Annotated in this window: 51 protein-coding genes and 3 pseudogenes (1 of these 54 running past the window's edge); 32 read left to right on the top strand and 22 right to left on the bottom strand. The window is 47.0% G+C overall.

Annotated features, from left to right (window positions below):
- Together BM124_RS13835 and BM124_RS13840 are read right to left on the bottom strand one after the other, a co-directional pair.
- Positions 1 to 391, bottom strand: a 391-nt coding sequence (locus BM124_RS13835) for an acyltransferase family protein (RefSeq protein WP_212634967.1), incomplete at its 3' end; no start/stop codon positions are given.
- 767 nt (positions 392 to 1,158) lie between these two features.
- The gene (locus BM124_RS13840) at positions 1,159 to 2,124 is read right to left on the bottom strand and encodes an aldo/keto reductase (RefSeq protein WP_093338385.1); all 966 of its coding nucleotides are present in this window, start codon (positions 2,122 to 2,124) and stop codon (positions 1,159 to 1,161) included.
- 218 nt (positions 2,125 to 2,342) lie between these two features.
- Here BM124_RS13840 and BM124_RS13845 point away from each other — a divergent pair, with 218 nt between their 5' ends.
- From BM124_RS13845 to BM124_RS13865, 5 genes and pseudogenes are all read left to right on the top strand, one after another.
- Positions 2,343 to 3,128, top strand: coding sequence for an MmyB family transcriptional regulator (locus tag BM124_RS13845; protein WP_093338386.1), 786 nt, complete (start codon positions 2,343 to 2,345; stop codon positions 3,126 to 3,128).
- Between the two features lie 304 nt (positions 3,129 to 3,432).
- A pseudogene (locus BM124_RS13850) lies at positions 3,433 to 4,016 on the top strand (TetR/AcrR family transcriptional regulator).
- Positions 4,017 to 4,067: 51 nt separating this feature from the next.
- Positions 4,068 to 4,772, top strand: coding sequence for an MBL fold metallo-hydrolase (locus BM124_RS13855; protein WP_093338388.1), 705 nt, complete (start codon positions 4,068 to 4,070; stop codon positions 4,770 to 4,772).
- Positions 4,773 to 4,787: 15 nt separating this feature from the next.
- Positions 4,788 to 5,351, top strand: a complete 564-nt coding sequence (locus BM124_RS13860) for a TetR/AcrR family transcriptional regulator (RefSeq protein WP_093338389.1) — start codon at positions 4,788 to 4,790, stop codon at positions 5,349 to 5,351.
- Between the two features lie 442 nt (positions 5,352 to 5,793).
- Positions 5,794 to 6,429, top strand: coding sequence for a hypothetical protein (locus BM124_RS13865; RefSeq protein ID WP_093338391.1), 636 nt, complete (start codon positions 5,794 to 5,796; stop codon positions 6,427 to 6,429).
- A gap of 254 nt (positions 6,430 to 6,683) precedes the next feature.
- Here BM124_RS13865 and BM124_RS13870 read toward each other — a convergent pair whose 3' ends face one another.
- Positions 6,684 to 7,001, bottom strand: coding sequence for a hypothetical protein (locus BM124_RS13870; RefSeq protein WP_093338392.1), 318 nt, complete (start codon positions 6,999 to 7,001; stop codon positions 6,684 to 6,686).
- A 283-nt stretch (positions 7,002 to 7,284) separates the two neighbouring features.
- On the opposite strand from BM124_RS13870, the gene BM124_RS13875 reads away from it, so the two are divergent.
- The 3 genes from BM124_RS13875 to BM124_RS13885 are packed head-to-tail and all read left to right on the top strand — an operon-like array spanning position 7,285 to position 9,834.
- Positions 7,285 to 8,544: a M20/M25/M40 family metallo-hydrolase gene (locus BM124_RS13875; protein WP_093338394.1), complete on the top strand. Its 1,260-nt coding sequence runs from the start codon at positions 7,285 to 7,287 to the stop codon at positions 8,542 to 8,544.
- 16 nt (positions 8,545 to 8,560) lie between these two features.
- Positions 8,561 to 9,355 carry a DUF3100 domain-containing protein gene (locus tag BM124_RS13880; protein ID WP_093338396.1) on the top strand — a complete coding sequence of 265 codons (795 nt, stop codon included), beginning with the start codon at positions 8,561 to 8,563 and terminating at the stop codon, positions 9,353 to 9,355.
- Positions 9,352 to 9,834, top strand: a complete 483-nt coding sequence (locus BM124_RS13885; RefSeq protein ID WP_093338397.1) for a hypothetical protein — start codon at positions 9,352 to 9,354, stop codon at positions 9,832 to 9,834. The genes BM124_RS13880 and BM124_RS13885 overlap by 4 nt, the downstream gene beginning before the upstream one ends.
- Before the next feature lie 125 nt (positions 9,835 to 9,959).
- Here the strand turns inward: BM124_RS13885 and BM124_RS13890 are convergent.
- Positions 9,960 to 10,106: pseudogene (locus tag BM124_RS13890) on the bottom strand (iron-containing alcohol dehydrogenase); the annotation flags it as partial.
- Positions 10,107 to 10,478: 372 nt separating this feature from the next.
- On the opposite strand from BM124_RS13890, the gene BM124_RS13895 reads away from it, so the two are divergent.
- The 3 genes from BM124_RS13895 (at position 10,479) to BM124_RS13905 (ending at position 14,019) form a co-directional block, all read left to right on the top strand.
- Complete coding sequence (locus tag BM124_RS13895; protein WP_093338401.1) at positions 10,479 to 11,309, top strand: YitT family protein; 831 nt, start codon at positions 10,479 to 10,481, stop codon at positions 11,307 to 11,309.
- Positions 11,310 to 11,422: 113 nt separating this feature from the next.
- Positions 11,423 to 13,141 (top strand): ABC transporter ATP-binding protein, encoded by a 1,719-nt coding sequence (locus BM124_RS13900; RefSeq protein ID WP_093338402.1) that lies wholly within the window; start codon positions 11,423 to 11,425, stop codon positions 13,139 to 13,141.
- Between the two features lie 137 nt (positions 13,142 to 13,278).
- A complete protein-coding gene (locus BM124_RS13905; RefSeq protein WP_093338404.1) occupies positions 13,279 to 14,019 on the top strand; it encodes a type II toxin-antitoxin system prevent-host-death family antitoxin in 741 nt (246 codons plus the stop codon).
- Positions 14,020 to 14,117: 98 nt separating this feature from the next.
- Here BM124_RS13905 and BM124_RS13910 read toward each other — a convergent pair whose 3' ends face one another.
- Positions 14,118 to 14,570 carry a hypothetical protein gene (locus BM124_RS13910; protein WP_093338405.1) on the bottom strand — a complete coding sequence of 151 codons (453 nt, stop codon included), beginning with the start codon at positions 14,568 to 14,570 and terminating at the stop codon, positions 14,118 to 14,120.
- Positions 14,571 to 14,589: 19 nt separating this feature from the next.
- Positions 14,590 to 15,954, bottom strand: coding sequence for a PepSY-associated TM helix domain-containing protein (locus BM124_RS13915; RefSeq protein WP_093338407.1), 1,365 nt, complete (start codon positions 15,952 to 15,954; stop codon positions 14,590 to 14,592).
- Positions 15,955 to 16,214: 260 nt separating this feature from the next.
- Between BM124_RS13915 and BM124_RS13920 the strand changes: the two genes are divergently transcribed.
- Complete coding sequence (locus BM124_RS13920; protein ID WP_093338475.1) at positions 16,215 to 17,723, top strand: malate:quinone oxidoreductase; 1,509 nt, start codon at positions 16,215 to 16,217, stop codon at positions 17,721 to 17,723.
- Positions 17,724 to 17,970: 247 nt separating this feature from the next.
- On the opposite strand, the gene BM124_RS13925 is transcribed toward BM124_RS13920, so the two are convergent.
- The 8 genes from BM124_RS13925 to BM124_RS13960 all read right to left on the bottom strand — a co-directional run bounded on the left by BM124_RS13925 (position 17,971) and on the right by BM124_RS13960 (position 27,239).
- Positions 17,971 to 18,759 (bottom strand): DeoR/GlpR family DNA-binding transcription regulator, encoded by a 789-nt coding sequence (locus BM124_RS13925; RefSeq protein ID WP_093338408.1) that lies wholly within the window; start codon positions 18,757 to 18,759, stop codon positions 17,971 to 17,973.
- A gap of 55 nt (positions 18,760 to 18,814) precedes the next feature.
- A complete protein-coding gene (locus BM124_RS13930; protein WP_093338410.1) occupies positions 18,815 to 19,981 on the bottom strand; it encodes a saccharopine dehydrogenase family protein in 1,167 nt (388 codons plus the stop codon).
- A gap of 15 nt (positions 19,982 to 19,996) precedes the next feature.
- Positions 19,997 to 21,109, bottom strand: coding sequence for a 2-aminoethylphosphonate--pyruvate transaminase (locus tag BM124_RS13935; RefSeq protein WP_093338412.1), 1,113 nt, complete (start codon positions 21,107 to 21,109; stop codon positions 19,997 to 19,999).
- Positions 21,099 to 22,469 carry a (R)-1-hydroxy-2-aminoethylphosphonate ammonia-lyase gene (gene pbfA, locus BM124_RS13940; protein WP_093338413.1) on the bottom strand — a complete coding sequence of 457 codons (1,371 nt, stop codon included), beginning with the start codon at positions 22,467 to 22,469 and terminating at the stop codon, positions 21,099 to 21,101. The genes BM124_RS13935 and pbfA overlap by 11 nt, the downstream gene beginning before the upstream one ends.
- Positions 22,462 to 23,298 (bottom strand): phosphonoacetaldehyde hydrolase, encoded by an 837-nt coding sequence (gene phnX, locus BM124_RS13945; protein WP_093338415.1) that lies wholly within the window; start codon positions 23,296 to 23,298, stop codon positions 22,462 to 22,464. Before phnX ends, pbfA begins: the two co-directional genes overlap by 8 nt.
- Positions 23,295 to 25,061 carry a putative 2-aminoethylphosphonate ABC transporter permease subunit gene (locus BM124_RS13950; RefSeq protein WP_170841152.1) on the bottom strand — a complete coding sequence of 589 codons (1,767 nt, stop codon included), beginning with the start codon at positions 25,059 to 25,061 and terminating at the stop codon, positions 23,295 to 23,297. Before BM124_RS13950 ends, phnX begins: the two co-directional genes overlap by 4 nt.
- Complete coding sequence (locus BM124_RS13955; RefSeq protein ID WP_093338418.1) at positions 25,033 to 26,106, bottom strand: ABC transporter ATP-binding protein; 1,074 nt, start codon at positions 26,104 to 26,106, stop codon at positions 25,033 to 25,035. The genes BM124_RS13950 and BM124_RS13955 overlap by 29 nt, the downstream gene beginning before the upstream one ends.
- 98 nt (positions 26,107 to 26,204) lie before the next feature.
- The gene (locus tag BM124_RS13960) at positions 26,205 to 27,239 is read right to left on the bottom strand and encodes a putative 2-aminoethylphosphonate ABC transporter substrate-binding protein (RefSeq protein ID WP_093338419.1); all 1,035 of its coding nucleotides are present in this window, start codon (positions 27,237 to 27,239) and stop codon (positions 26,205 to 26,207) included.
- A 417-nt stretch (positions 27,240 to 27,656) separates the two neighbouring features.
- On the opposite strand from BM124_RS13960, the gene BM124_RS13965 reads away from it, so the two are divergent.
- Positions 27,657 to 28,133 carry a glutathione peroxidase gene (locus tag BM124_RS13965; protein ID WP_093338421.1) on the top strand — a complete coding sequence of 159 codons (477 nt, stop codon included), beginning with the start codon at positions 27,657 to 27,659 and terminating at the stop codon, positions 28,131 to 28,133.
- Positions 28,134 to 28,421: 288 nt separating this feature from the next.
- Here BM124_RS13965 and BM124_RS13970 read toward each other — a convergent pair whose 3' ends face one another.
- Positions 28,422 to 29,411, bottom strand: a complete 990-nt coding sequence (locus BM124_RS13970; RefSeq protein ID WP_093338422.1) for an aldo/keto reductase — start codon at positions 29,409 to 29,411, stop codon at positions 28,422 to 28,424.
- Positions 29,412 to 29,760: 349 nt separating this feature from the next.
- Here BM124_RS13970 and BM124_RS13975 point away from each other — a divergent pair, with 349 nt between their 5' ends.
- The 3 genes from BM124_RS13975 (at position 29,761) to abc-f (ending at position 34,616) form a co-directional block, all read left to right on the top strand.
- Positions 29,761 to 31,455: a SulP family inorganic anion transporter gene (locus tag BM124_RS13975; RefSeq protein WP_093338424.1), complete on the top strand. Its 1,695-nt coding sequence runs from the start codon at positions 29,761 to 29,763 to the stop codon at positions 31,453 to 31,455.
- A gap of 23 nt (positions 31,456 to 31,478) precedes the next feature.
- On the top strand, positions 31,479 to 32,654 hold the full coding sequence (locus tag BM124_RS13980) for an ROK family transcriptional regulator (RefSeq protein WP_093338425.1): 1,176 nt from the start codon (positions 31,479 to 31,481) through the stop codon (positions 32,652 to 32,654).
- A gap of 384 nt (positions 32,655 to 33,038) precedes the next feature.
- Positions 33,039 to 34,616: a ribosomal protection-like ABC-F family protein gene (gene abc-f, locus BM124_RS13985; protein WP_093338427.1), complete on the top strand. Its 1,578-nt coding sequence runs from the start codon at positions 33,039 to 33,041 to the stop codon at positions 34,614 to 34,616.
- Between the two features lie 356 nt (positions 34,617 to 34,972).
- Here abc-f and BM124_RS13990 read toward each other — a convergent pair whose 3' ends face one another.
- Positions 34,973 to 35,860: a fructose bisphosphate aldolase gene (locus BM124_RS13990; protein WP_093338428.1), complete on the bottom strand. Its 888-nt coding sequence runs from the start codon at positions 35,858 to 35,860 to the stop codon at positions 34,973 to 34,975.
- Between the two features lie 236 nt (positions 35,861 to 36,096).
- Here BM124_RS13990 and BM124_RS13995 point away from each other — a divergent pair, with 236 nt between their 5' ends.
- The 4 genes from BM124_RS13995 to rpsN all read left to right on the top strand — a co-directional run bounded on the left by BM124_RS13995 (position 36,097) and on the right by rpsN (position 39,767).
- Positions 36,097 to 36,975 (top strand): DMT family transporter, encoded by an 879-nt coding sequence (locus tag BM124_RS13995; protein WP_093338430.1) that lies wholly within the window; start codon positions 36,097 to 36,099, stop codon positions 36,973 to 36,975.
- Between the two features lie 155 nt (positions 36,976 to 37,130).
- Positions 37,131 to 38,258: a metal ABC transporter solute-binding protein, Zn/Mn family gene (locus BM124_RS14000; RefSeq protein WP_093338431.1), complete on the top strand. Its 1,128-nt coding sequence runs from the start codon at positions 37,131 to 37,133 to the stop codon at positions 38,256 to 38,258.
- Positions 38,259 to 38,290: 32 nt separating this feature from the next.
- A complete protein-coding gene (locus tag BM124_RS14005; protein WP_093338433.1) occupies positions 38,291 to 39,478 on the top strand; it encodes a GTP-binding protein in 1,188 nt (395 codons plus the stop codon).
- A gap of 19 nt (positions 39,479 to 39,497) precedes the next feature.
- The gene (gene rpsN / locus BM124_RS14010; RefSeq protein WP_093338434.1) at positions 39,498 to 39,767 is read left to right on the top strand and encodes a 30S ribosomal protein S14; all 270 of its coding nucleotides are present in this window, start codon (positions 39,498 to 39,500) and stop codon (positions 39,765 to 39,767) included.
- 140 nt (positions 39,768 to 39,907) lie between these two features.
- Here the strand turns inward: rpsN and BM124_RS14015 are convergent, their stop codons facing one another.
- Positions 39,908 to 40,669 carry an SDR family oxidoreductase gene (locus tag BM124_RS14015; protein WP_093338436.1) on the bottom strand — a complete coding sequence of 254 codons (762 nt, stop codon included), beginning with the start codon at positions 40,667 to 40,669 and terminating at the stop codon, positions 39,908 to 39,910.
- A gap of 282 nt (positions 40,670 to 40,951) precedes the next feature.
- The gene (locus BM124_RS14020; protein ID WP_093338476.1) at positions 40,952 to 41,365 is read right to left on the bottom strand and encodes a VOC family protein; all 414 of its coding nucleotides are present in this window, start codon (positions 41,363 to 41,365) and stop codon (positions 40,952 to 40,954) included.
- Between the two features lie 180 nt (positions 41,366 to 41,545).
- On the opposite strand from BM124_RS14020, the gene BM124_RS14025 reads away from it, so the two are divergent.
- Positions 41,546 to 42,115: a hypothetical protein gene (locus tag BM124_RS14025; protein ID WP_093338438.1), complete on the top strand. Its 570-nt coding sequence runs from the start codon at positions 41,546 to 41,548 to the stop codon at positions 42,113 to 42,115.
- 225 nt (positions 42,116 to 42,340) lie between these two features.
- Positions 42,341 to 42,787: a nucleoside deaminase gene (locus tag BM124_RS14030; protein WP_093338439.1), complete on the top strand. Its 447-nt coding sequence runs from the start codon at positions 42,341 to 42,343 to the stop codon at positions 42,785 to 42,787.
- Positions 42,788 to 42,850: 63 nt separating this feature from the next.
- Here the strand turns inward: BM124_RS14030 and BM124_RS14035 are convergent, their stop codons facing one another.
- Together BM124_RS14035 and BM124_RS14040 are read right to left on the bottom strand one after the other, a co-directional pair.
- On the bottom strand, positions 42,851 to 43,756 hold the full coding sequence (locus BM124_RS14035) for an SDR family oxidoreductase (RefSeq protein WP_093338441.1): 906 nt from the start codon (positions 43,754 to 43,756) through the stop codon (positions 42,851 to 42,853).
- 730 nt (positions 43,757 to 44,486) lie between these two features.
- On the bottom strand, positions 44,487 to 44,726 hold the full coding sequence (locus BM124_RS14040; protein WP_093338442.1) for a YczF family membrane protein: 240 nt from the start codon (positions 44,724 to 44,726) through the stop codon (positions 44,487 to 44,489).
- Between the two features lie 91 nt (positions 44,727 to 44,817).
- Here BM124_RS14040 and BM124_RS14045 point away from each other — a divergent pair, with 91 nt between their 5' ends.
- The 6 genes from BM124_RS14045 to BM124_RS14070 all read left to right on the top strand — a co-directional run bounded on the left by BM124_RS14045 (position 44,818) and on the right by BM124_RS14070 (position 51,561).
- Positions 44,818 to 46,437, top strand: a complete 1,620-nt coding sequence (locus BM124_RS14045; RefSeq protein WP_093338444.1) for a spore germination protein — start codon at positions 44,818 to 44,820, stop codon at positions 46,435 to 46,437.
- A gap of 25 nt (positions 46,438 to 46,462) precedes the next feature.
- Positions 46,463 to 47,635 carry a Ger(x)C family spore germination protein gene (locus tag BM124_RS14050; RefSeq protein WP_170841154.1) on the top strand — a complete coding sequence of 391 codons (1,173 nt, stop codon included), beginning with the start codon at positions 46,463 to 46,465 and terminating at the stop codon, positions 47,633 to 47,635.
- A gap of 33 nt (positions 47,636 to 47,668) precedes the next feature.
- On the top strand, positions 47,669 to 48,781 hold the full coding sequence (locus tag BM124_RS14055) for a GerAB/ArcD/ProY family transporter (protein WP_093338447.1): 1,113 nt from the start codon (positions 47,669 to 47,671) through the stop codon (positions 48,779 to 48,781).
- Positions 48,782 to 48,863: 82 nt separating this feature from the next.
- The gene (locus tag BM124_RS14060) at positions 48,864 to 49,382 is read left to right on the top strand and encodes a hypothetical protein (RefSeq protein ID WP_093338449.1); all 519 of its coding nucleotides are present in this window, start codon (positions 48,864 to 48,866) and stop codon (positions 49,380 to 49,382) included.
- Positions 49,345 to 50,385: a DUF3231 family protein gene (locus tag BM124_RS14065; protein ID WP_093338450.1), complete on the top strand. Its 1,041-nt coding sequence runs from the start codon at positions 49,345 to 49,347 to the stop codon at positions 50,383 to 50,385. The genes BM124_RS14060 and BM124_RS14065 overlap by 38 nt, the downstream gene beginning before the upstream one ends.
- A gap of 87 nt (positions 50,386 to 50,472) precedes the next feature.
- Positions 50,473 to 51,561: a metal ABC transporter solute-binding protein, Zn/Mn family gene (locus BM124_RS14070; RefSeq protein WP_093338451.1), complete on the top strand. Its 1,089-nt coding sequence runs from the start codon at positions 50,473 to 50,475 to the stop codon at positions 51,559 to 51,561.
- 68 nt (positions 51,562 to 51,629) lie between these two features.
- On the opposite strand, the gene BM124_RS14075 is transcribed toward BM124_RS14070, so the two are convergent.
- Together BM124_RS14075 and fdhD are read right to left on the bottom strand one after the other, a co-directional pair.
- Entirely contained in the window at positions 51,630 to 51,869 is a 240-nt protein-coding gene (locus BM124_RS14075; protein ID WP_425288593.1) for a hypothetical protein, read from the bottom strand.
- Positions 51,866 to 52,669, bottom strand: a complete 804-nt coding sequence (fdhD, locus tag BM124_RS14080; protein WP_093338455.1) for a formate dehydrogenase accessory sulfurtransferase FdhD — start codon at positions 52,667 to 52,669, stop codon at positions 51,866 to 51,868. Before fdhD ends, BM124_RS14075 begins: the two co-directional genes overlap by 4 nt.
- Before the next feature lie 274 nt (positions 52,670 to 52,943).
- Here fdhD and BM124_RS14085 point away from each other — a divergent pair, with 274 nt between their 5' ends.
- From BM124_RS14085 to BM124_RS14095, 4 genes and pseudogenes are all read left to right on the top strand, one after another.
- Positions 52,944 to 54,260, top strand: coding sequence for an L-lactate MFS transporter (locus tag BM124_RS14085; RefSeq protein ID WP_093338478.1), 1,317 nt, complete (start codon positions 52,944 to 52,946; stop codon positions 54,258 to 54,260).
- Between the two features lie 15 nt (positions 54,261 to 54,275).
- Positions 54,276 to 54,415, top strand: a pseudogene (locus BM124_RS19740) (Na-translocating system protein MpsC family protein); the annotation flags it as partial.
- A 33-nt stretch (positions 54,416 to 54,448) separates the two neighbouring features.
- Positions 54,449 to 57,394, top strand: coding sequence for a formate dehydrogenase subunit alpha (gene fdhF / locus BM124_RS14090; RefSeq protein ID WP_244504349.1), 2,946 nt, complete (start codon positions 54,449 to 54,451; stop codon positions 57,392 to 57,394).
- 1 nt (position 57,395) lies between these two features.
- On the top strand, positions 57,396 to 57,671 hold the 5' portion of the coding sequence (locus tag BM124_RS14095; protein WP_093338457.1) for a helical membrane plugin domain-containing protein. It continues 234 nt past the right edge of the window; 276 of the gene's 510 nt are visible here — the first part of the coding sequence; the start codon lies at positions 57,396 to 57,398; its stop codon lies beyond the right edge, outside the window.

Raw genomic sequence — 57,671 nt, forward strand, 5'->3', positions numbered from 1 at the left:
TCCCTTTGTTTTTCCATTGCCTCATCAAAATGTCCGTAATCAAGTACCCGGATAAAACAAAAAATACGCCAACACCCAAAAATCCACCAGGTGCCTGGTCTACAATTTTATTGACATTTTCCATGGCAAATTGAGTGGTGCCCCCCGAACTACTGATCACATGGCCATTATCTAAGTTATTGGATAGCCCTTTTAAAATGGAATCTCCATAAAACAAGCTGTTATCGTAAAACGATGAAGCCTGGCTCTCCCCATCCGAAGAATCGTTTTGACTTTCATTTTGATTTTCACCTTGACTTACGTTGTCCTTTTCCTTTTGTTGATCACCACAGGCTGCAGTAAATATAGCAAAAATGATCATAAGCAAACTAAGAAATATTTTTTTCTTCATATCATTAGATACCTCCTGTATGTTGATGAAGACTTGCTGGTTTTCCCTACTCTTCGCAAAATAGATAGTTAACAAACATGGATCATGGCTCAGAGCTCAAGGCGTAAACTCCCCTTTCTATAATGATCTCAATAAAATATGATCCTAAGGGAATCCCAAGATCCCTTTCACTACAAAGGTCAAACGAGAGGAATAAAGATTAGGTGAAGAAGAGGTTGATATGAAATAAAGAATGAGAAAAATTATAAGGGAGCTTTTACGTCGCTAAGGAAAAATGTTATACATAACAAAAGCCATACATTCATTGAGAGATTGGAACGGATGGCTTAATTGAAAACACTAAAGAAGGGTTCGGAACCATGCTGATTTGACTGATATATCATTATAGAGTCAATGAGTCACATGACGAAGGTTTAACTGGAATATATCGGCTATACCGTATTTTTTGTGAAATTCCTATCCTAAAGTGAGACCCCCTCCCGTCTGGGATTCAACTATGAAAAATAGTTGAATTGGATTTTGACTCAAGTTGGTACCGCTAATGTTTATCTAATTTTTGTTCCAAAACTACGGTTTGCAGCAAACGGGTGCTGTTCCGGAATAAAGACAGCATCCGAATTGCCATCTTAGGGACATTTTGTGGAATAAGGACAGCAGGCGCTTTCTTGGAAAAAGCCATGAAAAAAGCTTAGACTACATTTCAGAAGAATAGCCTAAGCCTTTTTGTCTTGATTTTATATAAACATTCAAACGATAAATCAGTTCAACTAGAACCTGCTTCCAGAAGCTGCTCCCTTCGGTGATATACGTTCAATTTCTTCCAGATCTTCATTTGTAAGGGGAATTTGAGTGGCTTCGAGATTTTCTTTGACTCTTTCTAACCGCTTGGTTCCTGGAATGGGGACGATTTGATCTCCCTGTGCCAACAGCCATGCCAACGCAAGCTGGGCAGTCGTACATCCTTTTTGCATAGCCATTTTTTCAATACGGGAAGCTAATTCTACATTTTTAGTGAAATTTGCACCTTGAAAACGAGAATACATCTCCTGTGGGTAATTTTCTGAAAGATCATCCAATTTTTTAACCTGACCCGTCAAGAATCCTCTGCCCAGTGGACTGTATGGGACGAGACCGATCCCTAGTTCTTTGAGAAGCGGCAAAACTTCATCTTCCACGTCTCTGCTCCATAAAGAATATTCCGTTTCCACTGCGGTTATCGGATGTACCTGATGTGCACGGCGAATGATGTCAGCTGGTGCTTCTGACAGGCCGATATAACGAATCTTACCTTGTGTGACGAGATCATCCAAGGTTCCGATGGTCTCTTCAATAGGAACATTCGGGTCGTATCGATGCTGATAGTAGAGATCAATGTAATCGACTCCGAGGCTATACAGACTGGCATCAACCGACTTTTTAATATAAGCCGGATCACCCTTATAACCTTGATTATGAGTAATTCCAAATTTCGTTGCGATCACAGCTTCATCACGCCTGCCCTTTAATGCCTTGCCCAACAACTTTTCATTATCTCCAAACCTTGCCTGAAGATAACCATCATTTCCGTAAAGGTCTGCGGTGTCAAACATAGTGACACCATCATCCAAAGCTCCTCGAATTGTATCAACAGAAGATTGGTCGTCGGGCATGGTCATCGTACCATGTCCGACAGCGGAAACTTCCAACCCTTCGTTCCCTAGCTTTCGTTTTGGAACGTCTTGATTATTAATCATCAGAATGTCCTCCTTTGATTCGTGATATGCTTTTATCTTAACGAATAAACTTGGTTACAACCACTGCATGTTTATACTAGTAATGTTATTAACAGGATTTAAAAATTGCCCATATTAAAACACCTGTATCAACCAGTTAAAGTTGAACAAATCCTTTTATCTTAAGCAAAATGAAAGCTATACTGGTAATGCAATGAGAAAGGAATGAATCAAGTATTATGCAAAAAAGTGTACATTCCAAAGTGTTTGGCCAATTTTTAAAGTCCAGGCGAGAACGAGTTCAGCCTGAAGAAGCCGGCATTCACATGACCTCGGGAAGACGAAGAACTCCGGGACTGCGCCGGGAAGAGGTTGCTTATCTTAGCCACGTTAGTGTGACGTATTATACTTGGCTAGAACAGGGAAAAGACATTCAACCTTCACGGGATATTTTAATGAATATTGGCCAGGCGTTACAGCTTAGTCCTGACGAGAAAGAACATCTTTTCAACTTAGCGTATAATGAAGCATTATCATTGCCGAATGAAGAACAATATAATAATTCATTACAAGCCACAATCGACAATTTACCATTTCCATCCTTCATTACAGATCAGCGTTCCAAGGTTATTTTTTGGAATCGAGGGGCCGAAACAATGCTTTTTCCGTTTTCTTCTTGTTCTTCTGAAGAACGGTATTTACTACAACTCCTATTTTTGGAGGGAAGTATTCGGAATCGTATTCAAAATTGGGATGAGTTTTCAACCTATTCGGTTGCAATCTTTCGGGGCATTTATGAGCGCTTTCCGGAGGACCCCATTCTTAATCAACTCCTTTTAAATCTAAAACAGCAAAGCAATTTGTTTCAAAATCTATGGGAACAGCATCACATTGAGCAGAAGAAGGTTAGTTTCATTTCGATAAATGATGAGCAAGGCCAAACCATTCATTTCCGCATTCATTCCGCTACCCACGTGGATGGAAACGAAAATCTTTTTTGGTGTATGTATGTTCCTGTCTCTTAAAGTACTGTCAACAGCAAATTTAACGTGTGGTTAAATTCACCCTTGATCTTCCTCAAACGGGCGCGAATCTTTAATAAGGAGTGGCGCCAGTATTCGAATCATAGAGCTGTATTCTGGAATAACATCGATTTAAAATGATTTAATGAATTTTAAATCGACTAAACGGTCATTCAACGATAAATTGATATTAAATATTTTAAAATGATGGAGGGGTTTTTGAGTGGATTTGAATTACGAAGTTAATGGTAACGGGCATCTGAACTGTGTGGCCATATTCATGATTTGATAGAAGAAGGAGCTAGCTATGCCAAGAACACCAGAAGAAAATGAACGCATTCGCCAGTCAGCCAAGGAAAAAATTCAAAAGGCTGCAATGGCATTGTTTATCAGACAGGGTTATCATGCTACTTCCATTAGTGATGTGGCCAAAGAAGCAGGCATATCGAAAGGCTTACTTTACAATTACTATAAAGGGAAAGAGGAACTTCTGGCTACAATGGTTGAGACCAGAATTAGGGAACTGGTTGAAGTAATGGAAAGCGCGAAGTCAAATAGGAAACCAGATGAGCAACACAGGTATATCATAGAAGGTGCTATTGATAACGTCTATCAAAATCCGGAGGTATTCCGTTTTATCTGCATTTGCAAACACAGCCGGAAGCAGATTTGGACTTGATCCAATACAGTCGTTTACTTATTGAAGAAAACGCCAGACAGTTCGAGTTTCAGTGTGACATTTTTGAAGAAATCGGAGAGGAGAAACCTAGAAATCGTTCATTATACCTTTCATCCGTGCTTCAAGGAACCATGTTGATGTTATCTACTTATCCGCAACAGTTTCCTATACAACGTAAAAGTGTAATGTATAAAAGGAATTGCAAAAACTAATGGCGTTAGTTACAATGTAACTAACGCCATTAGTTTTTTGGAGGAAAAACGATGAGAATAACGAAATTGAACAATATTTATCAATTGGCTTTTATGCCAAGGTTCTTTCCAGTCAATTGTTATTTGGTCGAGGAAGAGGAGTATCTTACGTTAATTGATGCAGGGTTATCCTTTAGCAAAAAAGCTATCTTAAAAACAGCGGCTTATATAGGGAAACCGATACGTAAAATTGTATTAACGCATGTGCATAGCGACCATATAGGAGCATTGGACGGCCTCAAAGAGGAGCTCTTAGATGATGTCGAAGTATTACTGCCTAAGCGAGAAGCGAAGCTGCTTACAGGTGATCTTTCTTTAGAAAAAGGCGAAGGGAATAGGCCGGTTAAAGGCGGAATACCGAAGAACATCACAACAAGGCCAGATACTTTATTAGTAGACGGAAATCAAATAGGTTCTTTGTCAGCTATTCATTCACCTGGTCACACTCCAGGAATGATGGCGTTTTTGGATATTAGAAATAACAGCTTAATAGCAGGAGACGCCTTTCAAACAAGAGGAGGAATGGCAGTATCAGGTGATATGCGTTGGCGTTTTCCGTTTCCCACTTGGGCTACATGGAATAAAGAAGTTGCAATAGATTCTGCTGAACGTTTATTAAATTACAAGCCTTCCTTACTTGCAGTGGGTCATGGAGACTTAATCATTGATCCAGAAAAGAAGATGGTACAAGCGATAGAAGGTGCAAAAAATTATTAAGGGAGCTATAGTAACATGTCACGCCGCACTAGACTTAATCAAGAAATGATAACGAACAAAGCACTGGAAATAGCTGATAGAAATGGAATGGAAACTGTAACGATGGCCGCCTTAGCCGGTGAGTTAACGATAAAATCACCTTCTTTATATAATCATTTCAAAGGCTTAACAGAAGTCAAGCAAGCGATGTCTGTCAAAGCAATAGACCTTCTTTACCAACATTTAAAAGAAGCAGGTATAGGTAAAAAGGAAGGTTCTGAGACCATTCGAGCTATCGGGAAAGCTTATATTGAGTTTGCCAAACAACATCCAGGGACATATGATGCTTCAATAACTGCCCCGTATCCTTACTCTGAAAATTTCCAATTAGCTGGAGAAGCAATTGTCGGTTTGATAAGGGAATCCTTGTCTGTTTATTCCTTGAATGAAAAAGAAATAATGCATGTCGTAAGAGGATTAAGAAGTTTATTACATGGACTCGTAGATTTAAAAAGAAAAGGGGGCTTTAATCTTCAAGTGGATATTGAAGATTCACAAGAAATGAGTCTTGAAACGTTCATAAACGGATTGAATCGTTAACAAATGAAAGACAATTGAAGTTCAATTTTTAAATTTTTCTTAGCTGAATCAATATGTGAGCGCGGTGGTAGTCGTCTTTCAAGCACATTATTGGAAGAAGTGCATTACTCGTAAGATAAATGTGTTTAGCAAAGTTACAATGGGACAAATCGATTTTAAAACTATCAATAGTTGAATCGAAACCGCCCGCTTGTTAAAAAACTTACCAGCTGGAGGTTTTTAATTGCAGTTTGTAGTATATGTGAGTAGGAAATAATTCAGTTGTTCCAGCGATCAAACAAGGGCCATGGCCATTTATCTAGGTATATATTCATGCATTATTTTCGGCTCACTAATAGAGAAACGTTGAACCTGGAGAAAACAATCTAATGTTGTTATTTTTCTAAATAGATGAAGGGAATACTGTGGTATAATCTATTAATAAGAAAGGAGGCTGGAAGTATTGAGTGATAACGATATTCTTCAACAGATTCTAGGTACGGTTCAAAGTATGGAAAAACGTCTTCAACACGTGGAAACCAATATGGCGACTCGTGAAGAAATGCAGGATCTGGTAAAAGAAGAGACAAAATCGCTTGCGACGCAGGACATGCTGAAGGATCTGGCGACGAAAGATATGTTGGAGGACTTGGCAACGAAAGACATGCTGGAGAATCTGGCGACGAAAGATATGCTGGAGGATTTGGCGACGAAAGACATGCTGAAGGATCTGGCAACAAAAGATATGCTGGAGGATCTTGCGACGAAAGACATGTTAGAGGATTTGGCAACAAAAGATATGCTGGAGAATCTGGCAACAAAAGACATGTTGGAAGGTTTAGCGACAAAAGAGTCGCAGAAGCATCTTGCCACGAAAGCGGATACCGCCGGTCTGCAGCAGCAAATGGATTCACTGCAGGAGACGGTGGACCGCATGGAGCGTAAACAGAACGTCATACAGGATCAAACGGGAAAATTGTCTGAATACCACATGCATGTAACAATGGAGCTTTCAGAAGTGAAAGGCAGCGTTGCTTTTCACAACCATAAGCTGAACGACGTCGAACGGAAATTGTTTAAAATGAAGGACTCCCTGTAAAAAGCACCGGCGGTATACAGACTGCCATAAACCATCTCGTCTCTCTACACCCCGCGGAACCCGGATCCATACCCACGATGCCGAATTCCCCCTGTATCCACAGCTCTTCTATCACATCATTTATATGTTACCGGGAAAATAAACCGAACTATGTTTCTTATGATGTTGTATGACAACACGCGTCTTTTTTTATATAACCAGAGCAGCAGAATAATTGGATGATAAAGTGTCTGGTACAAAATCATTTTTAAATATTATCCGAACCATTTTCCGACGAAGGTGCCGCTGTCTTCTTCGGATGATTGTTCGGATATATTTGTGCCATTTGACGAATGTATTGGTATGGGTGTGTCTGCGATGCTGTCATGAAGATATTCTCTGTTCAGCACCCGGGTGGCTGGTAAAGCTGCTGTTTTGACGGGTAACTGCGGCGATTTGGCTGGTAGAGCCTCCATCCAGTCTCCCTCTGCCCGGGTAGGTATTCGAAATGTCGGCGCCATGCCTAGTTGACCTCGGTTCACCAAAAATCCGAACGGAAGAACATAATGCTCAAGCACTGTATCCCAATCCATTGTTCGTATGATTGGCCGCCTGCTATTTTTCTCTGCCGGTTGTCATTCTATTTTCTTATGGTGCAGCGGCATTTCTTTTACATATACCAGAATAATATTCGAGTATATGTTGAATAAAATGCTTTTCACACCGCATCAGACATAGACTTTCAATATAAAAAACGAACATTTGATAGTTTATTTACGAAAAAAGTTCGTCAAAGACATTGATGAAATATGTCGAAAAGTGTTATAACTAGTAGTATTGGTTATGATAATTTTTTATTTATCTGGAGTGATTGGTTTGGATTTTTCCCGTTCCTATGAAGCCATTAAGCAGATTGCCGATCAGATTTATGCGAACCCGGAGCTGGGTTATAAGGAGACGAATACGAAAGAGCTGGTGCTGGATTACTTAACGCAGGTGAATCCGGATATCGACGTGCAGTATTTCAGCACGACCGGATTCAGGATCACTCTCGGAAGCGGGGAGAAGCCGCTAAACATCGCGTTCATTGCAGAACTTGATGCGGTATACGCTCCGTCGCATTTCCGGGCTGGTCTGGAAAACGGGGCGGCTCACAACTGCGGGCATTATACGCAGGTGGCGATTGCACTTGCGTTGTACCAGCAGCTTTTTGAAAGCGGAAGGTACGAGGCTTTTGATTATAAGCTTTCCTTTATTTTCGTACCGGCGGAGGAGTATCTGGATCTGGCATACAGAGAAGAGCTCCGCCGCGAGGGTACGATCACCCATTACGGCGGAAAGCCGGAAGCCGTGCGCTTGGGCGTGTTTGATGACATTGATATCAGCATGTGCGTGCACGCCATCGGCGGAGAGTTCGAACAGCGGACCGTGGAAGTGAACAGTGACCTGGCCGGCTTTTTATACAAGAAATACCACTTTAAAGGCAAAGCTTCTCATGCCGGACTGGATCCTTTCTCATCGGTGAATGCCTATAACATCTCTACACTGTTTAATACGGCGGTTGGGTTGTCCCGGCAGCAGATCGATGAAAAAGAGATGGTACGCATGAATCCGATTGTGATGGATTCGGACATGTCGACGAATGTGGTTCCCAACCATATTACGGTGGGGACGGACCTCCGCGCGCAGTCTCTGACGTATATGAAAGAAGCGGCGGACCGCCTGGACCATGCTGCAGAAGGATCGAGCCGGGCGCTGATGGGGGATGTCGATATCGAAACACAGATGGGGTATCTGCCTTTTAAGCAAGACCGCTATTTATCAACGTTTGCAAAAGCAGCGTTTGAGAAAAACAATCAGATTCCAAAGCTCATGAGCAGTAATCCGATTAGTGCGGCAGGGGATATCGGCGATTTATCCTACATGATGCCGTGCATCCAGATTGGATACAGCGGCTTTACCGGTACCATCCACGGCGATGATTTTATTGATATCGATCCGGTTTTCATTTATCAGATTTTCCCGCAGTTCCTGGTGGAAGTGCTGGAGGAGATGAATGGAAACATAGATAGAGAGAAGGTCTACAGCAGAAGCTATGAAGATTATTTAAACGTTATTTCTTCCATGACGGAATAGGCAGGAGGACACAAAAATGAACAAAGTAAATGCGGTACTGCTTCTTGTTTTTGCATTGGTTATTATTACGATCGCAGAGCTGATCGGTATTCAGAGTATTACGATCGCGAGCATTACCATCAGCCTGCTTCCACTTGTTTTTGCTATTATCATTACGATGGTGCTCGGGGTGAAAGTGTTTCGTGCCGGTCTGTTAAAAAGAATCTACAGCAAGCAGAATGTTGACTTTGCGAGCAAATATCTGATTTTCATTATGCTTCCGCTGATGGCAAGATACGGCGCTGATGTGGCGCCGCAGATGGGAGAAATTCTGCAGGTTGGCTGGGTGTTCATTATCCAGGAGCTCGGCAATTTGGGAACCGTACTAATCGGACTGCCGATTGCTCTGCTGATCGGGCTGCGCCGCGAAGCTATCGGCGCAACGCTTGGTATCGGACGGGAAGGGGAGCTCGCCTACATTTCCGAAAAGTACACACTCGAGTCCGACGAAGGACGCGGCGTTCTCTCCCTGTATATCATCGGGACGATATTCGGGGCCTTGTTCTTCAGTATCATTGCGCCTGTACTGCTCGATCTCGGCTTTCGTCCGGAGGCGCTTGCGATGGCGTCGGGTGTCGGCTCAAGCAGTATGATGACCGGTGCCTCGTCCACCCTGGTCGCGCGGCTGCCGGAAATGGAAAGCACGATAACGTCCTATGCGGCTGCCAGTCAGCTCTTAACCAGCTTTCTTGGAACATTCACCATGATCTTTCTGGCCGCTCCGCTGCAGCAGTTCATGTATAAATTCTTGATTAGGAGTGACCGGACATGACGGCAGGTCTGAATCAATACGTAAAATATGCGCTCGTACTGCTTCTCAGTATTGCTCTTATATTATTCACCCAGGAAATAAAACTGGTGAAAAATCCGGAAAGCACGCCGGTGACGTGGTTAACGATAGCAGGGCTGTTCAGCCTCTATCTTTTCTCCATGATGGGCATCGGCATCTCACAGATTATGAAAAAAATAGATATCTCGTTTTTGAGAAACTTCCCTATTCTGGGGTGGGTTTCGATTACGTCGCTTGTGATGTGTTTAATCTTTGACTTTTTCGTCACAGCGATTCAGGCGGTGGACTTCTTGTCCATTACGACACCGATTCTGACGTTTGCCGGCATATCTGTCGTGGACCGGCTCGCGGATCTGCGGAAATCGTCATGGAAAATCGGCATCGTTGCCATATTCGTTTTCATCGGAACCTATGTTGTCAGCGCGCTGATCGCTCAATTCGGGCTGACGCTGGCCGGCTGACGGATTTACTTTTTACGTAGAAATACCCGCAAAAAAACGCACGGTGCATTTCATTATGAAATACCGTGCTTTTTTTATTCTTAACCCTTGTAACACGATGTATGAAGTTTTATACTGTAGTGTATTCATAGAAAGGAATGATCCGGGTATTCGTAAAAGAGCCAAATGGCTTTGGCAGCATCCATCGCAGAGCCGCCGCCGATGCCGATAATCCAGTCAGGCTGGAAGGATGCAAGCTCCTCCGCTCCCTGTTTAACCATCTCGGCGGTTGGCTCTGTGTTATATCCTTACGCTGCTTAAATGAAGAATTAGTGGGTACCGGCAGAAATCCATGGACACTAACTGCCGGTACCGGGAGTCACAGTGTCCTCCGGCTGATCTTTTGTGGACACTAGGTAGGTTGTCGGACGATAAAGTGTCCACGGAGCTGCTGCGGCTCTGTTGCAGATGACCCCCTTGTGCGTTGGAATGAAAATGTACGGCCGCAGCGCATTCAAAAGATCTGCGTGTCTTCCATGTTCACTGCGCTCGGGCTGTGCTATGATGGGAACAGGTGAGAAATCATCCTTTATTTCAGCGCCAAGGGTGGTTTCTTTTTTATGCTCAACCGTCGTATCCGCAACGCTTGGAAGGGGTGTTAGTCTTTGAAAAACACAATGTATATTATAATAGGAACACTGCTGTTTGCTCTGGCGGTATCACAGCTGGGGATGCCAAACTCGATCGCTGAAGGCGGCATCGTAGGAATCGCCCTCCTAATTTATTACGGCATCGGCATTTCCCCCAGTATTTCCACTCCGATTATCTTTGTCATTCTGTTAAGCTTGGGTATCCGTTACCTGCCGCGGCATATGGTGTACAAAACCGTATTCAATGTCATTCTGTTTTCCGTGTTCATACGGTTTCTCGAGGGCAGATTCGCCCAGCCGATGGAAGACACGATGCTTGCTGCCGTGTTTGCCGGCATTATTACCGGTGCCGGATTCGGCTTTATCTATCAGGCAGGGAGCTCCGTCGGAGGTACATCGATCATTGCCCGCGTATTAAACCGGCAGCTGGGCTGGGATCTAACCGGTACAACGCTTGCTCTCGATGCCGCGGTCGTCATTGTGGGGATATTCATTATCGGTCCCGTGAGTACAATGTATACCTTGATCACGCTTTATATAGGCAAGGTGGTTACGGATTTTGTGCTCGGCGGTTTTGATTCCAAAAAAGCGATCAACATCGTGTCGAAGCATTCCGAAGACATATCGAAGCGCATTACTCATGATCTTGCTTCCAGTGCCACCGTGTTTTACGGAGAAGGAGAGTATATGAGAGAGCAGCGGCGGGTGTTGTACATCGTTGTGCACACGCATAAACTGCTTCAGTTAAAACGTGTCATCAAAGAAGTAGATCCGGATGCCTTTATCGTCGTTCATAACGTAAAAGACGTATCCGGCGGGTTTATTTCCGGGGTACCGGTTGAATGATTATCACGGCGGCAGGCAGCATTGCCTTTTCCTCCTCTATGTGTTAAGTTATTATTTCCTGCACTGATAATCATTTTCAATCAAGATATGTAGCAATCAAGGGGGATATCCGCGTGCTGCGCCGCTTTGCTTCCTATTATAAACCATACAAGAAACTATTCACCCTTACGTTCACGTGCGCGATTTTTGTGGCGCTTCTGGATCTTGCTTTTCCGCTCGTTGTAAACCGGGTGGTGGATACGCTGCTTCCGCAAGGTAATATTTCTGTTATTATCTGGGCGTGTATCGGTTTGTTCTTCCTATACATCCTTAACACCGGCGCTCATTTTATTGTGACGTATTGGGGCCACCGGCTTGGTATCAATATTGAAACCGATATGCGCGACGAATTGTTTGATCATATGCAGCGGCTTTCTTACACGTATTATGACAACAACAAAACCGGTCATCTGCTTTCCCATTTAACAAATGACCTGTTTGAAATCGGGGAAGTGGCACATCACGGCCCGGAAGATGTATTTATTGCGCTCGTCACGCTGTTCGGATCATTCGGAGTGATGTTGTATATTAACGTCAAACTGGCCGTACTCACCTTTTTGATTGTTCCGGTACTGATCCTGATTATTATCTTCTGCCACCGCCGGATGGCTGCGGCCATGAAATATATGCTGAACAGGATGGCCGACTTTAACGCCCGGGTGGAGGATACTGTGGGCGGTATTCGTCTCGTGCAGGCGTTTGCGAATGAGCGTCACGAGCAGAAATTATTTCACCGTGACAATCAGAATTTCAAACAGGCAAAAATCTGGTCCTACCGCATTATGGGCCTGAACAACTCGCTCAGTTATATGATGATGCGCATGATGACGTTGTTCGTTCTGTTGTGCGGGGCTTATTTCATCGTCCAGGGCGATATGTCGATCGGCGACTTTATGGCGTTCATTCTGCTCACCAATATCTTTTTCCAGCCGATTGAAAAAATCAACGCCATTATTGAGAGTTATCCGAAAGGGTACGCAGGTTTTAAACGATACATTGCCCTGCTTGATACAGAGCCTGATATAGTGGACGCTCCCGGCGCCAAACCGCTTCCTGAAGTGGAAGGAAACATTGCCTACAGCGGGGTGCGTTTCGGCTATGATGATAACCGTTCGATTGTCGACGGCATTGATTTATCAATTGAGGCAGGGGAGACGGCGGCGTTTGTCGGTCCTTCCGGCGCCGGTAAAACGACGCTGCTCAGTCTGCTTCCGCGTTTTTATGATATTCAGGACGGAGCGATTACGATAGACGGGGAAGATATCCGCAATGTGCAGCTTTCGTCTCTGCGGCGGCAGATCGGGATTGTGCAGCAGGATGTTTTCATGTTTTCCGGGACGCTTCGCGATAATATCCGCTACGGCAGTCTTCATGCGTCAGACGACGAAGTATGGGAAGCGGCACGGTGCGCGGAACTGGAGTCTTTTGTGGAGGAGCTTCCGGAAGGACTGGACACGGTTGTCGGTGAACGTGGAGTGAAATTGTCCGGCGGGCAGAAACAGCGCCTGTCGATTGCGCGCATGTTTCTGAAAAACCCGCCCATTCTGATTTTGGACGAAGCGACGTCCGCCCTCGATACAGAAACCGAACAATCCATTCAGCGGTCCTTAAATGAACTCGCTCAAGGCAGAACGACCCTGATTATCGCCCACCGGCTGGCCACCATCCGCCACGCGGACAAAATCATTGTCGTGACACCCGGTGGTATCGAAGAACAGGGTACCCATGATGCACTGCTCGCACACGGCGGTCATTACGCCAAACTCCATGGCGCCCAGCACGCCTATGTATAGCCATGAAAAATGGACTGGATACCAGAGGTGATACACTCTCTCTGATCCAGTCCTTTTCCTTTTCTTTTTCTTTTTCTTTTCCTTCCGTTATGCTACGATTAGCTAACATAGCTAATGAAGAAAGGAGGAGAAATCATATGATTGTCCGCTCCACCGAATTGCAGAATAATTTTGGGAAGTATTTGAGGGTGGCAGCAAAAGAAGACGTTATTGTAACCCGAAACGGGGTTGAAATTGCGAGATTGGTCTCTAAAGAAGGACATTCTGAAGAGGAGCTGCAGGAAAGTACAGTGCAGGAATCGGCGGCATCTTATCATTTCAGAGGGAGGACAGCCACTTTTGAAGAGTTTTTAGAGCTGACCAGTGATGGGGAAACACGTTATGAGTATATGGACGGGAAAATTTATCTTCTCAGCTCACCCAGAGTTTCCCACCAATACGTTATAACACAATTACTTCCTATTTTTCACCAATGGGCCGGGGATAGTGGATGCATACCATTCACTGCGCCTTATGATATCCGTCCCAAAAGACCGTACGATGATAATCCCAATGTAGTGCAGCCTGATCTAATGATTATCTGCGATTTGAATGATAACCTGAATGATCAGGATTACTATACAGGGGTGCCCTTATTGGTGGTTGAAATCTTATCAGAAAGTACGCAGGGCAGGGATCTTGTTAAAAAGCTGGACCTCTATATGGAGTGCGGTGTCAAAGAATACTGGATTGTCGATCCATTGGAAAAGAAACTGATCATCTATCATTTTAAAGATCAAAAGATTCATCAAACTGCTATGTGCAAACCCCCTGAATCTGCCAGGTCTTTTTTGTTTGAAGGACTTTCCGTAGAACTGAATCAGTTATTTATGCCGTAAAGGAAGGAATTCCGTTTAGCTGAATACGAGACATGGAACCTGTTCTCTCATCCACTCTCTTGTCTGAACGGTTACGAGGGGTATATATAAAATATTTTTTAATGATGACCGCCGGCAGAAGTGGAATGTTGATCCGCGTTGAGTATCTGTTGTTCTCTTTCACTTAGATTTCCCACACCGATGCGCTTCGTAACCTGGAGACTGTGTTCATTGACAGGAATATCGGCACGAAGGCGGTACAGCCCGTCCTCCGGGAACTCAACCGATGTTTCCGGCGTGCCGTCCTCCTGCGGTTCTATGGCTGTTGTTTCAATCGTCCCTTTTTCAGACGAGGACAATGTTATCGCTATATTCTCCTGTATTTCATACGGCTCACCGTTCTGGAGCACGTGAACCTGAACGGGTTCCGGTCCACCGGCAGCAATCGGCTTGTCCGTATGAATGAAGGCACTCACCGGTGTCTGATTGTTGTAATCGGCGTGATTGTTCACATCAAGAGACGAACAGGCGCCAAGCAGCAGGAACAGAACAGGTATCGATATTTTCTTCATTATGTTTCCCTCTTTTCGTTCAAGTCATGTGAAAGAAAGACCGCAGTCGGCTGATTCGTCGGATGAAGAGATAATCCAGAGCATACAAAATGAGCACCGACAATCCGAACAGCGGGAAGACGATACCAAAACAGACCACAAGGATGACAAAGCCGCGGAACTTCCAGGCGCTCATGCTTTTAGGGGCGCCGAGTTTTCCGGATGGACGCCGGGTCCACCAGAGAAGGATGCCGGTCAGGATAATACCGATTAAGCCAAGGCAGATAAGCAGTCCGAACAACTGGTTCCAGATACCGAACTGAAGTCCTTTATGGATGGTAATCCCCATTGCCATCATTTTGGCGAGAGGCGGATACTGCTCCCACCGGTAATCCGCCAGGATACTGCCGTTATACTGATTGATATGCATCGTCACTTCGTTCTGGGCCTGGTTTGGAAACGCCGAGACGGTGAAAACCCCTGTTTCTGATGACGGATAATACACATTATATCCGGACACGATCCCGGTCCGCTCTGCGGTATTTACGACGTGGTCAATCGAAATCCGTTCATACGAATTTCCGGCATACGATTCCGGCACCGGCATCTGTTCCGCGGCCCAGGAAACGTCCCCTTTGTCTTTGGTTACAGTGTCGGATACAGGGGCATCTCCCACCCATATAGAAGGGGGATAGCCGATGCCCATACTGGTTGTAATGCGCTGAAACCCGTCTCCCCAGAAGCCTGTCCAAAGCATCCCGGTCAGTAAAAAGAAAAGCAGACCGCCTGAAATCCAGAATGCAGGGACGGAGTGTAACCGCCGTCGTTTCTGCCGCTTATTGTCGGAAGGACCAGGCAGAAAACTTTTCCGGTTCGCCATCTGACTGCGGGACGGCCACCAGAGGTACAGCCCGCTGACAAGCATGAATATCGTCCAGCAGGCAGCGGTTTCGACGATCCGGTCGCCTGTCGTTCCGAGCATTAATTCACCGTGGAATTCCTCGACCCGGTCCATCAGCCGGTTTTGGTTAAGCAGTGTTCCGGTTATATCAAGGGAATAAGGATTCACAAATACGGTCATCCCTTCCCCGGAAGCGGTCGTAATACCGACTTCGGAGGCTTGTCCCACCCCGCCCGGAGGCTGATAGCGTGTGATGTCAGCTTTCGGCCTTTCATCGAGAACCGCCTGTGTAACCGCGGAGGCCTCATGCCGCTCACCTTCCGCCGCGACCTCGGTATAGTCCTGGTAGAGCCAGTGTTCAATGTTACCCCGGAATAAATACGAAGCCCCCGTCACCGCCAGCATCAATAAAATCGGGGCGAGAATAATGCCGGCATAAAAATGCCAGCGCCAGAAAATATTATAGTTTTTCTGTTGTTCTTTTTTGATTGAATGACCCATCATACCTGCTCCTTCTGTGCGGGGGATAAACACTTACATTTTAATGTATGCCTGTAAGGCTGACTGTAGATATTCTGTGAATGTTCTTTTTTTCACAAAAGGGACATTTCTTTTTTATAGACACGAAATAGTCTATAATGAGAAAAGAAGAGAAACCAACTAGTCGGTGCAGTAGTATTACAGGCAAACGGACATAACAGGTAAAACAGAATAGGACAGTATGAATGAAACAGTTCTGTTCTGTGAATTTTCAGGTTGTAAGGATGATATACATGAGTACGAACGAATCAACAGACGTGATTCTGGTTGGTGCCGGTATTATGAGCGCAACAATCGGCAGTCTTTTAAAAGAACTGGCACCGGATTGGAACATTACGGTATTGGAGAAACTGAAACATTCAGGAGAAGAAAGCTCCAACGAATGGAATAACGCAGGCACCGGTCACGCGGCGCTGTGTGAACTGAACTATACGAAAGAACAACCGGATGGCTCGATCGATATCAGTAAAGCAGTGAACGTCAACGAACAGTTTCAAGTGTCCAAACAGTTTTGGACGTATCTTGTGAACAGCCGCAAAATCATTAATCCGCAGGAATTTATTATGCCGCTGCCGCATATCAGTTTCGTGCACCGGCCGGACGACGTGGAATTTTTGAAGAAGCGTTTTCAGAAGATGGCGCAGCACCCACTGTTTCAGGGCATGGAATTTTCTGAGGAAGCGGAGCAGCTGAAAGAATGGATGCCGCTGATGATGAAGAACCGCAGCCCCGAAGAGCCTGTGGCGGCAACGAAAATCGATACAGGAACGGATGTAAACTTCGGAGCGCTGACACGTAAGCTGTTTGATCAGCTGCAAAGTGAAAACGTTCATGTTCGTTATAACCACGAGGTGGAGGGTATGAGGCAGAATTCCGATGGAACATGGAGTCTGAAAGTACGCAACCACAACAGTGGGGACGCCGAAAGTCACAGGGCACGGTTTGTCTTTATCGGAGCCGGCGGCGGCAGTCTGCATCTGCTGCAGAAAGCAGGTATTCCAGAAGGGAAAGGCATAGGAGGCTTTCCGGTCAGCGGCCAGTTTATGGTCTGTAAGAATCCGGAGGTCACTGCTCAGCACCATGCCAAAGTGTACGGCAAAGCTCCGGTGGGGGCACCGCCGATGTCTGTACCGCACTTGGACACACGGTATATCGATAACCAAAAAACACTGCTGTTCGGTCCTTTCGCCGGATTCTCGCCGAAGTTTCTGAAAACCGGATCGCTGATGGATTTATTTACATCCATTCGGATGGGCAATGTGCTGACGATGCTCTCAGCCGGCGCGAAAGAAATGGGGCTGACCAAATATTTGATTGGCCAGGTTATGCAGTCGAAAGAGCAGCGCATGGAAGCACTCCGTGAATTTATTCCGGATGCCCAAAGTGAAGACTGGGAGCTGGTTGTCTCCGGACAGCGCGTGCAGGTCATCAAGGACACAGAAGAAGGCGGCAAAGGAACGCTCCAGTTCGGAACGGAAGTCGTGACCGCAGCAGACGGATCCATCGCGGCGCTCCTCGGTGCGTCACCGGGCGCTTCCACTGCCGTCCAGGTCATGCTCGAAGTACTCGAGAAATGCTTCCCGCAGTATATCGCCGGATGGACGCCGAAGATCAAGGAAATGGTGCCGTCCTACGGCCTGTCGCTGTCCGAACACCCTGAACTGATTGACGAGATTCAGGATAAAGCAGCCGAAGCACTCGACCTGAAACAGGCCGAACCGGTACCGCAGTAAAGCAGAATCAGAAAAGAAAACCTGTCCTTTAGAGCAGCCGCTCCAGAAGGGCAGGTTTTTTGTTAGGTCCTCTCGCAGCCAACGGAGAATAGAAGCAGGATTGTAAGGTATTAGTGCAGAGAGATGGTAAGACCATTTAAGAGATGGGGGAAGAAAACATACACCTACGGTAATTGTATGGTCACCCATATTATTCTCTTAATTGTACGTATTCTTAAGAGAAAGTTCGGCTGTTTTACACTGCAGTCTAAACAGAATCAGGCGACAACCACTTCGTCATTTTGTCCTGCATAGAAGAAACCCAGCTATCCGGCTCCCCTTTTTCGCTGATAATAGCATACACATCATCCATCTTCGACATTTTCACATATGTGCGTGAACCGATTTTTGATTGGTCTGCAAGAATGTATGTCCGTTCAGCCTGGTCAATCAGTTTTCTTGTGAAGAGGGCTTTATTTAGATCAAAACTGGTTATACCGTGATTAATGTCGACCCCGTCGGTGGCAATAAATGCTTTGTTCACGTAGAAATCATCCATCATGCTTTCAGCGACCGGTCCGGAAATCCGTAAATGGTCGACACTGACTTCTCCACCTATAAACAGAACCCGGGCATCTATCTCTGCCCGTCTGACATATTCTATAAGACGGTTTAAAGCTGGAATGGAACAGGTCATAATCGTTAAATTTTTTTTATCCGTTAAGAATGGAATCATCTGAAGCGGGGTGCTTCCTTCGTCGATGACGATGATGTCATTGTCTAATACCTGCTCTGCGGCTAGACGTCCGATTATCCGTTTTTCCCTGATATGAATCGATTCTCTCTCATAATGCGGCAGTTCGTTGTCCGCTGGAACGGGAACAGCTCCTCCATATACTTTTTTCAGTTTGTTTTGGTGTTCCAGATCGTCCAAATGCCGCCGAACGGTTTCTGCTGATACATTAAGTTGTTCTGCCAGATCGCTGACACGCACTTTTTTCTGCATTTCCAGCAGACCTAATATTTCCTGCTTTCGTTCTTCAGCTATAAGCGACATTACGCAACCTCCTCATTAACACAGATTATACATTATTCATTAAAAGACCAATAGGCTATTCCGCTGGTTTGGTGATTTCTTCATGAATGTAGATGTCTCTTTTCTCCAGCTCGCTGAAAATCAGCTGTGGCTCGAAGGCATCTTCAGGAATGACAACACCGTTTGCATTTACGTGATGCTGTGCCAGCAACTCTGCTGCTACGGCCATAGGAATGCCGACATTTCTCGTATACGCCCTCAAAAATTCCCAACCGGGCACTGTGCCGTCTGAACGTGGGTGCGTATGGGTTAATATATGCTGGATACGCTGATGATTTACTTCGCCTATGACTTCCACATGCAGGGCATAACCATAGAGGCTGGTGGTTTGTCCTTCTATCGAATGACCGAGGTGTTCGCTAATGCAGTCCATAATTCCAATGGACTGCCCATTAACTTCAATCGCATCATTACGGATAAAACCAAAATTGTACAGGGATTTGATTAAATTCATGTTTTCCTCCGGCCATGTGCCTCTGACCTCAATCAGCTGAACCTGTTTGTCAGCCAGCGCCTGGGCAAGTGTCTTGGTTTCGGCATGGGGGATAATATATTGAGTCGTTGTTCCATAAGGCTCAGGTAAATGAATCTTTCTCGGTCTGGCAAATGGAGGTACTACAGTAAACGAACCGTTCTCATAGACGACACGGTCTTCCAAGTTTGGATCATATTCGTATGTAGTTGTCTCCGTAATCGATTTTGAAAAAGCAATAGGGCGGAAAGATCCGTGGCTGACTCGGACACTTTCGACCGTATCCAGTTTTTGTGCTGCTGCCATCGCCATCATCTGCGTGACCCCGGGGGTCATGCCAAAACCGGCAATAAAAGCCTTTCCGTGTTCTTTAAACGTTTCGTGGGCTTTGTTCTCTTCTCCGAAGCCATTAAGATTCACTCCGTGACAACCGGCATCAGCAATGCATTGGGTGGACAGCCCATTTAAAGTTATCGTTGTTCCATCCATAACGACATCGTAACCTTTCAGTTGTTTCACGGTTTGGTCGTGTGCCCGGACATCCACAAACTGTACATCTATCCGGGGATCATTAAGCCATTCTGCTGTTTTTTCTGCTTCTTCCTGGTTGAAGTCACCAATCGTGATCGTGGAAAAAGCGGAGTGTTCCACCAGGTCGGCAATAGCTTCCCGGGCAATTTTTCCGGCGCCTCCTAAACAAAAAACTTTCATAATCAGTCTCCTCTCCTATAATGCAGCTTGTTTCCAATACATGCTTTTTTCTACTGCTTCAAGCAGCTCTTCAATATCTGATGGGTAGATGCTGCCTATGTTACCAACCCGGAAAGTCTGACTGTTGTCAGCTTTTCCAGGATAAATGACAAAACCATGACTTTTTAGTTTTTCGTAAAATCGATCAAAATCAAAGGACGGGTCTTCCGGGTAATAAAAGGGTGTAATCACCGGCGACTGAAGTTCATCAGGGAGAAGAGGGGTGAATCCAAGCTTTCTCATACCATTCACCAATGTACGCTGATTGGTATGATATCTGTAATATCGAGCTTGGACTCCTCCTTCTTTCTCCAACTCAGTCAGTGCCTGCCTGAAGGCTCTTACTGTATGAGTGGGGGACGTAAATCTCCATTTGCCATCATTACTTTCCAAGCTTTCCCATTGGTCATATAAGTCAAGAGAAAGAGAACGAGCCTGTCCTCTACATTGAGAGAGCACATCCCGTCTGGCGAGGACAAATCCAAAGCCGGGCACCCCCTGAATGCATTTATTAGCGCTGCTGATTAAATAGTCGATATTCATCTCGGTAACAGGCAGGTCCATCCCTCCAAAACTACTCATCGCATCTACAATAAATGTTTTATTATGGCTGTTTACCACAGAGGCGATCTCGTTTATTGGATTCAGCATTCCTGTAGTTGTCTCACAATGAACAACAGCAACGTGAGTAATCGATGGATTATCGCTGAGGTAAGTGGACAATATGTCAGGTTCCGGCCTGGCCGTTTCCTCAAAGACCAGGGAAGAAACATTGATGCCTACCCTTTCGGCGATGGAAACGATACGCTGACCGTATGCGCCGTTCACAATAACGAGCAGATTCCCATCATCGGGGACCCCTGTAGTAATGACGGATTCTACGCTGAACGTGCCGCTTCCCTGCATGAGGACACTGGTGTAAGAAGTCTCAGAGACCCCTGCGATGTGCAGTAATGAAGAGCGGATGGACTGCACAAGAGAATTGTAATCAGTATCCCAGGTGCACCAGTCCTTGAGCATAGTCTCTTTCACTGTATCTGTTGTTGTAAGAGGGCCGGGGGTTAAGAGCAGATAATGGTCATCCTTCATTGGTAATCTCCTTTCTCTGTTGGGACTCATACAGAGCTTTTTCTAAAGCGGAGAGCCCCTGCTCCAAATCCTCTCTTGAAATATTCAGAGGAGGACAGAGCTGAATCACATTCCCTTTGGAGAGTTTAAAACTTAATCCTTTTTGGAGGCACGAATACATCACAGCCTCTGCTTCTTCGTCGGCTTTTTCTTTTGTGCTGCGATCTTTCACGAGCTCGACCGCAAATAACAATCCTTTATGGCGGATGTCGCCGATCAGAGGGAAACGCTGCATCATTTCTGTGAGCCGCTCACGGACGTGCGTTTCAAGCAGAGGGACGCGTTCCAATAATTTTTCTTCCTCGATTATGTCCAGTACGGCGAGTGCGGCAGTTGAACCGAGCGGGCTTTTTTCATGCGTGTAATGGCCGATGGAAGTGTGCCCGGCGGTATCCAGGGATTCATCGGCAAGAAGCGCAGCCATCGGATAGACTGCTCCGCCGAGCCCTTTTCCCATGATAACCATGTCAGGGATGACGCCGTAATGTTCAAAGGCGAACCAGCAGCCGGTGCGACCGAGGGCCACCACAGTTTCGTCAAAGATTAACTTCACGTTATGCTCTGTGCACAGTTTTCGTATTTTTTGCATAAATGCCTGGGATGGCAGCTGGACATCTGTGTTTCGGATCGTTTCAATGATAAACGCACCGATATCAGTTTCTTGTTCGAGAATGTATTCGACGTAGGATGCAAGCTGCCGGTCGTCAAGGTCCGCCCCCTCCCAATTCGGGCGGTAATTCTGTATCGGAGGGAGATGGATTGCATCCGGGAGGAGCGGGCCCATTTGTTGACGAAAATGTGCTTCTCCTCCAACGGAGACAGCATCCATGGAAGCACCATGAAACGATTCCCACATCGACAGTGTTTTATATTTTCCTGTCGCGATTCGTGCGAGTTTCAGTGCCATGCTGACTGCTGACGAAGCGCTGGGTGCAATCAGTGTTTTGTTCAGAGTGCCGGGCGCAATGTCCGCCAGCCGTTTGGCTAATTCAATGGCCCGTGCATTCGTGTACCTTCTCGTTGAAAAGCTCAGCTGTTCAAGCTGATCTTTCATAGATTGAATGACAACAGGGTGCTGAAAGCCGACTTGGTGGACGGCATTTCCGTGAAAATCGAGGACACGTTTTCCATCTTTTGTATAAAAAGCAGACCCTTGAGCTTGGTCGATCACGTCCAGGCAGGGGGTGGACAATGATTGATGCAGAAAATATTGTTCATCCTCCTGTAATACTTCAGCCGTGCCTTTTGGTATGGACTGGTTCCATTGTTCACGGAAGGGGGAATGGTTGACGTCTCCCTCTCCCTGGTGCCAATTAGACATGGAAGGATTCTTCTTTGTTCATCATTTGGTTCATTGTTTGAATAAGAGAAGGCAGTTCGTGTATTTCTTCGATAACAAAATGAGCCCCGCTGTCAAACAGCGTTTGTTTGGCATCCTCGATTCTAGTGTGGAGCAGCGCCTTGTCCATCTCTTCTATTTCTTCCTGCAGGAACCCGAGTGTACTGCTTCCTTTCACTATGCCGACTGTCCACATACCGGCATTTCTGCCTTCTTCCATATCGCTGGCGGTGTCACCGGCTTTTACCATTTGACTTAAGGGATAGACATTCAACTTCATTGCATTCTGGTAACACATCCACGGCGCGGGCCGCCCTGCCGGAACGTCACTTGACGTGACTACTGCATCCGGTACATAACCTTGTTTTTTCGCTTCTTTAGAGATAATGTCAATCATGTCAGACGTATACCCTGTCGTGGAGCCGATTTTAATTCCAGAGTCTTTAAGGGTGTTTACCACATCGATGACACCCGGTATAGGTTGGGCAAACTCGTCTAGAATGCGGAACAACATCTTTTCAAAATCATGATAGAGTTCCTGAATATCTTCTTCTCCTGGCGCCTCTCCATGGGCCTCGACCCAGGTCTGGTGTACGCGTTCCATGCTGAGAATGGCACGAATGTGATCGATCTTTAACAGCCCCATGGGTTCGCGTGCTTCATCGTTAGTAATCTCTACATTTCGTTTGCGGAAAATCGCGATAAAAACCTGCACTGGTGCAAAACATCCGTAATCGATTGTTGTCCCCGCCCAGTCAAAAATAACGGCTTGAATTTGTTTGTTCACATTACATACCTTCTTTCTGTTCATTGCATTTGCTGTCTTTTTCGTACTACTTTAATGGTTGCTTCATAGATAATTCGGACGATAATATTAGCTGCTACGATGAGTAAGGACATTGCAGCTGCCGGAGCGATATCTCCAGCATCATTCATGTTTACAACCGCGATGGATGCTAGTTTCCAATCGGAGGAGTAAAGGAAAACGACAGCACTGATTGTGGTCATCGAATTAACGAAAAGATACATGGCCATTTCGAGGACAGCCGGTAAAGATAAAGGAACGGTGACTCGAAAAAACGTTTTATAAAAAGGAACGTTCATCGTTTCAGATACTGCCTCATATGCCTCATCCTGTTTTTTCAACGAGGTGGTTGCTGTAATGAACGACACCGAATAAAAGTGGACGATATTAGCAAGTACAAGAATGGTCATCGTTCCGTAAAGCCATTGGAAAGGATTCACGATGTCAAAGGACGTAAACGGTACGGCAAATGTTGATTGGTTAAAGAAAAAAATAAACGCCAGACCAATCACCAGTCCAGGCAGGGCAATAGGTAAAATGGAAAGAAAATAGGAAAGTCTGCGTACCATTTTTAAATGCCTTGTTTTTTCAATTAAATAAGCGCCAATAAAGATAATTACCGTACCCATAACAGCTGTCACGGTGGAGACAATGATACTGTTATAAAATGGCTGCAGCCCATCTCCGGCGACGTTCCCGAAACCAAAGTGGCGGAGCGTCAGGGAAAAGTCATACGGCCACACGTTAACAAAAGCTGCCGCAAAAATGGCCGAGAATAACGTAAGAATAGCTGCCGACAGCAGGATACAGTACAACATATAGAAGCGGTCGCGTACTGGATTGACAGGTGCTCGATATGGAGAAGCTTTGGCGCTGATACCTGTCTGTTTCCGCTGAATTCTTTGATCCACAACAAAGGCAATCAGGGCAGGAATAGTCAGGATAATACCGACAGTTGCCCCCATCGAAAAGTTCTGCTGGCCGATAACCTGCTTGTAAATGTCAGTTGCAAGGACGTCGTACTGTCCACCGACCACTTTCGGAGCGCCGAAATCTGTAAAGCTGAGCGTGAAACAGACGAAAAAGGCACTGACGAGGCCGTATTTAATGCTTGGAAGGGTTATTGTGAACAGTTTTTTTACTGCTCCGGCTCCAAAGGTGTCAGCTGCTTCATAAAGCCTTTGATCAGCAGTCGAAAGAGCTACCTTCAGAATCAGGAAAGCCTGAGGAAACGTGAACATGATTTCCGAGATGACAATCCCTTTCAGCCCGTAAATATTGAAATCTGAATCTTCCCATCCGAACCATTGTTCAAATAAGCCAAAAAACCCTGTAGTGAATATTCCGTTATTACCGAAAAGGTAAATCAGCGCAATGCCGTACATCATCGTGGGAGCAAACAACGGGAGCATCCCCATGGAGGTGAAAAATGCCTTACCTTTCATGTGTGTTCGCTCCAGCGCATAAGCAAAAAGAAAAGCAGCACCTACAGAGACGACTGCGGTGATGGAGGCAACAGTCAGAGTATGTACTGCTGACTGAAAAAGGCTCGGAGAAGAGAAATACGTGATGAAATTTCCAAGTCCAATGTATTCTCCTTCCCGGTTTTGTAAAGCTCTTTTTAATAGTTCGATAACAGGCAGGACGATGGTGCTTCCAAGTCCTAAAAACATGAGTAGAATGAGAAGGTGCTGGATTTGTTCATGTCTCCCTCGTTTCTGTTGAATAACCGGGTGCCGTTCAAAGAGGTTTTGCAAAATTGTATTCACGGTTGGCCTCCTGCGATAAAACCGGCATTTTGCAGCTGGTGGGCAGAGCCCTGTTTTCAAAATGGATAAGTTTTTCTTTCTGGATTCCGGCATAAACCGCTTCTCCTACGGAATAAGGATGACGCTTGAACTCATCTGCTTCGATGTCTGCGTATATAATAGAATCTTTTTCCGATTGCTGAAGCATCAATCGATAGGTTCTGCCGCGGAACTCCATGTGCTCAATATGAGCTGGAAGGGAATGTACTACAGGATGTTTGGAAATTTGGACATGCTCTGGACGAATCACTGCTGCTTCTCTTTTCGTCTGTGGCACAATCTGATCTCCAATAAAGTTGGCAGTTCCAATAAAATCAGCTGTAAACGCCGTGGCGGGGTGGTCATATACTTCCTGGGGCGTGCCTGTCTGTTCGATCAAGGAGTCATTCATGACAACCAGGCGATCCGCCATAGAGAGAGCTTCCTCCTGGTCGTGTGTAACCATAATCGTTGTGATCCCCAGCTGTCTTTGTAACTTTTTCATTTCATTGCGCAGCTGCAAACGAACCTTAGCGTCTAAGGCGGACAGTGGTTCGTCCAATAAAAGAAAATCCGGTGACATGGCGAGAGCCCGTGCTAATGCTACACGCTGCTGCTGGCCTCCGGACAGCTGGAGAGGATAGCTGTCAGCTATGTGTTCAAGGTTTACAAGTTTAAGTGTATCCAATGCCTTTTCTCTGCGTTCTTTTTTAGACATGCTGGTATCCAATCCGTAGGCTGTATTTTGAGCAGCCGTTAAGTTAGGAAAAAGGGCATACGACTGAAACACAATGCCGAAATTCCTCTGCGCCGGCGGTAAGTGGGTGATCTGTTTATCATTCATCAGGACGGCCCCCTGGTTCGGTTTTTCCAAACCAGCGATAATCCGCAGTAACGTCGTTTTTCCACAGCCACTGGGTCCGAGCAGACAGATGAATTCTCCTTTGTCGATGGAAAAAGTTAAATCATTTAATGCGGTGAATGACTTAAAGTTCTTCGTAATATTCTGTACGGTTAAATGTTTCATCGGTTGACTCCCTCCTTTATTGTGGGATAATGGAGACAGCATGACGGAAACAGCTGTCTCCGGAAGTACAAGGATAACTTGGGCATTTCACTTGTACACTATTCTTTTGGGGCACTCTTTCCGTCATATTTTTTTGTCCACTTATCCAGAATGGTGCTGCGGTTTTCCGCGGCCCAATTGAAGTCATTTTCAATCAGCTGATCTGTCGGATTTTCCGGGAACCCTTCCGGTACGGGCTTATCTGTTGGAACTGTTGTGATGGCGAAATTTTCACTGTAAGCTTTCATTGCTTTGTCAGAAATGGCCCAGTCTAAAAATTTCTTTGCAGCTGGTTTAATGTTTTCTTTTTTGACAAGGGCATTAGCTTCCAAATCCCATCCTGAGCCTTCTTCCGGGAAAATAGTTTTAATCGGTTGTCCTTTTTCTGCTTGTGTGATTCCGCGGTAGCCAAAGGAAACGCCGATAGGATATTCTCCCTGTCCTGCCAGTTTGGCGGGTTTTGAACCGGAATGGGTGTACATGCCGACATTTTGATGAAGTTTGTCCATGTAATTCCAGGCATTTTCTTCACCCATGAGCTGAATCAGAGCAGATACGGTTAAATATCCAGTTCCAGAGGAAGCAGGGTTTGGCATTACGATCAAATCTTTATATTGAGGATCCAGTAAATCTTTATAACTTTGCGGAACCTCCAGTCCCATTTCTTTCATTTCGGCGGTGTTTACAGTAAATGCGGTCATCCAGGCATCAATACCGACCCAGTGGGGCTTATCGCCTGAATCTTTGTATTGGCTGGCGATGCGGTCCACTCCTTTTGGTGCATAGCCTTTCAGCATCCCCTCCTGGTCTGCGACAAGAAGGCTGGTAGCTGCTGTTCCCCAAACGACATCGGCGACAGGGTTATCTTTTTCTGCGAGAAGTTTGGAAGTAATCACACCGGTAGAATCACGGACAATGTTCACCTTAATATCGGGATGTTTTTTGTGAAAAGAACTTAAGTATGGTTCGATCATGTCATCCTCTAAAGCCGTGTAAACGGTAATTTCCGTCTTCTCTTCAGCGCTGCCCTGCGAGCACGCTGTCGTAACAATCAGCAGCAGTGCTGAAAAACAAAACAGTATTGTTTTCCTCATTTCATCAAATCCTCCTCTGGTAAATCTTTTTTAATAGGAACGGCAGGTTGCGAGAATAGTTTAGTTATATATATCCCTCCTGTTGTCAGGTACACTTTCACTATAAATTTTCTTTATTAATCTAGTATTAATTCCAAGTAAAAAATGTGTTTTGTTGTTGTTTGTTGTGGTTTTAATTGTTTTGTGAGTTCAGATATAGAAAATCGGAAGAAAGAAGTCAGGGTAAAACGTCACAAGTTGGTCGTTAGGGAGGGGAGGACAAAGAGTCAATTGCGAAATAGAGCAGCTGACACGACCATTGTGAAGGGTGCCCTGTATTTTTCTTATAAAGGGCAGAAATGCAGTTCTCCTGGTTGCAGGCATATGGTTCTGCTCTCGGCGAAGAAGAGGGTATAATGGATGCAAGGAGGGATTTTAGTGAGTATCTATGATATTACCGTTACGAAAGCTGATGGAACAGAGTATACGCTGAACAAGTATGAAGGCGCGCCGATGCTGATCGTCAATACCGCCACCAATTGCGGGCTCAAAGGTCAGTTTGACGGGCTCGAATCCCTGTATCAGAAATACAAGGATGACGGACTGGTCGTGCTTGGTTTCCCGTCGAACCAGTTTAAGCAGGTGCTGGATGACGCAGCAGAGGCGGAAGAATCCTGCCGCCTGAATTACGGGGTCACGTTTCCGATTCATGACATTGTTCAGGTGAACGGCAGCAGTGCCCATCCGCTTTTTCAGTTACTCACAGATGAGCAGAAAGGTATATTCGGAAGCCAGATTAAATGGAATTTCACGAAATTCCTGGTCGACAGAGAAGGAAACGTAGTGAACCGTTTCTCCCCGCAGACGAAACCCGAAGGCCTGGAAGATGACATTCAAAGCGTTGTATCAGGATAAAAAATCTCCCGGCTGCCGCTGAAAGCAGCCGGGAGATTTTTGTGTGAAGCGGTGTTGTTAATAATGGGATTCGGTTATTGGACACTATCAGGAGGAAAATGGAGGGTTAGTGTCCGATAGACAATATCTATTGGACACTACGTCGGCAAAAAGAAGGGATAGTGGCTCTTAGAACCGTTCTATCGGACACTGCAGGCAGCTTTTGTACGATGTAGTGTCCACTACGCGGAACCATCCTGAAAAAGGCAGGCACCCCGGACAACCCCGGATTGCCTGTGAACATTTTATTCAGCTGTGAATAGGGAGCGGGGCCTGTGGTGAGATGATGCCTTCTTCCACCATCTCATGCCAGAAGGCTTCCGGAATGTCGGCATGAAGCGCTTCGATGTTTTCCTGAATCCGCTCAGGGCGGGTCGTGCCCGGTATGACAGCTGCAACCGCTGGATGAGCGGCGGAGAACTGCAGGGCTGCGGCTGTGAGATCCACACCATGATGCGAGGCGATGTCATGCATACGATCCACCTGGGAGGTTACTTCGGACGGGGCTTCGCCGTATTCATAGTGGGAACCGCCTGCGATGATACCGGAACTGTACGGCGCCCCGACCACAATGCTGACGCCCTGTTCCTCGGCCTCCGGCATTAAGCGCTGCAGGGCATGCTCGTGGTCAAGCAGCGTGTAACGGGTTGCCTGCAGGCTGATATCCGGGTTCGCATGTTCGAGCTGCATCGCCAGTTCAATCGGCTCGGTTCGATTTACGCCAATGCCCCAGGACGTAATCACGCCTTCGCTGCGGAGACGTTCCAGCTCAACGAAAGCGCCGTTTCTCGCTTCATCGAAACGCGTTACCCACTCATCCCCATGAAAATCAGGGGAGATGTCGTGAACGTAGATGAAATCGATACGGTCGGTCTGCAGGCGTTCCAAGCTCTGTTCGATCGAGCGGCGCGTGCCTTCCGCGCTGTAGTCGTCGACGACTTTGTTTTTCCGTCCGTGCTGGAAAAGGCCTGCGCCTTTTTCTTCCGTCTCATCGAGCATATAACGCCCGACTTTGGTACTGAGTACATATTCGTCGCGGTTATGCTTGGTGAGCACTTCGCCGAGACGCAGTTCCGCTAGGCCTGCTCCGTAAAACGGCGCCGTGTCAAAATAACGGATGCCGCCGTCCCAGGCTGCTTCTATCACTGCTTTGGCTTCGTCTTCGGGAATATCGCGGTACATGTTGCCAAGAGGCGCAGTGCCGAATCCAAGTTTTCCGTTCTGTTTCAAATCAACCATGTATATACCTCCAATGAGATTTAAAAATAATCAACGCCATCATAACGAAACGTTCCAAGTAGAACGATCCATTCCCTATGTTTCCGCTGCCGCTTTATTGTAAACATATGTAAGCGGATACCGGTAAAAAAGAAAAATTCCCCTATCAGCGGATCTTCTTTATTCTCTTTTTCATTTATGATTTTTGCCGCGGCCGTTGAACCCTGCTGCTACGGGTGCGGCTTTATAGAACGGTTATCTCAGATACAGCTCTTGAAGGACATCGGAAAACAGAGTATAGTGAACATACAATACTTTTATCCAAAATGGTTAAAACAAAGACTTTGTTTAACGAAAGGGGGAAGGTGACATGTCTAAACTGCCGGGAGGAATCCTCAACCTTCCACCGGACTATGACCGTCAATCAGTGAAACAGGATATAACGGCTGGATTAACCGTTTTTATTATGCTGGTACCGCAGGGGATGGCCTATGCGCTGCTGGCCGGACTTCCGCCGGTTATGGGATTGTATGCTTCCACGATACCACTCCTTCTATACGCTCTATTCGGCTCATCGCGGCACCTCGCTGTCGGTCCGGTCGCGCTGTCCTCTATTCTGATATTTTCCGGGGTTTCCGCTTTCGCGGAGCCGCAAAGTTCAAACTACATCACGCTTGTACTGCTTTTGACCTTGATGACTGGAGTGCTGCAGCTGCTGCTGGGTCTCTTGAACGCGGGGGCGCTCGTCAAGTTCATTTCCCAGAATGTGATCAACGGGTTTACTTCCGCTGTCGCTATTATTATAGGTTTCAGCCAGCTTGGCAACTTTTTCGGTGTGGACATGTCGAGTCAGAATCAGATTCTTCCGTTAGCTCTGTCTTTCGTAAAAAATATTTCCGATATCCACCTGCCGACGACCATCATTGGCTTGGTGAGTCTGGCAGTATTGATAGGGCTGAGAAAACGAACCAGACTACCTCTGCCTCTGCTCGTTGTTATAGTGAGTATCGCTATTGTTTATTTGTTTCAACTTGAAGGCGCGGGCGTGAAAATCGTCGGCGAGGTGCCGCGCGGATTTCCGGGATTTTCGGTTCCCGCGCTGGATTCATCCGCCATGGTCATGCTGCTGCCGACGGCATTAACCATCGCTTTCATTGCGATGATGGAGTCGCTCTCCATTACCAAGACACTCGCAGGCAAAGACAGCCCGCCTTTGGATGTGAATAAGGAACTGCGCACGATCGGAACCGCCAATATTGTGGGCCCTTTCTTTTCGTCGTATGCGGTTACCGGGAGTTTTTCCAGAAGTGCGGTGAACTACCGCGCTGGAGCGGTATCCCAGGTTGCCATGGTAATTACCGCTGCCGGTATTATCCTGACGCTGTTTTTTCTGACGCCGTTGTTTTACTACCTTCCGCAGGCCGTACTGGCGGCTATTATTCTGTCGGCGGTGGCGGGTTTGATTAATGTGCCGTCCCTGCGCTATGCTTTTCGCATCAAACCGGTGGATGGATGGGTCTGGGTCGTCACGTTTGCCGCCACTCTGCTTACAGGTATTCAATGGGGGCTCCTGATCGGCGTCGGGGTGTCGTTGTGTATTCTCATCCACCGTATCTCCCAGCCTCATATCGTTGAAGTGGGCTGGGATGATATAACAAGAAATTACCGTGATGTCGAGCGGTTCACCGGCACCGAGCGAATGCCCGGTAAAGTGCTGCTTCGTATTGACGCCAGAATTCATTTTTCCAACGTGACCTACATCGAAAAGGTCGTCGAAAAAAAGGTGAAGAAAGCGGAAGAAAAGCCGGAAAAGCTGTATGACGTGATCATTGACATGGGAGGTGTAAATGATATTGACACGGCCGGTATTGATGAGCTGGAGCGGCTGATCCGGACCTATACCATCCGCGGTGATATCAACATCTGGTTTGTACATCTCAAGGGACCGGTCCGTGACTTACTGCAGCGTGCCGGCTGGGAAGAGCGTTTTCCGGATGTGATGAGTGATCTGACGCTCGATGAATTTGTGAAGGAAAAGCAGACGCCCAATGACTATATGATATAAATGCTGATGAAGGAGAATGCCCTGTGATAGAGGAACTGTTACGCCATCATTCTCCGGCATTCCAGGGAATGCGGGACGTGTATCGTGTCATCCACCAGGAAAGTCCGGTGACGAAAGCGGATCTTTTAAAAAAAATGACTATGAAGCAGACTACGCTCGTCCGCCATCTGGATGCTCTGAAGCAGTACGGCTTGATCCGCATTGCTTCTTATGATGAATCCAGTGGCGGTCGGCCGCCTGCCCTTTATGATGTGGAACCGAAAGCCGCCTTTATCATCGGGATCGCTCTGTCGAGAACGGAGACAACCGTTACAATCGTGGACATGTCGTTTCAGCTGGCTGCCGAAGAAACGTTTCCGATGACAGAACATCATACGCCACCACTTACCATATCGCTGCTGAAACAAACAATAACATCACTTCTCGCCCGGAATCAGATAGATAAAAAAGATGTACTCGGCATCGGGATCGGAACGGTTGGACCGCTGGACCGGGAAAAGGGTGTGATGTATCCGGAGGGTTTCACAGCTCCGGGATGGGAGGAGGTCGCGGTAGTGGAGGAAATGCGGGAGTCGTTCCACCTCGATGTCTTTCTGGAAAACGGGGCGAATACAGCCGCTCTTTATGAATCTCTGCGCCGCCGACAGCGAAATGAGTCCATTCTATACTGCATCAGCGGATGGGGCCTCCGCTGCGGGGTGCTGACAAACGGCATCATCATGCAGAGTCAAAAAGGGGACGCGAGTTCATATGGAAACATGATTATTGATGCCGCGTCAGGAAGAACGCTGTCGTCCTTCATTTCCTATCATCATCTAGTAGATAAAGCAGAGCGGTTCATACAGACGGGAGACCTGGCTGTTTCGGAAACGAACCCCAATAAAAATGATGTGCTGCAATACGTGCTGCAGGAATTGAAAAGCGGGAACGCTGCAGTTGAAAACATAGTGCTTGATTCCGCCTATTATTACGGTGTCGGCCTGGCGAACATGATCAACGTTCTTCACCCGGAAATTGTAGTGCTGAATAGTGAATTGATAAAAGTATCCTCCGCTTACTATGAAAAAGTAATTCAAACCGCGCAGGGCTTTATTTCACGGACAGACCAGCAGCGTCCTGTCTTTCAGCCGGCGGATGATGATGTAAATCCTACAGCTGTTGGAGCGTGTGTATTCGCGTTTTATTCGAAGTTTTCCTGACTCGTGCTTGAACTGGGACACGAGTCCTGTCTGTTTTATCTACTGCCATTGACAAAGAGAATTAGAAAAATATAAGATTAATCTATACTTAAACGAAAAAGGGGATGAACTGTAGGCTCATGAAGTACTAATCCTAATTTCACTTTGACGGAACAAATGCATGATATTCAGGCACCAGCCTTTGCACAGAGGGGGGTGATCTGTATTATCCTGCAGCACCGTTCGGAATAGGATTGGTGGAAACGTGTATCCTGCAGTTCTCCCCAATAGAGGTAGAGGTATGCCCCCTGTTCCGAACGTTTGTACACGGAAATAGGGGGCTGTTTTTATGGGTGGAATGCCTGAATGAATAATCCCCGCCATGCTCATAAAGGAGATGAGATCATGTCATTGATTCATTTACAGGATATCCGGCTGGACGTGAAAGAACGTACGTTATGTACGATTGATCGGTTGAGTATTCATGAGGGGGATAAAATTGGTTTGGTGGGGCCAAACGGGTCTGGAAAGACTTCTCTTCTCGAGCTGATTGCGGGAAAAAAAGAACCGTCAAGCGGGACAGTGATCCAAAGGGCGGCCGTTTCGATGATACCGCAGTTAAAACCCCGGCTTTCCGATAAAAGCGGCGGAGAAATATCGCAGACGGTAATTCAGGAAATATTTTCCGAAGATCCGGATGTTCTGCTTGCTGATGAGCCGACGACCCATCTTGATACCGGCAGTGTGGAGAAGCTGGAGGAGAAACTAAAACGTTGGAATGGGGCATTCATTGTTGTTTCTCATGACCGTGCCTTTCTTGATGCTCTCTGCACACAGATCTGGGAAATAGAGGATGAAAACGTGAAGGTGTTTACCGGCGGTTATACCGATTATGAAGAACAAAAAGAAGCAAAAAGAAGACACCATGAGAAAGAATACAAGAAATATATAGACACGAAAAAGCAACTGGAGGAAGCACTTCATCAGAAAGAGCAGCAAGCACAGAGAGCAGTGAAAAAACCGAAAAACGTGTCGGCTTCCGAGGCAAGAATGACAAAACCGCACTTTGCCAAAAAGCAGAAAAAACTTAGTAAGGATGCAGACGCCGTAGAAACGAGGTTGCATCAGCTGAAGGAGGTGGAACGGCCGAAAGAACTTCCTCCGATTAACATGCAGGTAGTGGAGCAGGAATCTCTGCAGCATCGTCCGATCATACGCGGCTGGAACGTGGAGGGACATATCGGGGATAAACTATTATGGGAGGCTTTTGACTTTTCCATCAGCGGAGGGGATAAAGTTGCTCTTATCGGCCCTAACGGCAGCGGGAAAACAACATTTCTCCGTATGATTTTAGATGAGAGCGGCGGGATTCAGGCGGCGCCAGCTGTGTCTTTCGGTTATTTCAGCCAGATGCTTGAAATTCTGGAGGAAGGGGAGTCTATTCTTGATAATGTGCGGCGTACGTCGTTTCAGGATCAGACAATGATTCGGACGGTGCTCGGCCGCCTCGGTTTCTTTCAGGATGATGTTTTTAAACTGGTGAAAGATTTAAGCGGGGGCGAGCGGGTGAAAACGGCTTTTGCCAAACTGTTTGTGAGTGGTGCGAATGTGCTGATTCTCGATGAACCGACGAATTATTTGGATATCAGGGCGCTTGAAGCGCTGGAATCCCTGCTTCGGGATTACTCCGGCACGGTGCTTTTTGTCTCGCATGACCGACGATTTCTTGAAAAGACGGCGACGAGGATTTTTGCGATGAACAACAAGCACGTCACTGTATTTGATAGATCGTATCAGGAGTATCTGCATACGGAACCTGATGTGGACCATGATCCAATTCAGGATGAACTGTTGATGGTGGAAACGAAGATATCCGAGGTATTAAGCCGCTTGAGTATCGCTCCGTCGGATGCGTTGGATGAAGAGTTCCAACAGCTTTTGAAAAAGAAAAACGATCTGAAACAGCAACTGGACAAGAGTTGATATTCTGATATAACACGTTGGATTTTATAATAGAGGATAATGCAGTCACCATCAGAATTCTCAGAAGCCATTAGCTGCTCGGACGGTGCTTTTAGTGTCCACGGAGTATTTGTTTGTGGACACTAAGCTCCCCACATAGGCGGTTAATGGCTGCGGACGTCTGCCGGCAGCCACTACCCACCTCCATTCAGCGCCGTAGTGTCCATAGAACATCGTTTCATGGACACTAATCCATTATTTCAGATGGTTAGTGGACATAAGCCGGTGTGGAGAGCTGCCTTCCTTATAACACAAAAAACGCTCCCGATTATGGCAAAAAATAATCGGGAGCGTTCGGTGTTGATTGTGCGTTCCGCTTACGTAATGGAAGCTTTATAAATGGAGTCGACGGTTGCTGACATTTTGTTGTTGAATTCTTCGTCCGTCTGATTCACGTTCAGGTCCTGCGTGAGCGCACGGGAGAAGCTGGCAATCAGGCCGTTGTTTTCGGCGAGTTTGCGGTTGGCTTCATCAATTTCATACCCGCCGGAAAGAGCTACAACGCGTACTACATTTGGATGCTCAATGAGCTCTGTGTACGTATTGGCTGCGGTCGGGATGGTGAGTTTGAGCATAACGCGGTCGTCTTCGTTAAGCTCATTGAGATTCTTGAGGATTTCTTCTTTGAGCATTTCTTCGCATTTCGCTTTATCGGAACTGTTAATGTCCACTTCCGGTTCAATGATCGGTACGAGTCCGGCATTGATGATCTGACGGCCGATTTCAAACTGCTGCTCCACGACGGCTTTGATGCCTTCTTCGTTCGGTTCTTTGATAACAGAGCGCATTTTAGTACCGAAGATATTGCGCTCGTTTGCGCGTCTGAGCTTGTCCTCAAGGTCGGCAATCGGCTTCATTTTCTGTACGCCGTTTTCTTCAGCATCCAGGCCGTTGTCGACTTTCAAAAACGGTACAACACCTTTTTTCTCGTAAAGATAATCTGCTGTATACAGACCATCAATTTCGCGGTCCATCGTCTGTTCAAACAGGATGGCGCCGATAATCTGTTCGGAATCAAACGCAGGGGCTGTGATAATCCGCGTACGCATGTCATGTACAAGGTCGAACATCTCTTCTTCCCCGGAATACTGATCTTCCGTTACACCGTATAGTGCCAGTGCTTTCGGTGTGCTGCCGCCGCTTTGGTCCAGTGCAGCGATGAAACCTTTGCCGTTCTTCATTTGTTCCAACTGCTTTTCGTTCATGTACGTCCACTCCTTTTATGATCATTATAATTATTGGATGACATGCCCGTCTCTACTATATCACGATTCGGGGGTCTTACTGTAGTCTTAGATTGAAACTTTTCGGATGAACAAAAGGGCAACCGAAGCAGAATTCTTTCCATTTCCGCTGTTTTGTATTAATATAGTGTGTCGGTGGGGCGGAATGTACCAGTTTTTTCGCTCTGCATGGTTTCGAGAAATAGGAGGAACAATCGATGTCAGACCGCAATAAAGGTATTTTGTTATTACTGGTTTCTGCCTTGGGATTTTCCATTATGGCGGCTTTTGTGAAGCTTTCCGGCGATCTGCCGACGATGCAGAAAGCCTTTTTCCGCAATATTGTCGCAGCTTTTATCACCCTGGGTTTTGTATTATATCACCGGGAGCGGATTTTTGGCAGAAAAGAAAACCAGAAGCTGCTGCTCAGCCGGTCCGCGCTCGGGGCAGTGGGAATCGTCCTGAACTTTTATGCCATTGATCATTTGGTGCTCTCCGATGCAGAAATGCTCAATAAACTCAGTCCGTTTATTCTTATTATATTCTCGGCGGTTTTTCTGAAAGAGACCGTCCGCCGGTATCAAATCATCGCGGTGCTGGTTGCTTTTGCCGGTGCCTTATTCATTATTCAGCCCGAATTTTCTGTAGAAATATTTCCTTATATTATTGGGGTCGTGGGAGCCATGTTTGCGGCAGGTGCCTACACACTGCTGCGCATCCTTGGCAGCCGGGAAAAGCACTACACCGTGGTCTTTTACTTTTCATTCTTTACAACCATTGTGCTGCTGCCGTTTCTTTTCGTTCTGTATGAACCGATGAGCTGGCAGCAATGGGCTCTGCTTCTGTCAGCCGGAGCCTTTGCGACAGTCGGACAGTTCGGTATTACGCTTGCCTATAAGTTCGCGCCGGCGGGGGAAATTTCGATTTTCTTTTATTCGACGGTTGTGTACTCGGCTCTCTTGAGTATTCTTTTATTCGGCCAGGTTCCGACGCTGCTTAGTCTTATAGGGTACATCGTTATTTTCGGAGCATCGTTCTACATGTTCCTGAAAAACAACCGTAAAGATCATGAAGAAACAGAGAAAGAAGCAAGCTGACAAACATCAACCCCCTTTTCACAGCACACGGGAAAGGGGGTTGATTTATTTTTGCCATTAAATCGTAATCATTATTATTTACAAATCGTTAACGTTTCGTTATAATCATACAATGTAAATCGTAATAGTTACGAAAATGGAAGGGGTATAAGTGAATGAAACGTCAGGGTCTGATTTACTTCCTCATCACAGCAGTCATTATGATTGTGGCTGCATGCGGCGGAGGACAGGTGGGACAGAATGCATCCCAGGACAATGCAGATGAGGGCACAAATGGGGAGAGCAATCAGGAACAAGAACCGCTTCAGGTCTATACAACACTGTTTGCGTGGCAGGACTTTACGGAAAAAATCGGCGGCGATCAGGTGGAAGTAACGAACATCGTACCTGCCGGCGCGGATCTGCACAGCTACGAACCAACCAGTCAAACGATGATTGATATGGCAGAGTCGGATTTATTTGTGATGAACGGAGCAGGAATGGAAGGTTTTGCTGAGGCTGTTAACGACACGATGGAGGAAGAAGGAATACCGTCACTTGAAGTGACAAGCAGCATGGACCTGCGGGAGTTCAGCGGCGGACATAATCATTCCCACAATCATTCGCATGATCATTCCGGTGAAGGAGAAGAAAGCGGTCATTCCCACTCCCACGGCAGCGTTGATCCACACGCATGGCTGGACCCTGTACGCGCTCAGGGAGCCGTGGATACTATTAAAAACAAGTTGATTGAACTGCGTCCGGAGCAGGAAAGCCTTTTTGAAGAAAATGCTTCTGAACTAAAAAACAGACTATCCGATCTGGATGAGAAGTTTTCACAGCTTGCTGAATCAGCAGGACATAACCGTTTCATCGTTTCCCATGCGGCGTATGGATACTGGGAAGACCGGTACGGACTGGAACAGATCAGCGTATCAGGACTTGCTCCATCATCGGAACCATCCCAGAAAGAACTGCGGAATATCATTAGTACCGTGGAATCCGAGGGCATCGAACACGTCATGTTTGAGCAGAACGTCACCTCGAAAGTGACAGAGGTGATTCAGAACGAAGTCGGAGCCGAAGCACTGCAGCTCCACAATCTGTCCGTACGTACCGAAGAAGAAATTCAAAATAACGAAGACTATTTCGATCTGATGCAGCAGAATCTGGACAACCTCCAAACGGCGCTGGAAGCTGCATCCGCAAATCAATCCAGCAGCTCGAATCAAGGTGGTTCCAATGAAGAAACCGAGGGAAACAACAGCCATAGTCATGACCACAGCCACGATCACAGCCATTAATGAAACCCTGAAGTGAAAGGAGGTACAAGAACATGAGAAAAATTCCTGTGACCGTACTGAGCGGGTACCTCGGTGCGGGAAAAACGACCATTTTGAATCATGTGTTGAACAATCGACAGGGCCTGAAAACGGCAGTCATCGTCAACGACATGAGTGAAGTCAATGTGGATGCCGGCATCATTGAACATGGCGGTTTCAAGCGGACGGAGGAAAAAATGGTGGAGATGTCAAACGGCTGCATCTGCTGCACTCTCCGCGAAGATCTGCTTGTAGAGGTGCAGCGGCTGGCTGAGCAGGGGGATATCGATTATATCATCATCGAATCGTCCGGCATCAGTGAACCGGTACCGGTGGCACAGACATTCAGTTATATCGATGAAGATATGGGAATCGACCTTACCCAGTATTGTAAACTCGATACGATGGTAACAGTCGTGGATGCGAATCGTTTCTGGGAAGACTTTTCATCCGGAGAATCGCTTCTGGACCGTAAACAGGAAGCAGTGGAAGAGGACGCGAGACAGGTCGTCGATCTCTTAATCGACCAGGTTGAGTTCTGTGACGTGATGGTGGCTAACAAAATGGATATGGTTCCTGCAGAAAAAAGAGATCAGCTTATTGCGTTTCTCCAGAAGCTGCAGCCGGAGGCAAAACTCATTAAGACCAATTACGGCAATGTGGAGTTGCAGGACATTCTCGGCACCGGCCTGTTTGAATTTGAGAAAGCCAGTGAATCGGCCGGTTGGCTCCAGGAACTTGAACAGGAGGAGCACACCCCGGAAACCGAAGAGTACGGAATCCGTTCCTTTGTGTACCGCCGCAGAATGCCGTTTCACACGGAAAGGCTGAAGCAGTGGTTTGAACAGTACCCGAAAGAAATCGCGAGAGCAAAAGGGATCGCCTGGCTTTCCACGTACCATACGATGGCATTTATGCTCTCCCAGGCCGCTTCCTCTATTACCCTTGAATCTGTTACGTATTGGGTGGACGCCCTGCCGTCTGCGGAAAAAGGTGAAATGCTGCGTGAACAACCGGAAGCGAAAGCAGAGTTGGAAGATTACCCTTACGGAGACCGCAAAACAGAACTTGTGTTTATAGGTGTTGATCTGGACGCGGACTATATTGAACAGACACTCGACGAATGCCTCATTCAGCCAAGTGAAATGGAAGAATGGCGCGAATCCTTTGAAGAAGAAAAGCAGAAAATACCAGGCATTTAATAAAGGAGGAAACGAAACCATGGCTAAAAGATCAAAGATTGCCAGAGAAAAACAAAGACAGAAGACAGTTGAAAAATATGCAGAGCAGCGCAAAGAACTAAAAGAAAAAGGCGACTATGAGGCGTTGAAGAAGCTGCCGCGTGATGCGTCCCCGACACGGCTTCACAACCGCTGTGAGGTCACTGGGCGTCCGCATGGTTATATGCGCAAATTCGGCCTGTCCCGTATTGCGTTCAGGGATCTTGCCCATAAAGGACAGCTTCCCGGCGTAAAAAAATCAAGCTGGTAACAGTGGGGCAGGCGGTTTGAATCTGATTTCAGACCATGCTTTCTTTGCAGGACAGAAATAGAATATAAAAAAGGAGCCCGGAGGTGTGACCTCTGAGGCTCTTTTTCTGTCATCAGCATAGGGAAGCCGTAAATATCCGTTCAAAAGCCCGCCGTCCATCCGGCATCGGCTGTGATCACGGTACCGTTGATAAAACTTGCTTCATCAGAGGCGAGAAAAACCGCGAGCGCCGCGATGTCATCCGGCTCCCCTGCCCGGGGCATCACGCTCTGGGTCAATTGGGTCCGTCCTGCTCCAAATTCGCTCACATCATGAATAGAGGACTGAATGTTTGTCTGGACGCCGCCCGGTGCAATCGCATTACAGCGGATGCCTTGTTCGGCATACATAAAACCGGTGTTTTTCGTCAGGCCGACCACCGCATGTTTTGAGGCGGTATAGGCAGCTCCGGCATGTGCGCCGTTCAATCCGCCGGTGGAAGCCGTGTTGATAATGACACCTTTCTGTTTTTCCAGAAAAATCGGCAGCGCGTGACGGATGGCGCGCATTACCGCTTTTGTATTAATATCAAAAAGCAGATCCCACTTGTCATCGGAAATGTCGCCGGCGGCTTCCATCCCGTCCATCACTCCGGCATTGTTCACGAGAATATCTATCGTGCCGTGCGTCGCTGCAGCCGTGTCGATCATGTTTTCAATATCGGCCCGACGAGTGATATCGGCGGCTATCCCTGAAGCAATGCCGCCGTTGGACGCGATGGTGTCCGCGACTGTTTTTACCCCTTCCTTATTGATATCGACGGCCGCCACCTTGGCGCCCTCATCTGCAAAACGCTCCGCGATCGCTTTTCCCATACCTGAAGCAGCACCGGTAATGACAGCTGTTTTTCCTTCCAATCTCACAGAAATGACCTCCTCGTAAATAAAAGATGGAAACCATGCATGCCCAAAAGCATTTCTCCACTTATCTTATCTCATTTTATAACTTATGTCAGAGTATCTGTTTACGCTGGTCCTCTCATCTGTCCCATTGATGCTCCTGCATCTTCACCCTCCCGAGATGTTTGGTATGACTGATTTTATGAACGGGTGGTGGAATTACTGTAAAGTATCTCGAGCAGATGGTGAGCGGCAAACATCCAGCCCCGGGCGGAAGGTGCTGCACTTCACCGTCCGGGGCCGGTTTTATTCAGGGTAATCACAGTACTCGATAATGGTGCCTTCCGTATCCGCCGGGTTTAAGTAGATGAGACGTCTGCCGTGTTTATTTATCCGGCGCGTATGATCGAGGACGCGGATTCCCTGTTCCTCCAACTCCTTCAGTGCTTCATCGAGATTGTGCACGCGGTAGGCGATATGATGAACGCCTTTGCCTTTCTGCTTGATAAAACGTGCAATCGGGGATGTCGCATTACTGGTCGGCGCCAGCAGTTCTGTCTGAAGGCCGTTGACGTGAAGAACGGCCACCTCACTTTCCACTCCGGGAGCTTCGCTGATGTAATGGTCTATGAACGTGCCTCCCAGCACATTGATGTAAAAAGCTTTGCTTCCTTCTATATCCCGTACGGCTATACCGATATGATCGATCATTTTGTCCATTCTGATCCCCTTCCTGTTCATGAAACGTGACTCCTGATTTCATTTTATAGGAGAAACCGGCCCTTTCACACGGTGAATGATGTTTCTCTTTAGTTTTATGTTGATCAAAATGAAACTTCAATGCATGAATGTCTTTGTTGCGGAAACATTAGAAAGAGGAACTTTATAGGGGGATATCATATGAGCTACAGAGAGTACTGGAATCAGATACAGGAGACAAAGGATGAGTTGAATTCGCTTATTTCTTCTTATTGGAGTGGCTATTCGAATGTAGGGGACTGGGAATTCTGGGTCGTACTTTCGTTATTGGTGTTCCCGCTGTTACTACTGTATTTTATAGACAGAAACAGAATATTTGAACTGTTTTGTTTCGGATATACCGTTCATTTACTCTGGACTTATATTGATATGATACTGGAAAACTACAACTATCTAACTCACACTCATTTTATAACGCCTCTGCTCCCGTTTGCGTTAACCGTGACCACGTCTCTGCTTCCTGTCGGCTTTCTGCTGTTGTACCAGTACTGTACCAATCATAAGAAAAATTTTTATATCTGTACGATCGTTTTAAGCGCGGTATTTGTTTTCGTGTTTATGTCCGTGGAAAGAGTGATAGGCTTGGTGGAATTCACCCGTGGCATGAATCAGTTTTACGTTTTTCTTATTGATATCGTTATCGCTTATATATCATATTGGTTCATAACAGGGATTAAACGATTTATCACCCCTGATGCAGATGATGGCTAAGATGGATTCGTATCAGCAGGATGTGAGTAGAGAGGAGTCCTGCCGTGTTTGTTGGAGCAGACCGTTTCACCAGCCCCCTCACACGGCTCACCACAATTTCACTTCCCACCCCTTGGCACCCCTTGTATAATGATTAATATGGTACCCGCCCAGCCCTTTGGATTAATGAATCATGCCGCTATGGAAGGGTATCAGGGACAAGCTGTTTAACCGGGAGGGAATAAGATGAGCTTTTTTTTGGAGCGGGCGGTCGAACTTGCTCTTCGCAATGCAGAAGAAGGTGGCCGCCCGTTTGGCGCCGTACTTGTGAAGAATGGACGGATTGCGGCTGAAGGGGTGAATGAACTGCACCGCGGGTATGACGTGAGTGCGCATGCCGAAATGGAAGCTATTCGAAGCGTACAGCAGGAGCACAAGACATACGACTTGTCAGGATATACGATGTATGCCAGCGGGGAGCCGTGTCCAATGTGCCTGTCGGCGATGTATTTCACCGGCATCGAGACGGTTTACTATGCAGGAACGGTAGAAGAAGCGGCAGCAGCAGGTCTGGACCTTTCCAAAATCATTTATGATGATCTACAGAAGCCAAAACAGGCACGTAAAGTCTCGATGATTCAAATGCTGAAAAAGGAAAGCCAGGAAGACCTGATACAGCGTTGGAATAGATGAGGAGGGTCTGTCCGATTATCAACCTGCTGTATTCAACCGCTGCAGATGCCGGATTCCTAAACGCTAGGAAGAAGTCCATTGTCCGCCGTTGACGTGGAGGGTCTGGCCTGTCACAAAACGGGAATCGTCCGAAGCCAGGTAAACGTAGGTGGGAGCCAGTTCGAAAGGCTGTCCCTGTCGGCCCATGGGATTCCCAGCCATCGTCACTTCATCCGCTGAAAAACTTGCTGGAATCAATGGTGTCCAAATACGACCCGGTGCAACGGCGTTCACCCGTATTCCCTGGTTCACCAGGTTATTTGCTAAAGCCCGAGTAAACCCAACATTCGCACCTTTTGATGCCGTATAATCCATTAATTGTTTGTTACCATCATAGGTCACAACAGAAGCGGTATTAATAATTGAACTTCCCGCCTGCAAATGGGGAAGAGCTGCCCTGGTAGTGTAAAAATGTGAGTATATGTTCACTTTAAACGTGTCGTCAAATTGTTCATCACTAATATCAAGCAGACTTAACTGCTGAAATTGAATGCCGACATGGTTACAGAGAATATCGAGCTGCCCGAAGACAGCCACGGTTTCTTCTACAATATAAACACACTGCTGTTTTTCTCTCATATCTCCAGGCAGTAAAAGACAGCGTTGTCCCAGTTCTTCGACACGTCGTTTCGTCCGTTGGGCATCCTCCTGCTCATCTAAATAGGAAATCGCTACATCTGCCCCTTCTTTGGCGAAGGCGATGGCTGCAGCGGCTCCAATGCCGCTGTCCCCTCCGGTAATCAGTGCAGTCTTTCCAGTTAGTTTGCCGCTTCCCTGATAGTTGGGATTTTCGACGATCGGGCGCGGGTTCATGAGTTTTTCCAGTCCCGGCTGTCGATATTGACGCTGTTCCGGTACTGTCATAGGAACCTCTTCATATTGAGTGACTTTACCATAATTGGGGTACAACGGATAATTAAAGGATGCCATGAAAAAACCTCCAAAGTCTTATTTCTTTCACCTTATGTTTTTTAGTCATCAGCCGTGCAGAAGCTTTTTGACAAAGGACATGCTCACGATAAGGTGGGAAGGAATAAGGTGAAAAAAGATTGGAGGTTTAGAAAATGTTTTATTCCCAGGAAAATGTGCTGCTGCTTCATCAGTCGGAGGAAAGGGTAAACGTTTATTATAATGGCAACCCTCGTCCGTTTTCCCTGCCCAAAATAGGTCCGAGACCCCCGTATTTCTGTTATCCAAGATACGAACCGTATTATCCGGTGATATAAAAAAGAGAACGGCTTCGGGGCTTCCGAAGTCTTTTTTTGTCAACATTCCGTATATTCGCAGGGTTAGCACCGGGCCGTATGACCAATCAAGTATTCTGTAAAAACAAGATTAAATTAGCTTTCCGGCTGCTGAAAAGGATGCGACGTGCCGGGACCCGGGCAGGGATGCAGGAAGGTGGTGTGTGCAGCCTGCCGCGTTTTTTATGACACTTCTAAAGAGCTGGGCGAACTGCATTAAGTGTGTCTGCATCTCAAAAAAATCACAGCGACGTCACTGCGGAAGGATTTTGATATGGCTTCAGCGCAGCAAGTGATCGATGTGGCAGTCTTCACGGAAACCATATGCGCAATTTCTTCATTAGTTCATTGTACTCCTTTAGGAACGGCTTTGGTCACAGTATGAATGAGTGCCTGAAACACCGTGTCATTTTATCCTAGCCTTTTCCTTTCCTTTTTCGTATAAAGGTCATTATCAGATCCGCTGCTAATAACAGGAGAAACAACCCAATCACTGCAGTTTCGCCAACATCCATGACCCGGAACGGAATAAAGGCGTTTCGGACAGCATCTTTTCTATTAAATCCCATCGCCATGTCGAGAATCAGGGAAACCCCAATCAGCGTGCTGAAAAGTAAACATACAATGCCCGCTATTTTCACATTTATCATCTCCATTTCCTATACTGTTCCTTTCAGGCTGACGTTATGTATATTGCAGGTGCAAAGGAATCACACTAACCGTAAATACAAAGAAAGCAAGGTTGCTATGCCCTATCGATTACGACGTTTGTTCAGATCCAAAAAACAGCAGACTCATTCCATCGCGGACCAGAAAAACAGGACGCCGTTAGAAACTTCTCTGAAGGAGAATCTGAAGGAGTTCAAAAAGAGAACTGGAAACAGTTCGGATGTGGTAATCCGGACGTTAACGACGGGAGGGATGCAATGGGAAGCGGCAGTTGTATACATTGACGGCATTGTCGATAATTTATCCATTGATGAGTTTCTCCTGGAACCGCTGCTGCAGCTTCAGGTTCCGGCATCGCCCGTTCAACAACAGGACGTCCCGGAGTTCATTGCAGAACAGGTTATTGCTCTTGGGGGAATTGACCCGGTATCGGATTGGGAAACGCTTTTTGAAGCGGTGACCATCGGGAGGGCGGTTCTGTTCATCGATGGTGCCGCAAAAGCATTAAGTGCGAGTACCATTGGCGGCGAACGGCGTGCGGTGGAAGAGCCGCCTACCGAAATATCAATCCGCGGACCCCGGGAAGGATTTACCGAGTCGATTCGGACTAATACTGCGATGGTACGCCGTCGAATCAAAAACCCGAATCTGAGGGTGAAAACGATGAAAATCGGCCGTCAAACGAAAACAAATGTAGAAATTATGTATCTTGAAGGGATAGCAGATAACAAAGTGGTAGAGGAAGTCCGCCGCCGTCTAAAACAAATAGACATGGGGAGTATTCTTGACTCAGGCTATATCGAAGAATTGATAGAAGATCAGCCGTCTTCTCCCTTCCCGACTATTCATTTTACGGAGCGCCCGGATTCTGCTGCCGGCAACATCCTCGAGGGACGGGTGGCTGTCTTTGTAGACGGCAGTCCGTTTATTCTGCATATGCCCGCGGTTTTCATTCAATTTTTTCAGTCAGTTGATGATTATTACAGCCGTTCTTTTATCGCTTCTTCTCTGCGGATGCTCCGGATTATGGTTTTTTTAATTTCCCTTTACGCTCCTGCCACATATGTGGCAGCCACGACGTTTCACCAGGAGATGATTCCGACGCAGCTTTTGATTGTACTGTCGGCACAGCGTGAAGCGGTTCCTTTTCCGGCGGTGATTGAGGCGTTCATTATGGAAACGACGTTTGAGATTTTACGGGAAGCAGGTATCCGCATGCCGAAAGCCGTCGGGCAGACGGTGTCGATTGTGGGGGCTCTTGTAATCGGCCAGTCAGCGGTACAGGCAGGAATTGTTTCGCCGGCGATGGTGATTATCGTGGCAATTACGGCGATTGCAAGTTTTACAACGCCGTCCTATTCCATGGCTGTTGCCGCCCGCATGATTCGTTTTATTCTAATGGTGATCGCGGCCTCTTTCGGATTTTACGGGTTGATTTTGTCGTTCATTGTGATTACCGCCCATCTATGCGGACTCCGTTCCTTCGGTGTGCCTTATATGGCTCCTCTTGCTCCGTTCATCCGCGCAGATTTTGAAGATTCGGTGATCCGCCTGCCGTGGTGGGAAGCGAAAGAACGTCCTCGTCTTATCAGCGGGCAGAATAGTGTGCGCCAGGGAGAGAACTTGAAACCGGAAGCTCCCGGTACACAAAGTATCCGGAAACAACGGAAGAATACAGGTGAACTGGATGAAGACTAGATTGTGTTGTCTGACCTCTGCATTGTTGGGAATAATATTGCTTTCCGGGTGCTGGAGTAATGAGGAACTTCCTGATCTTGCACTTGTTTCAGCGATGGGGGTTGATCTGGAAAAAGATGGACGCTACACCGTGACGGTACAGGTTATTAATCCGGGGAATGTAGCCGGGGAAAGCACACAGGGAACGGGAGAATCGGCAAGCCCGCCTGTATCGACCTTCACCGAATCCGGTTGGAACCTTACCGAAATTAACCGTAAAATATCCAAAAAGGTATCGCGGCATATGTACTATGCCCACACGAATCTTATCGTGATCAGTGAAAAGCTGGCACAGGAGAAAGGAATTCTGCAGGTGTTCGAAGTGCTGGAACGTGACCATGAATTCCGTTCCAGCGCCAAAGTAGTAATCTCTTACCGGTCTGACGCAGAAGATATCATGAAAACGTTGAGTAGTATTGATAAAGTCCCGTCCGATAAAATTATTAATACCATGAAGGCAACAGAAAAAGCATGGGGGGAGCATGTAAGTGTAAGTATAAGGGAGCTGATTGCCAAACTCGTGTCGTCCGGTGAGGAGCCGGTTGTCACCACCTTTCATACGACTCGAAATAAGGGGGAGACACTTCAGAGCATTCAGCAGACCAACCCCGCCGGCCGCCTGAAAGCTGCCGGTCTGGCCGTTTTTAAAGATGGAAGAATGGTTGATATGACAACAGGTGAAACCTCCAAAGGGATCGTCTGGCTGCTCAATAAGGTAAAAAACACAGCGGTTTCCGTAAACTGGGAAGGAGAAAAGCACGCGGCTGTCTATGACTTGATGCGGCAGCAGACCAAGGTTACGGCCGATGTGGAGAAAGGGGGGGACATACGAATGAAGGTGGACATAGCCGCCGAAGGAAATGCCAGTGAAGTAAAAATACCCATTAATTTAGCATCCCCTGATGTTTTGAACAAAATGGAACAGAAGGTGGAAGAGACAATCAAACAAAGTATTCTGAGTGCGGTCGATAAGGCGCAGGATCTGGAAACCGATATTCTCGGATTCGGTGCAGTGGTCCACCGGACGGATCCGGAAGCATGGAAAAGATGGAAAAAGGAATGGGATGAAAGATATTTCCCTGATGTACAGGTGGATGTTTCGGTGGATGTATTTATCCGGCGGACCGGGCTGCGCAATGAACCCTTTCACAGGAATTGATCAGGATGAGGCCGGGACAGGGGGGTGGAACGGATGGAGAGGGCAAAGATAAACGCCGGGCAGTTGTTTGTGCTGATCTTTTTATTCGAAATGGGAAGTGCCCTCCTGCTGTCTTTAGGCATCGAGGCAAAACAGGATGCCTGGCTGGCTGTGCTGACAGGGATGTGTGGGAGTCTTTTTTTGTTCTGGATGTATTACCGACTGTATCTGTTTTACCCGGACATGCTTCCCACCTCTTATATGCAGCATATTTTCGGCCCTTTTTTTGGAAAAATCGCAGCATACCTCTATATATTACTTTTTATGTACAACGGTGCACGAGTACTGCGTGATTTTGGAGAAATGCTCGTCACGTCTACCTATACGGAAACTCCGCTTTTTATTATAAATGCCCTTCTTTTGCTTATCGTCCTGTATGTCATTCATAAAGGTATTGAGGTGATTGCCAGGACAGGAGAGATCTTGTTTGTCGTTCTTTATGTATTGGCTGTAACCGGATCCATACTGATTGTGGTATCAGGTTTGATCAACATAGACCACCTGAAACCAGTACTGGAAGGAGGCATAGGCCGTATTCTGAAAACAGCCGGCACGGAGACGTTGTATGTGCCGTTTGGAGAAGCAGTCGTCTTTTTTATGATTCTGCCTTATGTAAACCGTCCGGATAAAATCAAACCTGCTATGTTTTCCGCGCTTGTACTGAGTGGCATTAATTTGACAATTACCATGGCGGTGAATATTGCTGTACTGGGAGTAGATCTGACCGAGCGTTCACAGTTTCCGCTTTTGAACACTATTCAAGCCATTCAGGTAGCAGAATTTCTGGAGCGTCTCGATGTCTTTTTCATGATTGCTATAATCGTGGGGGGGTTCGTGAAAATAAGCATCTATTTTTACGCAGTCGTTATCGGAGTGTCCGATTTATTTCGCGTGAAAGAAATCTCCAGCCTGATATTTCCGCTGGGTCTTGTTCTCCTGTTTTTATCCATGGTGATTGCCAGCGGTTATGCCGAGCACATTAAAGAAGGGCTGCGCTTCGTGCCGTTATATATGCATCTGCCGCTTCATGTCATTCTGCCGGCTCTTCTTTTGACGGTAGCCGCGTTGAAAAAGCGGCACTCGATGAATAAGCGGAAACAATCTTGAAAAACTAAGAAATAATCGGTTTTCCAGTTGAAAAGTAAGTTCAGTAAGAAGCTGGAATGAAGCAGAAAACAGGAGAATCAGTATGAATATTAATGGAGAAAAACAGAGCAAAAAACTGGAAATCGTGCTATGGAGTATCGCGCTGCCTGGGTTCGGACATTTAATATTGAAGCAATATGTGAAAGGACTGCTGCTTGTTTTTCTGGAAACGCTCGTTAATGTATGTGGGCATTTTAATACCGTCATCGTGCTTAGTTTTAACGGTAAGATTCAGCAGGCCATTGAGCAGACGGACTATCAATGGCTGATGTTTTACCCATGTCTGTATTTTTTTGGAATATGGGATGCCTACCGGGAAGCAGGAGGAGGAGAAAAGCCCTTTTCGTATCTTCCAATGGCGTTTTCAGCCTATTTTGTTACGGTAGGTCTTATTTTTTCACCTGTGTTTACATTCTTCGGACAAAAAATCGGTCCCATGTGGCTGCCGATGCTGTTTCTCCCTCTGGGGTTCGGCATCGGCTCATTAATCAGAACCATATTGATGAGCAGCAGACAAAAGGACAATGAACAAAAAGAAAGAGGAGGAAGAAGCGGTGGATAAACAAGGCCATCTAACATCTGCAGAAATAGGAAACTTATGGACGTCGTATATGAACAATAGTATGTCGACTGTCATGCTTTCGTTTATGCTTCAGCATATACAGGATAAGGAGATTAAGGAAGCGGTACAGAAGTCTTATGATATTGCACAGCGTTATCTGGAAGAGATACGGTCTTTTTTTGAAGCGGAAGCCTACGTGATGCCGGATGGTTTTTCCGAAGGTGATGTTCATATGGACGCCCCGTGGCTTTTTTCAGATATTTTTTGTTTAACGTACGTGCACCATATGTCCAAGGTCGGGATGATAAATTACGGCGGTTTTCTTGGGATGAGCCGCCGCGAAGATATCCGTTCCTTTTATACGAGGCTGTTGTCAGATACTTCTTCTTTGTATAATCACACCACGGAAACGGCTGTTTCCAAGGGCATTCACGCCACTTACCCTTATCTGGAGGTTCCAAAAGAACAGGAGTACATTGAAGGGAAGCGATACTTGAGCGGTCTTAACCCTCTCCGTAACAAACGGGCATTAAATGCGGTGGAAATAGCTTATCTGTATATGAACATTCTCACAAACACGATTGGAGAGAAACTGGCCATTGCTTTTGCGCAGACGTCCATGTCCAAAGAGATACAGGATTATATGATCCGGGGAAAAGATATTGCAACGAAGCATATTAAGATATTTGCTTCCACGCTGGAGGAAAATGATATTGTGGCAGCAAGACTTCCCGACCTCGGCGTCAGTGGTTCGACGACTCGTACGTTTTCGGATAAACTGATGATGTTTCATATGTCGGTTTTAACAGCTGCCGGCACGGGAAATTATGCACTCGCTGCTGCTTCGAGCCTGCGCACAGATCTGGCTCTGAACTATGAGAGGTTATCATTGGAAGTTGCGAGATACGCAAAAAGCGGCGTGGAAATCATGATTAAGCATAACTGGATGGAACAACCTCCGGAAACTGCAGATAGGGATAAATTGAGCCGGAAAAAAGAATAAGTCGAAATCATTCCTGTTTACAAATCGTAACGATGACGATATACTAATGAAGGATTTATCGTAATCGTTACGAAAGGGGAATATATCATGAAAAAATGGGGTCTTATACTTACGGCCATACTGCTGACTGCTGGTATTGTATCCGCCTGCGGTTCAGGAAACGGGGAAGGAGCCAGTGGTGAGTCTCAGGAAACCGGGGAAGAAGAACCTCTACATATTTATACAACATTGTCTGCCTGGAAGGATTTTGCGGAAAGGATAGGCGGAAGCGAGGTGGAAGTGGAAAATCTTGTCCCGGCAGGCGCCGATGCCCACAGCTTCGAACCAACATCGCAGACAATGATTGATATCGCCGAGTCCGATGCATTTATGTACAATGGAGCGGGACTGGAGGGTTTTGCGGATGCGGTTAATGATACCGCTGCGGATGAAAACGTAACCTCGCTTGCAGTAACGGAAGGGCTGAACCTGCGGGAAGCCTCCTCCGGCCACAACCACAGTCACGGCGAAGGAGAGCATGCCCATCAGCATGAAAGCAGTGTGGATCCCCACGTCTGGCTGGATCCTGTACTTGCTCAGGAGGCGGCCGCCAATATTAGAGACATGCTTATTGAACTCCGCCCGGAAAAAGAAGAGATGTTTGCGGAGAATTATCAGACGCTGAAAGAAGACCTGAATACTCTGCATGAAGAGTTCAGCACGATGGCAGAAGAAGCAGAAAACAATACGTTTATCGTATCCCATGCCGGATACGGATATTGGGAAGACCGGTACGGTTTGAATCAAATGGCCGTGACTGGTATTTCACCTTCGGCCGAACCTTCCCAGAAAGAGCTGCAGTCCATCATTGATACCATCGAAAACAGCGGCATCAACCATGTTATGCTGGAGCAGAATGTGTCATCGAAAGTAACCGAAGTCGTTCAGGAAGAAGCAGGCGCCAAAGCCCTTACTCTTCATAATCTCGCAACGCTTACCGAAGAAGAGATCGAAGCGGGAGAAGACTATTTCAGCCTGATGCGGCAGAATATCGAAAACATGAAAACCGCCCTCCAGTATTCCGTAGATGCCGGCCGTTCATCAGAGAGTGGGAAAGAACACAGCCATGAAGGGCACGATCACAGCAGCCACGACCATGAAGGTCATAACCACAGCCATGAGGGACACAATCATTAACAGCTGACAAAACCAGGCAGGGAACAGTTCCCTGCCTGGTTTTGTCTATCAAGCGTTCCGGTTGTAGGTTATTCCCCGCGCTGCAAAAGCTGCTGTAGTGCAGCATTTCTGTTCTCCTTTTCCTCCTGTCCGGCGAGGTCGTATTTTTTCAGCAGATGAAACCCTTCATTTAAAATCGACTGAGGCTGTTCGTCGTGAAAAAAACGGGCGGTGTCATGATACAATGCAGCCGGCATGACATCTTTTTGATCTTCCAGTTTTTGCTTCACATCATCCAGGCTGTGGTCTATAGGACATGAACCCATCATGAATACACTCCTTCTTCAAAAATACGCTCACTGTGGGTGTAGACATTCAGCTTGTCTCCACGCACAAATCCGACGGCGGTAATATTAAGGTCATCGGCCAGGTCGATGGCGAGACTGGTCGGAGCGGACTTGGAAAGTACGATACCGACACCTATTTTGGCTGCTTTTGTCAGTACTTCCGAGGACAATCTGCCGCTGAAGACAAGAACCTTATCGCGCACACTCCAGTGATGCATGAGACAGTGTCCGTACAGTTTATCAAGCGCATTATGGCGGCCGATATCCATGCGCGAAAGCAGCAGTTCATCCGTGGAACAAAGAGCAGCATTATGAACACCCCCGGTTTGGTGGAACGCTTCGCTGTCTTCCTGCATCGCCTGCATTAAGGAAGCGCAGCGTGACGGAGACAATTGGGCGGATGTACGGGATGTTTTTGCCATTTTCATGTCATTGTGAAAATAGAACTGCCGGCTTTTACCGCAGCATGATCCGATGAAACGCTTGGAATGTCCGGAGAAGGAAAGGTTGGGCTTCTTGTAAAGATGAACATAGGCAAATCCAGATTCCTCGTCCAGCTCCAGACGAAAGATATCGTTGTAAACTAAAATAATTCCCTCGGAGGCAAGAAAGCCCACCACCATTTCACGAAGATGCTCCGGGGAACAAACCATGGTGGCAAATTCATCTCCATTTACATAAATGGTCAATGGTGTCTCCTTCACGATCGTATCTGCCGCTGCACTCACCACACCTGCCCGGTACGATGTGATGGGACGCGGTTCACTGATATGGCTTGTCATCAACCTCCCCCTCCTGCAGCCGAATTTGATGCCTTCATCATATCAATATCCGAAATAGGAATCAATTATATGTCCGAATAATTGGAATTATCAAAGTTATTGAAAAAGCAAGGTGGTCATTGTAGAATGGAGAAAATATGAATATTTTGTGAATGCATACCTGTGTAGCAACCCTCCTGTTATTATCATCTGCACGGATTTTTGTAAGCGGTTTCTTTTGGGTGGAGCAGCGTTCCTGCTTCAACTGTGTGTGTGTCGTTTTTTCAAGACAATCATGTCGTTTGTTTTGGGGGAACGTCGTTTTTTATTTAAGCAGGAACCAATCAAAACAAAAGGGGTGAATCCAGTGGCGGGAAAGCGGAAAAACAGATGGTTGATTGCATTGTCAGCGGTCGGCATCCATATCTCTATCGGTTCGGTGTATGCATGGAGCGTATTTACCAATCCACTACAGGAAGAGATGGGCTGGGACTTGTTCTGGGTCAACTTCGCGTTTAGTCTTGCTATTTTATTCCTTGGTCTGTCAGCAGCATTTCTGGGCCGTTTTGTAGAAAAATACGGCCCCCGGGTGTCAGGCCTTACAGCAGCTGGTTTTTTCGGGGCCGGTGTGCTTGGTTCCGGGTTGGCTGTGACGGTAGAGTCCCTCATTCTTCTCCTTATTTCTTACGGCGTTTTTGGCGGTATTGGACTGGGCATCGGTTATATTACACCGGTTTCCTCCCTCGTTAAATGGTTTCCGGATCGAAGAGGCCTCGCAACAGGACTTGCGATCATGGGATTCGGATTTTCCGCTGTCATCTTCAGTCCGCTGCAGGAGGCACTTATGGGGACCGTCGGTATTGCTAATACATTTTTTATCATCGGCATTATTTTTCTTTGCTTCATGACGGCTTCTGCATTGTATCTGGAACGTCCGCCTGAAGGTTACATGCAGGATAAAACGCAGGAAAAAACGAAGAAAAAGGCAGACCTGTCCGAGCTTATTGCCAATGAAGCAGTGAAAACAAGACGTTTCTGGTTTTTGTGGCTGATGTTGTTTATTAACGTAACGTGCGGAATAGCTATACTGGCTGTAGCTGCTCCGATGGGGGAGGAAATTGCAGGACTTTCTTCAGCGGCTGCAGCAACAATGGTGGGAATTATGGGATTTTTCAACGGTCTCGGCCGCATTATCTGGGCGTCGGTTTCTGATTACATCGGCCGTGCCAATGTTTACACGACGTTTTTTGTTATTCAGGTTGCTGCTTACTTTATGCTTCCGGTCATGGGGCAGGTTATTGTGTTTCAGATTCTTTTGTTTATTATCATTTCGTGTTACGGCGGCGGTTTTGCATCCATTCCTGCTTATATCGGTGATCTATTCGGCACGAAAGAGCTGGGAGCGATTCACGGCTACATTCTCACCGCCTGGGCGGCGGCAGGCCTTGCAGGGCCGAGCATATCTTCCACTGTCCGCGAGGCGACACAAAGCTACACCGCTACGCTGTACATTTTCGGGGTAATGATTGCTGTGGCTTTACTGATTTCTTTTTGGATCAGAAGGGATATTAATCTCCTGAAACGAAAACAACGACAGGAAGAAGCGGGGTGAAAGAGCTGAAGATCTATGAACAAACATGAAGCCGGGTTCAGTAATCCAGTGCGGTCGTTCTGCCACCGGGTCATATGACGACAATATTCTGCAAAAACGCGGCCATATGTGAGATGCAGGGGAACTTTTCCCTTGTCGAGAAAAGGGTGAGCAGTTGGTTCTAATGATGATGGAAAGGAGTGGACGGGTTGGCAGGTAAAATGGAAGTGAAAATCAACGGAAAAAAGGTAACGGTGGATGAGAATGTTTCAGCCCTGAATGCTTTAATAGACGATGAGCAGCAGATTCCTTCCGTCTGTTATCACCCAAGTCTCGGGGCTATTGAGACGTGCGACACCTGTATCGTGGAAAAAAACGGCGTGCTTGTCCGCGCCTGTTCCTCGGGAGTTAGTGGCGGGGATGAATTCAACACCGTTTCCAAAGATGTAAAAGATGCGCAGAAGATTGCGATGGACCGCATTCTTTACAACCATGAGCTGTACTGTACGGTCTGCGATTACAATAACGGAAACTGTGAAATTCACAATACAGTGAAAGAAATGAAAATCGAGCATCAGAGCGTACCGTTTGAACCCAAACCCTATGATAAAGATCGAAACAGCTTTTACCGGTATGATCCGGATCAGTGCATTCTGTGCGGACGCTGCGTCGAAGCCTGTCAGGACGTACAGGTGACCGAAACGCTCGCGATTGACTGGGAACGGGAACAACCGCGGGTGATTTGGGACAATGACGTACCGATTGAAGAATCGTCCTGTGTGTCGTGCGGGCACTGCTCCACTGTCTGCCCGTGCAATGCGATGATGGAAACCGGCATGGAAGGAGAAGCCGGCTACATGACCGGCATGAAGGAAGACACCCTGCGTCCGCTCATTGATATTACAAAAGGCGTGGAGACAGGTTACAGCTCAATCATGGCTTTGTCGGATATGGAAGCCTCGATGCGGGACAGTCGTATTGATAAGACAAAGACGGTTTGTACGTACTGCGGGGTCGGCTGCAGTTTTGACGTCTGGACGAAGGGCCGTGACATCTTAAAAATCGAACCGCAGCAGGAGGCTCCGGCCAACGGGATTTCCACCTGTGTGAAAGGGAAGTTCGGCTGGGATTTTGTAAACAGCGAAGAGCGTCTGACAAAGCCTCTGATTCGGGAAGGGCAGATGTTCCGGGAAGCGGAATGGACCGAAGCGCTGGATTTGATCAGGCGAAAGTTTACCGATATCAAAGAGGAACACGGCGCGGACGCGCTCAGTTTCATCAGTTCATCCAAGTGTACCAATGAAGAATCTTACTTAATGCAGAAGCTGGCAAGGGGCGTCATCGGCACGAACAATATCGACAACTGCTCCCGTTACTGCCAGAGCCCGGCGACAATGGGGCTGTTCCGCACCGTCGGTTACGGCGGGGACTCCGGATCCATCACCGACATTCAGAAGAGTGAACTTATCATTGCGATAGGGTCGAACACATCGGAGTCCCATCCGGTGCTCTCAACCAGAGTGAAAAGCTCTCACAAGCTTCACGGCCAGAAGTTGATTGTATCCGATCTGCGGAAACATGAAATGGCGCAGCGGTCGGACTTGTTTATCCGTCCGGAATCCGGCACGGATCTGATCTGGCTTTCTGCGGTGACCAAATATATCGTGGATCAGGGATGGGCAGCTGATTCCTTCCTGGAGCAGAATGTGAACGGGGTGGAACATTATAAAGAAACTCTCGCGCCGTACACGATGGAATATGCAGCGGAAATGACCGGCGTCTCTCAGGAAGATTTAATCCGTACCGCCGAAATGATTCATGAGGCGGGCAGCGTCTGTATTCTCTGGGCAATGGGTGTCACCCAGCACCAGGGCGGAAGCGATACGAGTACAGCGATATCCAACCTGCTTCTTATCACCGGCAACTACGGCCGGCCCGGAACCGGCGCTTACCCTCTCCGCGGCCATAATAACGTGCAGGGAGCCAGCGATTTCGGAAGCATGCCGGACCGCTTTCCAGGCTATCAGTTTGTTAGTGATGATGAGGTGCGGCGACGTTTTGAAGAAGCCTGGCAGGTGGACATTCCGAAAGAAAAAGGGCTGAACAATCATGAAATGGTGGATGCCATTCATGACGGCAAACTGAAGTCGATGTATCTCAAAGGCGAAGATATGGGGATCGTCGATTCCAATATCAACTACGTGCACGAGGCTTTTGAAAAACTGGAATTCTTTGTCGTACAGGACTTGTTTCTCACCACCACCGCCCAGTTTGCGGATGTCGTACTTCCGGCGAGTCCGAGTCTGGAGAAAGACGGGACTTTCACCAATACAGAACGCCGGATTCAGCGGTTGTACCAGGCCTTGGTGCCGCTCGGTGATTCCCGTCCGGACTGGAAGATTATCATGGACATTGCCAACCGTCTGGATGCGGGCTGGAAGTACGAACATCCATCTGAGATCATGGAGGAAGCCGCCTCGTTAACGCCGTTGTTTGCAGGAGTATCCTATCAAAAACTAAAGGGCTATCAAAGCCTGCAGTGGCCGGTGCATGCTGACGGCACCGATGAACCGATGCTGTTTGCCGACCGGTTTCCGTTTGAAGACGGACGGGCCCGCCTTTATCCGGTTGAGTGGACGGAACCGGTGCAATACAAGGAAGAATATGATCTGCAGGTGAACAACGGACGCCTGCTGGAACATTTCCATGAAGGAAACATGACGTATCAGTCGGAAGGAATCACACGCGGCACGCCGCGCGCCTTTGTCGAAGTATCCCCGCAGCTGGCAAAAGAACGGTCTTTGAGTGATGGGACGGTTGTACGGTTGATTTCCCCGTACGGCGCCGTCAAACTGCCGTGCCTTGTGACAGAGCGGGTACAGAAAAAAGAAGTCTACATCCCGCTGAATGATGACGGAGACGGGGCGGTCAACCGTCTCACGAGCAGTTATGCAGATAAAGACACCGATACTCCGGCGTACAAAGAAGTGCAGGTGAAAATGGAAGTGCTGGAGGAAGGGGGTGCGTCCCCACTTCCGAAAATCAATCATCGTTTCGGGAATCCGCAGCCGCAGATTGGTGTTCAGGTGGAGAAAAAGTGGCAGCGCAGCGATTACACCTTCCCTGGCGACATCGTGAAAGGATGGGATCGTTAACATGGCCGAAAAAATTCAGCATATCCAGAAACAGGAGCGGACAGAAGAAGAGCAGCGGGAACAGGATCTCCGTGAAATCGAAGATGCCTTGGTAGAGAATAAAGAGGTGATCCTGAAATCTCTGTTTACCCTGAAGCATGCGGATGACCGCGGTGTGATATCTCTTCTGCACGGTCTGTTCGCGGACGGGGATAAGGTGTTGAAAGTACTCGCGGACACACTGAACAATGAAGAAAATACGAAAGCAATTCGTCATCTTCTCCTGCTGATGGGGGTT

This window comes from Salibacterium halotolerans, from assembly GCF_900115625.1.
Taxonomy (GTDB): Bacteria; Bacillota; Bacilli; order Bacillales; family Marinococcaceae; genus Salibacterium; species Salibacterium halotolerans.

Coding starts and splice junctions, on each gene's coding strand:
- BM124_RS13840 (WP_093338385.1), bottom strand. CDS start 2,124: ATGATTAATAATCAAGACGTTCCAAAACGAAAGCTAGGGAACGAAGGG.
- BM124_RS13845 (WP_093338386.1), top strand. CDS start 2,343: ATGCAAAAAAGTGTACATTCCAAAGTGTTTGGCCAATTTTTAAAGTCC.
- BM124_RS13855 (WP_093338388.1), top strand. CDS start 4,068: ATGAGAATAACGAAATTGAACAATATTTATCAATTGGCTTTTATGCCA.
- BM124_RS13860 (WP_093338389.1), top strand. CDS start 4,788: ATGTCACGCCGCACTAGACTTAATCAAGAAATGATAACGAACAAAGCA.
- BM124_RS13870 (WP_093338392.1), bottom strand. CDS start 7,001: ATGGATTGGGATACAGTGCTTGAGCATTATGTTCTTCCGTTCGGATTT.
- BM124_RS13880 (WP_093338396.1), top strand. CDS start 8,561: ATGAACAAAGTAAATGCGGTACTGCTTCTTGTTTTTGCATTGGTTATT.
- BM124_RS13885 (WP_093338397.1), top strand. CDS start 9,352: ATGACGGCAGGTCTGAATCAATACGTAAAATATGCGCTCGTACTGCTT.
- BM124_RS13905 (WP_093338404.1), top strand. CDS start 13,279: ATGATTGTCCGCTCCACCGAATTGCAGAATAATTTTGGGAAGTATTTG.
- BM124_RS13910 (WP_093338405.1), bottom strand. CDS start 14,570: ATGAAGAAAATATCGATACCTGTTCTGTTCCTGCTGCTTGGCGCCTGT.
- BM124_RS13915 (WP_093338407.1), bottom strand. CDS start 15,954: ATGATGGGTCATTCAATCAAAAAAGAACAACAGAAAAACTATAATATT.
- BM124_RS13920 (WP_093338475.1), top strand. CDS start 16,215: ATGATATACATGAGTACGAACGAATCAACAGACGTGATTCTGGTTGGT.
- BM124_RS13925 (WP_093338408.1), bottom strand. CDS start 18,759: ATGTCGCTTATAGCTGAAGAACGAAAGCAGGAAATATTAGGTCTGCTG.
- BM124_RS13930 (WP_093338410.1), bottom strand. CDS start 19,981: ATGAAAGTTTTTTGTTTAGGAGGCGCCGGAAAAATTGCCCGGGAAGCT.
- BM124_RS13935 (WP_093338412.1), bottom strand. CDS start 21,109: ATGAAGGATGACCATTATCTGCTCTTAACCCCCGGCCCTCTTACAACA.
- pbfA (WP_093338413.1), bottom strand. CDS start 22,469: ATGTCTAATTGGCACCAGGGAGAGGGAGACGTCAACCATTCCCCCTTC.
- phnX (WP_093338415.1), bottom strand. CDS start 23,298: ATGAACAGAAAGAAGGTATGTAATGTGAACAAACAAATTCAAGCCGTT.
- BM124_RS13955 (WP_093338418.1), bottom strand. CDS start 26,106: ATGAAACATTTAACCGTACAGAATATTACGAAGAACTTTAAGTCATTC.
- BM124_RS13960 (WP_093338419.1), bottom strand. CDS start 27,239: ATGAGGAAAACAATACTGTTTTGTTTTTCAGCACTGCTGCTGATTGTT.
- BM124_RS13970 (WP_093338422.1), bottom strand. CDS start 29,411: ATGGTTGATTTGAAACAGAACGGAAAACTTGGATTCGGCACTGCGCCT.
- BM124_RS13975 (WP_093338424.1), top strand. CDS start 29,761: ATGTCTAAACTGCCGGGAGGAATCCTCAACCTTCCACCGGACTATGAC.
- abc-f (WP_093338427.1), top strand. CDS start 33,039: ATGTCATTGATTCATTTACAGGATATCCGGCTGGACGTGAAAGAACGT.
- BM124_RS13990 (WP_093338428.1), bottom strand. CDS start 35,860: ATGAACGAAAAGCAGTTGGAACAAATGAAGAACGGCAAAGGTTTCATC.
- BM124_RS13995 (WP_093338430.1), top strand. CDS start 36,097: ATGTCAGACCGCAATAAAGGTATTTTGTTATTACTGGTTTCTGCCTTG.
- BM124_RS14000 (WP_093338431.1), top strand. CDS start 37,131: ATGAAACGTCAGGGTCTGATTTACTTCCTCATCACAGCAGTCATTATG.
- BM124_RS14005 (WP_093338433.1), top strand. CDS start 38,291: ATGAGAAAAATTCCTGTGACCGTACTGAGCGGGTACCTCGGTGCGGGA.
- rpsN (WP_093338434.1), top strand. CDS start 39,498: ATGGCTAAAAGATCAAAGATTGCCAGAGAAAAACAAAGACAGAAGACA.
- BM124_RS14020 (WP_093338476.1), bottom strand. CDS start 41,365: ATGGACAAAATGATCGATCATATCGGTATAGCCGTACGGGATATAGAA.
- BM124_RS14025 (WP_093338438.1), top strand. CDS start 41,546: ATGAGCTACAGAGAGTACTGGAATCAGATACAGGAGACAAAGGATGAG.
- BM124_RS14030 (WP_093338439.1), top strand. CDS start 42,341: ATGAGCTTTTTTTTGGAGCGGGCGGTCGAACTTGCTCTTCGCAATGCA.
- BM124_RS14035 (WP_093338441.1), bottom strand. CDS start 43,756: ATGGCATCCTTTAATTATCCGTTGTACCCCAATTATGGTAAAGTCACT.
- BM124_RS14040 (WP_093338442.1), bottom strand. CDS start 44,726: ATGGAGATGATAAATGTGAAAATAGCGGGCATTGTATGTTTACTTTTC.
- BM124_RS14045 (WP_093338444.1), top strand. CDS start 44,818: ATGCCCTATCGATTACGACGTTTGTTCAGATCCAAAAAACAGCAGACT.
- BM124_RS14055 (WP_093338447.1), top strand. CDS start 47,669: ATGGAGAGGGCAAAGATAAACGCCGGGCAGTTGTTTGTGCTGATCTTT.
- BM124_RS14060 (WP_093338449.1), top strand. CDS start 48,864: ATGAATATTAATGGAGAAAAACAGAGCAAAAAACTGGAAATCGTGCTA.
- BM124_RS14065 (WP_093338450.1), top strand. CDS start 49,345: ATGAACAAAAAGAAAGAGGAGGAAGAAGCGGTGGATAAACAAGGCCAT.
- BM124_RS14070 (WP_093338451.1), top strand. CDS start 50,473: ATGAAAAAATGGGGTCTTATACTTACGGCCATACTGCTGACTGCTGGT.
- BM124_RS14075 (WP_425288593.1), bottom strand. CDS start 51,869: ATGATGGGTTCATGTCCTATAGACCACAGCCTGGATGATGTGAAGCAA.
- fdhD (WP_093338455.1), bottom strand. CDS start 52,669: ATGACAAGCCATATCAGTGAACCGCGTCCCATCACATCGTACCGGGCA.
- BM124_RS14085 (WP_093338478.1), top strand. CDS start 52,944: ATGTCGTTTGTTTTGGGGGAACGTCGTTTTTTATTTAAGCAGGAACCA.